Annotated in this window: 46 protein-coding genes (1 of these 46 cut by a window edge); 21 read left to right on the forward strand and 25 right to left on the reverse strand. The window is 57.9% G+C overall.

The genetic code is table 11. The features are described 5' to 3' along the window. Positions 1-1,057, forward strand: partial view of a DUF2339 domain-containing protein gene (locus tag GC165_19780; protein MBI1335110.1) — the end only. The gene continues 1,382 nt to the left of window position 1, outside the view; only the last 1,057 of its 2,439 coding nucleotides appear in the window; its start codon lies beyond the left edge, outside the window; it ends in the stop codon at positions 1,055-1,057. 54 nt (positions 1,058-1,111) lie between these two features. On the opposite strand, the gene GC165_19785 is transcribed toward GC165_19780, so the two are convergent. From GC165_19785 to GC165_19825, 9 genes are all read right to left on the reverse strand, one after another. Beyond that, positions 1,112-2,125, reverse strand: a complete 1,014-nt coding sequence (locus GC165_19785; protein ID MBI1335111.1) for a TIGR03067 domain-containing protein — start codon at positions 2,123-2,125, stop codon at positions 1,112-1,114. A 348-nt stretch (positions 2,126-2,473) separates the two neighbouring features. Beyond that, complete coding sequence (locus GC165_19790) at positions 2,474-4,492, reverse strand: hypothetical protein (protein MBI1335112.1); 2,019 nt, start codon at positions 4,490-4,492, stop codon at positions 2,474-2,476. Then, positions 4,479-5,882, reverse strand: a complete 1,404-nt coding sequence (locus tag GC165_19795) for a hypothetical protein (protein MBI1335113.1) — start codon at positions 5,880-5,882, stop codon at positions 4,479-4,481. The genes GC165_19790 and GC165_19795 overlap by 14 nt, the downstream gene beginning before the upstream one ends. A 98-nt stretch (positions 5,883-5,980) precedes the next feature. Continuing rightward, a complete protein-coding gene (locus tag GC165_19800) occupies positions 5,981-7,687 on the reverse strand; it encodes a hypothetical protein (protein ID MBI1335114.1) in 1,707 nt (568 codons plus the stop codon). Continuing rightward, complete coding sequence (locus GC165_19805) at positions 7,684-8,130, reverse strand: BlaI/MecI/CopY family transcriptional regulator (protein ID MBI1335115.1); 447 nt, start codon at positions 8,128-8,130, stop codon at positions 7,684-7,686. Before GC165_19805 ends, GC165_19800 begins: the two co-directional genes overlap by 4 nt. A 223-nt stretch (positions 8,131-8,353) precedes the next feature. Then, positions 8,354-11,017 (reverse strand): phosphoenolpyruvate carboxylase, encoded by a 2,664-nt coding sequence (locus tag GC165_19810; GenBank protein MBI1335116.1) that lies wholly within the window; start codon positions 11,015-11,017, stop codon positions 8,354-8,356. Further along, positions 11,014-12,375 carry a M20/M25/M40 family metallo-hydrolase gene (locus GC165_19815; protein ID MBI1335117.1) on the reverse strand — a complete coding sequence of 454 codons (1,362 nt, stop codon included), beginning with the start codon at positions 12,373-12,375 and terminating at the stop codon, positions 11,014-11,016. Before GC165_19815 ends, GC165_19810 begins: the two co-directional genes overlap by 4 nt. 166 nt (positions 12,376-12,541) lie before the next feature. Further along, on the reverse strand, positions 12,542-13,321 hold the full coding sequence (locus tag GC165_19820; protein ID MBI1335118.1) for an MlaE family lipid ABC transporter permease subunit: 780 nt from the start codon (positions 13,319-13,321) through the stop codon (positions 12,542-12,544). A 30-nt stretch (positions 13,322-13,351) separates the two neighbouring features. Then, a complete protein-coding gene (locus GC165_19825) occupies positions 13,352-14,857 on the reverse strand; it encodes a hypothetical protein (protein MBI1335119.1) in 1,506 nt (501 codons plus the stop codon). Between the two features lie 45 nt (positions 14,858-14,902). Here GC165_19825 and GC165_19830 point away from each other — a divergent pair, with 45 nt between their 5' ends. Then, the gene (locus tag GC165_19830; GenBank protein MBI1335120.1) at positions 14,903-15,712 is read left to right on the forward strand and encodes an MBL fold metallo-hydrolase; all 810 of its coding nucleotides are present in this window, start codon (positions 14,903-14,905) and stop codon (positions 15,710-15,712) included. A 125-nt stretch (positions 15,713-15,837) separates the two neighbouring features. Here GC165_19830 and melA read toward each other — a convergent pair whose 3' ends face one another. After that, complete coding sequence (melA, locus tag GC165_19835; GenBank protein ID MBI1335121.1) at positions 15,838-17,373, reverse strand: alpha-galactosidase; 1,536 nt, start codon at positions 17,371-17,373, stop codon at positions 15,838-15,840. A 54-nt stretch (positions 17,374-17,427) separates the two neighbouring features. Here melA and GC165_19840 point away from each other — a divergent pair, with 54 nt between their 5' ends. The 5 genes from GC165_19840 (at position 17,428) to GC165_19860 (ending at position 25,785) form a co-directional block, all read left to right on the forward strand. Beyond that, positions 17,428-17,859 (forward strand): hypothetical protein, encoded by a 432-nt coding sequence (locus GC165_19840; GenBank protein MBI1335122.1) that lies wholly within the window; start codon positions 17,428-17,430, stop codon positions 17,857-17,859. Positions 17,860-17,976: 117 nt separating this feature from the next. Beyond that, positions 17,977-20,337 (forward strand): DEAD/DEAH box helicase, encoded by a 2,361-nt coding sequence (locus GC165_19845; protein MBI1335123.1) that lies wholly within the window; start codon positions 17,977-17,979, stop codon positions 20,335-20,337. Positions 20,338-20,340: 3 nt separating this feature from the next. Then, complete coding sequence (locus tag GC165_19850; protein MBI1335124.1) at positions 20,341-21,807, forward strand: N-6 DNA methylase; 1,467 nt, start codon at positions 20,341-20,343, stop codon at positions 21,805-21,807. Next, positions 21,804-24,149 (forward strand): hypothetical protein, encoded by a 2,346-nt coding sequence (locus GC165_19855; protein ID MBI1335125.1) that lies wholly within the window; start codon positions 21,804-21,806, stop codon positions 24,147-24,149. The genes GC165_19850 and GC165_19855 overlap by 4 nt, the downstream gene beginning before the upstream one ends. Before the next feature lie 118 nt (positions 24,150-24,267). Further along, positions 24,268-25,785, forward strand: coding sequence for a DUF1800 family protein (locus tag GC165_19860; protein MBI1335126.1), 1,518 nt, complete (start codon positions 24,268-24,270; stop codon positions 25,783-25,785). Positions 25,786-26,047: 262 nt separating this feature from the next. On the opposite strand, the gene GC165_19865 is transcribed toward GC165_19860, so the two are convergent. Both GC165_19865 and GC165_19870 read right to left on the reverse strand, forming a co-directional pair. Next, positions 26,048-27,001 (reverse strand): GNAT family N-acetyltransferase, encoded by a 954-nt coding sequence (locus GC165_19865; protein ID MBI1335127.1) that lies wholly within the window; start codon positions 26,999-27,001, stop codon positions 26,048-26,050. Between the two features lie 142 nt (positions 27,002-27,143). Beyond that, positions 27,144-27,989: an esterase gene (locus tag GC165_19870; GenBank protein ID MBI1335128.1), complete on the reverse strand. Its 846-nt coding sequence runs from the start codon at positions 27,987-27,989 to the stop codon at positions 27,144-27,146. A gap of 65 nt (positions 27,990-28,054) precedes the next feature. On the opposite strand from GC165_19870, the gene GC165_19875 reads away from it, so the two are divergent. Continuing rightward, positions 28,055-28,999 carry a hypothetical protein gene (locus tag GC165_19875; protein ID MBI1335129.1) on the forward strand — a complete coding sequence of 315 codons (945 nt, stop codon included), beginning with the start codon at positions 28,055-28,057 and terminating at the stop codon, positions 28,997-28,999. Here GC165_19875 and GC165_19880 read toward each other — a convergent pair. From GC165_19880 to GC165_19895, 4 genes are all read right to left on the reverse strand, one after another. Continuing rightward, positions 28,996-29,346, reverse strand: coding sequence for a hypothetical protein (locus tag GC165_19880; GenBank protein MBI1335130.1), 351 nt, complete (start codon positions 29,344-29,346; stop codon positions 28,996-28,998). The genes GC165_19875 and GC165_19880 overlap by 4 nt on opposite strands. 36 nt (positions 29,347-29,382) lie before the next feature. Then, positions 29,383-29,928, reverse strand: coding sequence for a hypothetical protein (locus tag GC165_19885; GenBank protein ID MBI1335131.1), 546 nt, complete (start codon positions 29,926-29,928; stop codon positions 29,383-29,385). Positions 29,929-30,661: 733 nt separating this feature from the next. Then, positions 30,662-31,846: a cell division protein FtsZ gene (gene ftsZ, locus GC165_19890; protein ID MBI1335132.1), complete on the reverse strand. Its 1,185-nt coding sequence runs from the start codon at positions 31,844-31,846 to the stop codon at positions 30,662-30,664. A 147-nt stretch (positions 31,847-31,993) separates the two neighbouring features. Next, positions 31,994-32,866, reverse strand: a complete 873-nt coding sequence (locus tag GC165_19895) for a hypothetical protein (GenBank protein ID MBI1335133.1) — start codon at positions 32,864-32,866, stop codon at positions 31,994-31,996. 153 nt (positions 32,867-33,019) lie between these two features. Between GC165_19895 and GC165_19900 the strand changes: the two genes are divergently transcribed. The 4 genes from GC165_19900 (at position 33,020) to GC165_19915 (ending at position 37,042) form a co-directional block, all read left to right on the forward strand. Then, positions 33,020-33,904 (forward strand): hypothetical protein, encoded by an 885-nt coding sequence (locus tag GC165_19900; protein MBI1335134.1) that lies wholly within the window; start codon positions 33,020-33,022, stop codon positions 33,902-33,904. Next, positions 33,905-34,711, forward strand: coding sequence for a hypothetical protein (locus tag GC165_19905; GenBank protein ID MBI1335135.1), 807 nt, complete (start codon positions 33,905-33,907; stop codon positions 34,709-34,711). 132 nt (positions 34,712-34,843) lie between these two features. Continuing rightward, entirely contained in the window at positions 34,844-35,719 is an 876-nt protein-coding gene (locus GC165_19910) for a polysaccharide deacetylase family protein (GenBank protein MBI1335136.1), read from the forward strand. A gap of 6 nt (positions 35,720-35,725) precedes the next feature. Continuing rightward, positions 35,726-37,042: a DUF21 domain-containing protein gene (locus GC165_19915; protein ID MBI1335137.1), complete on the forward strand. Its 1,317-nt coding sequence runs from the start codon at positions 35,726-35,728 to the stop codon at positions 37,040-37,042. Here the strand turns inward: GC165_19915 and GC165_19920 are convergent. The 4 genes from GC165_19920 to def all read right to left on the reverse strand — a co-directional run bounded on the left by GC165_19920 (position 37,039) and on the right by def (position 40,559). Beyond that, positions 37,039-37,629 carry a hypothetical protein gene (locus GC165_19920; protein MBI1335138.1) on the reverse strand — a complete coding sequence of 197 codons (591 nt, stop codon included), beginning with the start codon at positions 37,627-37,629 and terminating at the stop codon, positions 37,039-37,041. The genes GC165_19915 and GC165_19920 overlap by 4 nt on opposite strands. Positions 37,630-37,719: 90 nt before the next feature. Then, positions 37,720-39,069, reverse strand: coding sequence for a hypothetical protein (locus GC165_19925; protein ID MBI1335139.1), 1,350 nt, complete (start codon positions 39,067-39,069; stop codon positions 37,720-37,722). Between the two features lie 57 nt (positions 39,070-39,126). Then, on the reverse strand, positions 39,127-40,065 hold the full coding sequence (locus GC165_19930) for a methionyl-tRNA formyltransferase (GenBank protein MBI1335140.1): 939 nt from the start codon (positions 40,063-40,065) through the stop codon (positions 39,127-39,129). After that, positions 40,032-40,559 (reverse strand): peptide deformylase, encoded by a 528-nt coding sequence (gene def / locus GC165_19935; protein ID MBI1335141.1) that lies wholly within the window; start codon positions 40,557-40,559, stop codon positions 40,032-40,034. Before def ends, GC165_19930 begins: the two co-directional genes overlap by 34 nt. Before the next feature lie 40 nt (positions 40,560-40,599). Between def and GC165_19940 the strand changes: the two genes are divergently transcribed. Continuing rightward, positions 40,600-41,553 carry a prolyl oligopeptidase family serine peptidase gene (locus GC165_19940; protein MBI1335142.1) on the forward strand — a complete coding sequence of 318 codons (954 nt, stop codon included), beginning with the start codon at positions 40,600-40,602 and terminating at the stop codon, positions 41,551-41,553. Between the two features lie 475 nt (positions 41,554-42,028). Here the strand turns inward: GC165_19940 and tnpA are convergent, their stop codons facing one another. Continuing rightward, the gene (gene tnpA, locus GC165_19945) at positions 42,029-42,469 is read right to left on the reverse strand and encodes an IS200/IS605 family transposase (GenBank protein MBI1335143.1); all 441 of its coding nucleotides are present in this window, start codon (positions 42,467-42,469) and stop codon (positions 42,029-42,031) included. 334 nt (positions 42,470-42,803) lie between these two features. Between tnpA and GC165_19950 the strand changes: the two genes are divergently transcribed. Next, positions 42,804-44,732, forward strand: a complete 1,929-nt coding sequence (locus tag GC165_19950; protein ID MBI1335144.1) for a hypothetical protein — start codon at positions 42,804-42,806, stop codon at positions 44,730-44,732. On the opposite strand, the gene GC165_19955 is transcribed toward GC165_19950, so the two are convergent. Beyond that, entirely contained in the window at positions 44,720-45,859 is a 1,140-nt protein-coding gene (locus tag GC165_19955) for a phenylacetic acid degradation protein (GenBank protein ID MBI1335145.1), read from the reverse strand. The genes GC165_19950 and GC165_19955 overlap by 13 nt on opposite strands. Before the next feature lie 264 nt (positions 45,860-46,123). Here GC165_19955 and GC165_19960 point away from each other — a divergent pair, with 264 nt between their 5' ends. The 3 genes from GC165_19960 (at position 46,124) to GC165_19970 (ending at position 48,535) form a co-directional block, all read left to right on the forward strand. After that, complete coding sequence (locus GC165_19960; protein MBI1335146.1) at positions 46,124-47,518, forward strand: hypothetical protein; 1,395 nt, start codon at positions 46,124-46,126, stop codon at positions 47,516-47,518. A 154-nt stretch (positions 47,519-47,672) separates the two neighbouring features. Beyond that, a complete protein-coding gene (locus GC165_19965) occupies positions 47,673-48,041 on the forward strand; it encodes a hypothetical protein (protein MBI1335147.1) in 369 nt (122 codons plus the stop codon). Positions 48,042-48,103: 62 nt separating this feature from the next. Then, positions 48,104-48,535, forward strand: a complete 432-nt coding sequence (locus GC165_19970; GenBank protein ID MBI1335148.1) for a hypothetical protein — start codon at positions 48,104-48,106, stop codon at positions 48,533-48,535. Here the strand turns inward: GC165_19970 and fahA are convergent. Together fahA and GC165_19980 are read right to left on the reverse strand one after the other, a co-directional pair. Further along, complete coding sequence (fahA, locus tag GC165_19975) at positions 48,532-49,776, reverse strand: fumarylacetoacetase (GenBank protein ID MBI1335149.1); 1,245 nt, start codon at positions 49,774-49,776, stop codon at positions 48,532-48,534. The genes GC165_19970 and fahA overlap by 4 nt on opposite strands. Before the next feature lie 4 nt (positions 49,777-49,780). Beyond that, positions 49,781-50,662 (reverse strand): hypothetical protein, encoded by an 882-nt coding sequence (locus GC165_19980; protein ID MBI1335150.1) that lies wholly within the window; start codon positions 50,660-50,662, stop codon positions 49,781-49,783. Positions 50,663-50,763: 101 nt separating this feature from the next. Here GC165_19980 and GC165_19985 point away from each other — a divergent pair, with 101 nt between their 5' ends. From GC165_19985 to GC165_19995, 3 genes are read left to right on the forward strand one after another with little or no spacing between them, the layout of a single operon-like run. Continuing rightward, a complete protein-coding gene (locus GC165_19985) occupies positions 50,764-51,339 on the forward strand; it encodes a response regulator (GenBank protein ID MBI1335151.1) in 576 nt (191 codons plus the stop codon). Positions 51,340-51,350: 11 nt separating this feature from the next. Next, entirely contained in the window at positions 51,351-51,839 is a 489-nt protein-coding gene (locus GC165_19990; GenBank protein ID MBI1335152.1) for an HIT domain-containing protein, read from the forward strand. After that, positions 51,829-52,485, forward strand: a complete 657-nt coding sequence (locus tag GC165_19995) for a uracil-DNA glycosylase (protein ID MBI1335153.1) — start codon at positions 51,829-51,831, stop codon at positions 52,483-52,485. Before GC165_19990 ends, GC165_19995 begins: the two co-directional genes overlap by 11 nt. Here GC165_19995 and GC165_20000 read toward each other — a convergent pair. After that, positions 52,482-53,120, reverse strand: coding sequence for a hypothetical protein (locus tag GC165_20000; GenBank protein ID MBI1335154.1), 639 nt, complete (start codon positions 53,118-53,120; stop codon positions 52,482-52,484). The genes GC165_19995 and GC165_20000 overlap by 4 nt on opposite strands. 31 nt (positions 53,121-53,151) lie before the next feature. Here GC165_20000 and GC165_20005 point away from each other — a divergent pair, with 31 nt between their 5' ends. Further along, positions 53,152-53,661, forward strand: coding sequence for a DUF488 family protein (locus GC165_20005; protein MBI1335155.1), 510 nt, complete (start codon positions 53,152-53,154; stop codon positions 53,659-53,661). Positions 53,662-53,829 lie beyond the last annotated feature (168 nt).

Below are 53,829 nucleotides of genomic sequence, written 5' to 3' on the forward strand. Positions count from 1 at the left end.
TTCCACCAAGGACGTTGGCGAGATCACACTATTCTTCGGTGGAGCCCTCATCGTCGGAATCTTCGTCCGCGCCGCCAACGTCGCCCTCGGCTACGGCGCAACGCACCTCAATCCAGTGGATATTTCAGCCATCGCGCTCGCTTTCGCCAGCCTCGGTAGTCTGGGTTTCGCCGTCAAGACCCGTCACCAAGGCATCTTTGGCATCGCCGCGCTCTTCGGCTTCATCTCATGCATCCAGGCCATCCTCTTCGATCCCCTCATGAAGCCGACTTGGGTAAGCCCCATGCTCATCGGCGTGACCGCGATCACCGTCGTCCTCGCCGCCGCCTACGTGGTCCGTACCGACAACGAGGTCAGCGGAAATGGGGCGATTTTCCTCGCCGGGTTGATCCTATCCGCGTTCTTCGTACGGGTGCTCGCCCTCGCGGGGGCCAGCCACCTGCTGAGCCTCGACGACCACACCTACATCTCCTTTGGCATCGCGATCATCAACCTGGTTTGGACACTCATCTCCCTTTTCTCCCGAAGGGCGGGCTATCTTGTGCTTGGCTGGCTCTCGACCATCGCCGCCGCCCTAAACGGCCCTTCAAACCTCACCCTCCATGGCCCCCAATGGCTGGATATCTTCGCCCTCGCCGTCCCCATCGCAGGCACCGCTGCCGTTTATTGGATAACGCCTCGCCCCAACGACGAAGAGGTCGCGCTGTCCGCGATCACCATCATCGCCGAATGGGTCCTGGTCACCTTCCTCATGGTCTACATCCTGACCCTTCCTTCGATCGGCATGGGTGCGATCGCCGCCACCACCGTCTCATGGGTCTCTGTCGCGATGGCCGCCATCGTTTCCGGCTTCATGCTGAAGCGACGACATCTTCGCTATTGGAGCCTCGTCGTCTTCGCCGCCACCGTCGGAAAGGTGTTCCTCGTCGACCTCTCCACCCTCGACTCCTTCATCCGCGTCCTCATGCTCATGCTCCTCGGCTTCGGCATGGTTGGCGGCGGCTACTGGTACATCCTGTGGCGACGCGGTCAAGAAAACCGGGAGAAGGCCGCCTAAAAAAATCGGAACGATCTGCCCCGTACGCGCATTGCCAGTACGGGGCGGCCACGATTATTTTCGCTTCCAGACGCTGTATGTGACACCATCGCCCGGCGTTGATTGCAATTCATTCGGTCGTCCCATTCCTACCGGCCCCATCGCGACCCGCAGAATTTCGCCGTCGAGTTCGTAGATGCCTTCTTGCAGTTTGTTTTTGTTCGGTCCCGACGCCACCAAGTAGTCGATGCGCCCTGGTGCCGGAATCTGGAAGAACACATCCACCATCTTCTGGCCGCCAAATACGACCGTCGTGCGCGAGCCCTCGCAAACCCGGCTTCCGTGGGACAAAAACTGCTTCGGCACCGCCGCCCCGCTGTTCACAATCTCCAGCGCCAGCCACTCGCCGTGCAAAGCCTCCATCTCCGGCGTTACTCGCTCAAAGTCGGCCGGATCACCGGTTGGCAGTTCGGGACTCGGCCCCGGCGGGGTCGGCTCGATCACTGGCGCATCCGACGTCACTCGCCTCAAGGTCTCCAAGGCATGGCCCGTTCCCGGTCGAGAAACAAAATCCTCCGGCCGCGAAGCGCCGGTTAAGCCCAAGCAGATGATCAGTTCGTTCTTCTCCAGCCGGAAAATGCCGTACGACGAATTCCCCGCCTCTGGACCTTCGATGAAGTCGATATCGATCGTGGTCGGCGTCGCCTCCACGTCGATTTCGAATACTCCGAGGTAGTCAGCCTCTGGCGACAATGTGTTAAAGCGATCACCGTTGATGACCAGCTTCGAATGGGTCAGCGCCTCACCCGGAATCGTGTTCCCCTCGACCTGCAGCGTAACGAACACCCACGTTCCCTCCAATGCGTTCAGAGTCTCAACGTAGTGAACGAGCTTGGGCCAACTGGCAAACCCGCCCTGGCGAGCAACGACGAACTGGGCATCGGCTAGTTTTGCCTTGTCGCTGTCGAGCCCCTGCTCGCGAAAAGCCGTAATGGCAACAGAGTCCTGCGACTGGAATTGGGCGAGAAGGGCCTTCGCCTGCCCCTTCAAATGATCGAGATTCGGCCGAGCCGGGAGTTTCTTATTCATGGTTCCTCTATGCTTGTCCTGCGATCTGCCATCAGGTGCACAAAGGGAAAACAGGCCGTCGGCCCGTCAATTTCGTATGATAGGTGGGTTGAACCCTTCCCGCAGATCAGGTGGCTTCCTATGAGCCACCTGATTATAACATAGCCAAACAGCGGTAAATAAACGTCACCAAGAACCAAATTCTCTTCTTGGAAATTTGGAAGGCGGGAGGAGAAAATCCACCCATTTGGATTGCGAAAACCTGTTTTCGCTTTGGTCAGCGAAGCCTGCTTCGCTGAATGGGAGAGAGGAAGGAACGAACCGGGTGAGTCGCTTCCCCAAGTTAGCCTAGAGCTTCCGCCAAAAAGCCTAAAAAGACCACACCATCTTCAAGGTCACCGACCGTTGCGTCGTCGGACTATTCGGATCACCCAACAACACGAACATGTCGTTCCCCTTCCGCGTCCGATGACCGTACGAGAAGTACACGTTGGTCTTGCTGCCCTGGCTCACCATGCGACCCCCGAAGCTTTGCAACGGGTCGATGCGATACGTCCCCGTCAGGATCGTTTGTGTCTGACTGTCGGAACCCAGCCGCAGATCGCCAAAACTCAGATCGAAAGAGAGCTGTTTGTTGGCCGCAAAGCCCTGGTTCAGCGCGGTAAACCGATACGGCATATCCTGCCTCCGCCCAAAGTCCACGCTCAAACTCCCTTTGCTCAAAAGGCTCTTTTGGTTCCACAAAACCTTGCCCGAGAGCGATCGATCCGCGTACTTCTCGCGACTGCCGAGCGTTAGGTCGACCCCATATCCCATACCGTTGCGCATATCGAACTCGCTTCCGGCATAGATATACCGATGAAAGAACGAACCATCACAGTGGTTAAAGCTACTACCACTCAGGTAGAAATTTCGCTTTTCCACCGCTCCGTGATCGTAAACGTTGAACGTATTCAAATTCATTCCCACACCTTGTGTATTTGTTTCGTCCACCAATCCCAACGGATTATCGAACCCCGCATCAGTCTTGACAACATACAAGTTCCCGTTCAATTGGCCCTTTCCGGCATATGTATTAACGTTTGCAAATAAGCTTTGACCATGCTGTCCATTCCCTAGCCAAGCCTGCGTCGCGTTGGAAAAGAATCGGACGTTACGCATTCCCTTCGCCCAACCATAATAGGCGCGAACCTGCGCCACTTCGCCCTCCGAACCCGTCTGGTGACTGCTCAAGAAAGTCCCGCCCATGCCTGAATACTGCCCAAACTGCTGATCGAATGTCGCCACATTCGCACTCTGCTTGTCCCCAATCGAAGACGAAGTGGAAAGCAAACCTAGAGTCGTGGGACCGTTCTTACCTGCCACCTTCAACCCAAAATCAACGTCCGCGATTCGCTGCGAATAGAACAGGAAGGAGTCGTCGATCACACCTCCACCCTCGGCAAAGAACGGCCTTCGGTCGGGCACATACTTCTCCGTGTACGAAAAACTAATGTCCTGAACCGCCCCCTCGACGGTCTGAAAGTCCGGCTTGACCGTCGCAACTCCCGTAATCGACGTCGTCAGCGGATACTTCACATCCATGCCAAAACGTGCCGAAGTTCCCTGTCCCGTCGTCGCGAGCATATAGGGCGATACCGTCGGCTTAGGCGCATAGTACGGAGGATTGATATCGTCAAAGTCGGTGGCATATTGCGCAATGCTGCCGGTATCGCTCTGCGGCGGCATATACGGCCAGCATGTAAAGTTCGATTCGTCTGGCTTGCGTCGCGCCACGAACATTCCAAACGAGTGCGCCCCTTTCGGATAATGCAAGAGTCGAAAGGGAATCGACATCTCGGCGATCCAGCCGTCGTCGCATCGGCTCGTCGCCGCGTGCCAGTCGCCCTGCCACGCCTGATTGTCCGCCACGCCGCCTTCCATCTCCTGAAGTTGGGTTCCAATCGCGTTGACCCAAAAGGCGCTTGAGTCGTGATGGAGAGATTGACTGTCAATAACAACGACCACTCTCTCGTCCTGATTCAGGTTGCCGTTTCGCTGGGTCTCCTTTGCCAGGATCGTGGCAGGATTTCGGTCCGTGCAGTGGAAAGCGAAGTATAGATTCTCCTTGTCCGCGCACATCCAAACCTCGGTCTGGTCCATCACCGGGTCGTTACTTAAGAGCCGGAAAAACCCTTTCCCGTGCGTCGCCGCCTTCCAGCACGCGTCGTCCAATTTGCCATCGATCTTCGGTGCCTGGTTGGTGTGGGCCAACTTCATCCGCCCTCGGTGCCATTGCCCTGCGGGAGGCGATGGCCGCCCGATCTGCGCGCTAATATCCGCTTGCCCGAAGGCGTTCGCCGCCCCCAGGGCGGCGAACAAGAGGAGGATGAGTCTAGATCGTCGCATCCGTATCGCCCTTCGAGTCCTTCTTCAGGTTCTTCTCCATTTCCTTTTGGGCTTTTTCCATCGCTTTGCGAGCGGCTTCCATGGCTTTGCGAGTGATCGCTTCGATGTCGATCTTGATATCCTTTTGATCCCGCATCTGCGCCTTCATGTCCTTTTGAGCTCGCTCGACTTCCTTCATCGCTTCGGCCATGGCCTTTTGCGCTTCTTTCATCGCGTCGCGGGTCATGGCGGCAATGTCGGCATCACTCATTCGCTTGCCATCCATCTCGAGCTTGATCTGGCCCTTGGCCTTCTCAACTTCCTTCTTGGCCTCTTCGATGGCTTTCTGGGCTTCCTTCATGGCATCGCGGATCGCTGACTTCACGTCGTCGCCGCTCAGCCTCTTGCCGTCCTGGTCGATCTCGATATCATCCCCGATATGCTCCATCGACTTGGCTGCGATCGACATGGCCGACTCAATGGTCTTGCTCAGATCCTGGCCGAGATCGCCGTCCGAGTCGATATCAATGTCGAGATTCAGGTCGCCGCCAGTATCGAACCGCTTCTCCGTCTTACCTTGGCTCAGGTTGATCGACCCGGTATCGACATTCAGCTTAAGGTTCGTTCCGCCCGATCCGACTCGAATGGTCTGATGCGCGCCGAGGCCCTTCTTCTTGTCGCTCGACTCGCCCGACACCTCGATATTTCCAATCCCAACCTGAGCATCTACACTTGCGTTACCCTTCAGGTCCAGCGAAATCTGGCCGACCCCAACGTCCAACTTGGAATCGCTGGACGGCGTCTTGGCAAGTTTCGCGTCGATCTCGCCCGCGCCGACGTTCATGTCCACAAACCGATCGCTGGACAGATTAACGGTCTCAAGCTGACCGGCGTCGACCTTCGACTTCAGTGACCGATAATCGCCTTCGATATGGACGGTGCCCGCATCGAGTTCAATGTCGGCGTCTAGCCCTCGCGGAACCGTAATTTCGATCTTGATCTTCAGGTTGTGATTCTTCTTCGTCGAATTCGAGAAGAACTTCGGTCGGTCATTCGGCAACTCTTCGACAACAAGGTCGTCGCCCGAGCGCTTCGCTTGAATCCAGTGGCTGTCCAGCCACTTTCGCTCGTCGGCATCAACCGGCTTGCTGACTTCCTTGGTGATCTCGGCCGTCAGGTTAGACGTCGCGCCGCTCTTGATGACGACCTCGCCAAGGGTCAGGTTCACCCGGAGTCGATGCGCTCCTCCCGCGGTGACGTTGAGGACCGAATGGTTCGTCTCACGGTCGTCGGAGGTGGGAAGCGCATATTGATGGTCAGAGGAGTCGCTGGCGATCTGGGCTCGGGCAATCGAGAGCCCGGCCAAGCCAACCGTGGCGAGTCCGATGATGAATGCTGTGGATTTGGTCATTTGTCTAATCTCCTTCTCTGGTCAAATCGTTAATTTCGGGCAAAGCGGTAGCTAAGGGGTCAATGCCCTGGGTTGTTTTTGAGTTGGTTCAGGCTAAGCTACTTTTTGCCCTTATCCTCGGAACCTTTGGCGTCCTTCGAGTCTTTCGAAACCTTGTCCGGTTTTGGCTTTGGCTTCGCCCCGTCGGCGGTCGCGTCATTCGGAATCTTGATGTCGATGTTGAGGTTCTTGGTGAAATCGCCCACCATCTTCAACGACATATCCGCGATCCCCTTGGCGAACTTCATCGAGGCCTTGGCGATCGCCTTCTGATCGACACCCATCTTCGCGTTGTCGATCTCCTTTTGGGCTTCTCGAATCTGCTTCTCCGCATCCTTTTGGGCGGCCTCGATCTGCTGGCGAACCTCGGGGTTAGCATTCGTCTTCGCTTCCGCGAACGACTGGCGCATTTCCCTCATCGCCGATTGAACATCGGCGCTGGCGTGGGCGATATCGTCGTCGTCCATCGAGATCGTGTGCCCCTGGCCATCCGAAATCCGCATGGAATTGCGATGTCCGTCGCCAGAAGTCGTCATGCTGACCGAACCGTTCGTCTTCGAATTCGTCGATGTTGAGATATTGGGACCAGTGCTGGCTTGAAGCGAAGCTGGTTCGTGAGGATTCACAGGCGTTACGGGCGGAGCCGTAGACGTTTCCGTACGGTGATCAACGATCTGAGGATCGTTGACCGAAGCAGTCGGTGGGTTCACCTCATCAGACCCTTTCCAGTCCACCGTCCCGACCGAAGAGTCGAAATCTTTATTGAGAGTTTCGTCCGCTGGCTGAACCGGCGTCTTCGATTCCATATTGTCGGCGACAGGCATCATGATCGGGACGATCTGCCGGAACGGCATCACAAAACCGGCCGCAAAAACCCCCGACAGCAACGGGCCGATCACAATCGTCCGCTTCCAACCTCGGATAGGACCGCGAGGAGTCCGTTCACTGAGGATGGCTCGCAGACGACCCTTCAGTCGTGGGCTTCGCGCCATCGTCACCGCTGGCAATCGCCCCGCCTGCGGTCGAAGCGACTTGGCTACTTCGAGAATCCGCTCCGCGTACTCGGGAGCGTCAAAACCTTGGGCCAACACCAAGTCGTCGGCGGCCCGCTCGCTATCCTGCTCGAATAGCGCACGAAGCGCCCAGACGAGCGGATTGAACCAATACACCGCGCTCACGGCCCGGAAGCCAATCGACGTCGCCCAATCTCGGCGACGAATGTGCGCGTCTTCGTGCAGAACGACCGACCGGAACTGCGCCTCCGCCCAAGATTCCGATTCGTGCGGAAGTGCGATTCGCGGGTTCGTCACGCCCCACGTCATCGGTGGTTCGCCTTCTGGGCAAAGAAAGATGCGTCGTGCCCGCGCCGTCAGACCCTTGACCCGTTCAACCAAGGCGTGGGGTGCCGGTTCGAGACCGCGCTCGACCCTTCGAAATCGAGCAAGGACTACGGCAACTCGAACCAGCAGAAGAGCCGCAATCACGACCCAACACCAACCCCATCCTAGAGAAATCCCGGCGCTAGCCGGGAGTTCGCTTGTAGAGGTCAAAGACGGATTCACCAGGACTTCGGTTTTGCCAATCGCGATTGGAAGGCGAGGTAGAAGCGCCATCGCCAGCGGCAATACCGCCAACGCAACCATCGTAATAGCGAGCACCTTCGCCCGGGCTTGGGCCGACGAACGAATGAGTGCGAATCGGACGATCAGCCCCAGACTGGCGAGGATGACGGACCGAACGGCGAGTTCAACAACGAACGCGTTCATGATGGCTTTTGGCTCCTTTTAGCTTCTAAGATCAGCTTAGCTAACTGATCCAACTCTTCGTTCGAAATATTGGTTTCCGCATCGGAAAGGAATGTGCGGACAACACCCTCGATCCTTCCCCCAAAGAAGGTATCGACCACTTTGTGGACCGCGCTCTTAGCGGCATCTTGAGTGGATTCGGCGGCGCTGTACAGGTATCGCTTGCCGTCTTCCTGGTGGAGGGCAATGCCCTTCTCCACCAGGATTCCAAGCGTGGATCGGACAGAGGAATACGACGGCGGGTTCTCCATCTCATCGCAAACTTCCTGAACGCTCGCCCTGCCCAGCCGGTGGAGAATATCAAGAATCTCCCGCTCGCGGCGGCTGAGTCCCGACCCGAGCATCCTAGGCATGCGCACGCTCCGAAAATTGTAACATGCTGAAAGATTAGCACATGTTTCCATGAGATGTGTTAAGAAAGTGCGAAATTTTCCGCACTTTGGTTGCAGGTCGTGGAAAAAGTCCCGCTTTGAACCTAAAAAGCTACGGCCTTCACACTCCTATAAGATTCACCAACGCCTCCTCTTCCTTCCCAAAGATTGGGAAGGTGGCGCGCCGAATGGCAGACCCGGAAGGGTCGTGCCGCGGACGGCGCGACGGAAGGGATGAACCTCGCACTCGCCCTGTCTAACCCGTACTCTGCATCGCCGCCGCAATGCCGGCAATCGACTGAAGCATCGCCTCGCGCCAAGTCCCCTGCTTGTCCTCGTCCGACAAGTGCTCCCACCGATCCATCAGATGGATTTGCAGTTTGTTGATCGGCAACGTCAGGGGGTTGCGGAACGCCACCGTCTGACGAATCACGCGCGAATTCTCCAGCAAGTCTTTCTCGCCCGTCACCGCCAAGAGCGACGACCGCGTCAGCTCAAACTCCTCACGAATCGTGTTCCAAATCGACTGGTCTTCGGCTCGCGAAGCATACAGCGCGGCGGTCTCCATGTGCGCCCGCACCAATTCCAACTGCGCATTGTCGATGACGGTTCGGAAGAACGGCCATTCGCGATACATCGTCTTCAGCGTCTCCTCGCCACCCTCGGCCAGGAACGACGACAGCGCCGTTCCGACCCCGTACCAACCCACCAGCAATGCTCGGCTCTGCACCCAGGCGAAGTTCCACGGAATTGCGCGCAGACCCTCGACCCCTTCCGCCGCCGACCCAGGTCGATACACCGGCCGCGAGGCGATCGGCAAAAGGCTGATGTGATCGATCGGCGTCGCCTGCGTATAGAAGTCCCAAAATCCGTCGGTTTCGTAAACCAGCTTCCTGTACGCCGCCCGCGAGTCGTCGCCCAGACGATTCATCACCGTCTCGTATTCGGCGTCAAAGTCTCGCGCGTTCGGTTCGGCAGTGGCCAGCAAGCAAGCCGATACGATCTGCTCTAGGTGTCGATGCGCAATCGCCGGCAACGAATACCGGAATGAGATCACCTCGCCCTGCTCGGTGAACCGAATCTGGCCGTTGAACGCCCCTTGCGGTTGGCTCAAAATCGCTTGCGACGCGCGACCGCCGCCGCGACCAACCGTTCCTCCCCTGCCATGGAAGAGTCGAATCGGGATGCCGGTCTCCTTCGAGACCCCTGCGATGTCCCGCATCGCCGACTGAAGCGCCCAGTTCGCCGCCAGGTAGCCGCCATCCTTACTACTGTCGCTGTACCCCAGCATCACCTCTTGGTAGCCGATAGTGTCGAGGTACTTGCGGTAAACCGGCAACGCGAAAAGCTGACGAAGGAGCGGCCCGCAATGCTGGAGGTCGTCGACCGTCTCGAAGAGCGGCACGATGTTTGGCCGGTTAGCGAGCGAGCCTTCCTCTTTCAGGAAGAGCATCACCTCAAGCATGTCGCTGACGGACGTCGACATCGACGTGATGTACGTGCCCATGCTCGGCTCTTGCGCCATCAGCGCGATCGGCCCGAGCACCATCGCCAACGCCTCGGAATCTGCGATTCGAACCAGCGGGCGCGGATTCGCGATTTCGGCGGCCAAAATGGCCACCCGCTCGTCCTCAGACAAAGCGCTGTAAGCCTCGGGCGAATCCAAAATGCCGGCCTGAGCCAGCAGGTATCCCATCGCGCGCTCGTGAACTTTCGAGTGTTGGCGCAAGTCAATATTGGCCAGGTGCCGCCCAAACACGCTCAGGCGACGCAAGGTGTCCTGGATGCTGCTTCGGAACGACAGATGCTTCCCTTCTGTGCTGGCGATGGACGACTGGATGGTCGCCAATGCTTGTTCAACACCCGCCAGGTTCGACTCCTCGCCAAGGTAGCCGATGAGGCCGAGCAACAAAAGCACGTACGGTTCTTGGGCGTAGCGGTCCCGCTCAAACTGCTGGAGATACTGATCGAAAGCCTGAATCTCCTCCTTCACCGCGCCGGACTCGCCGACGAACTTGGTCGACTGCGTAAATTCCCACCGCAGTTTCTCTACCTCGCCGCGATGCCTCGGTACCACCATGTTTCGCATCGTCTGCGAGGCGTCGGCCGTTGCCGCCGCCGTCACGTTTGGGTTGCCGTCCCGGTCTCCACCGATCCACGAATGGTAGCGAATGATATTCGGCACCGTTATTCGCTCACCCGTCACCTCTTCGACCGCGTCCTCAATGTCGCGATAAAGCCACGGCACCACCTCGTAGATGGTTCGATCGAAGAAGTACAGTGCGTTGCGAACCTCCTCCTCGACCGTCAGCCGCTGGGAGCGCATCTCGTCCGTGTGCCAAAGCTCCAGCACCACGTTTTCAAGGGCGACCTCGCTGTCCGAACCCGCATCGAGGGGCGCGTTTAGATCGTTGGATCCACCCCGCTCCGCCAGCAAGTGCGAAACCTCGCGCAGTTTGTCCAACACGACCTTTCGCTTGGCTTCGGTCGGATGAGCGGTCAGGGTCGGCGCAATCCAAAGCCGATTGATCGACTCCAAAAGCTTCTCTTTACCGTGCCGGTCGTAAACCTTTCGGACGGTTTCGCGGATCGACTCTCGCCGCTCCCCGTTCTGGGTGCGGGCACGATTGACGCGAACGATCTCCTTCTGCTCCGCCGAGTTAATGAGTTGGAACAGCATCGTGAACGCCTTGCCAAGCTCTCGCAAGCCTTCGGCGGTCTGAAGTTCGGCGCAATCGATGTCCGCGATCTTTGAATCCGGTTCGTGAACCAGCTTTCGCGCCGATTCCAAAATCCAGGGTCCTTCCTGCTCGCGTAGGACCTTACCCAGCACTCGATCCAGCAAGCGGATGTCGTCGCTCAGCTCTTTCGACAAGCCGTACGACTCGGGATCAAGACCAAGAAATGCTTCGGAAATCACGGTCTCGGCATCATCTCGTCCGCGTTCGCAATGTTAAACGTCACGACCGCGAGACTGGTCGCCACCTGCTTCAGGTACTCGGGAATCGCCTGGTCGTAGCGGTCGAACTGGGTGTGCCAGATGTGTAGGTACTGCTGGGTGCCCGCCTTACCCATGAAGAATGAAGGAACACCCTTCGCCCAGAACGAAGCCTGGTCACTGCCGCCGCTGGCATCGTACTTCTCCACCGGGCTGAACTTCATCGGCATATCGGGGAACGCCTTCGTCATTGCATCGAACGAGTCGGCAAAGAACGGTGCCCACTTGGCGAGACCCGAGACGCCATTTTCGTAGTTCGAGCCACCGTCATCGACGATGCAAGCGCTGACTTTCGAAATCTCGTCCGCGTGTTGCTTCACGTACTCGGTCGATCCCAGCAGGCCCTCTTCTTCACCCGAGAAAAGGATGAAGCGGATGGTTCGTTTCGGCTTTAGACCACTTTTCATGATCAGTCGCGCGGCTTCGAGCGTAGATGAGGAGCCGGTCCCGTTGTCGTTCGCACCCTGCGAACCCGGCGAATTCCAGGAATCGAGGTGCCCGCCGACCACCACAATCTCGTCGGGATGCTCGGTGCCCTTGATCTCGGCCACGACGTTATGAACCTCGATCGGTCCCTTGATCCATCGGTTATCGATGTTGAACTCTGCGACGGTCTTTTTGCCCGCCTTCACGTTCTCGGCCAGCATCTCCCAGTTATCGTGTCGAATCTGAACCTCAATCGTTGTAGGGTGCTTTTCGTAAGTCTTATCCTTCCAGGTTCCGTGCGTCCACACGTTCTCGCCCGGGCAACCGTAGACGAATCCGAGCGCGCCGGCGTCGATGATGGCTTGGCGTGTCTCCTTATCTTCGGTCGAGGTATTGGGTCCTCGCATGGTCACTTTGGCGTCGTCGAGAATCCAGGCACCCTTGATCTGGCTTTTGACCTCAGCGAACTCGTCCATGTTGTGAGGAACCATCACCACCGGCCCTTTCTCCGGCCCCTTTGTGCCCGGCATCCAGCAATTCGTGGAGAAAACGATGTCGGCCACCGACGGCTCCAGCATGCGCGCCGAGTTATTGGGGCCTCGCTCGAACCCGACCGGAACATCCGCCCATATCTCTAAGTGCGCATTCTTGAATCCAAACGACTGGAACTTCTTCAGCGCCCACTGCTCGGCCTTCTGCAATTGCGGCGAACCCGTCGGCCTCGCGCCGATGTTGAAGCACAGCTCTTTGAGGTTGAGCATCACGCGATTGTCTTCTTTACTGAGATCGATGATCTGTTGAGCGGGCGTCGGGCCCGCGATGTGCGAGAGAAGGACCAAAGAGAGCGCAAGCATATGGCTCTAATATATCCGAGTCTGTAGTTTGCCGTCGGCAGTCTGGGGACATTCTAACTATTTGCCACTCCCACACGTCCGCAACATTCCCTGCCCTTCCATCAGCTGGCACACGCGCTTGGCATAAGGGTGAGCGCGTGGGAGGGGTTTAACTCCCAATTAAAGACTAATTCATCAACCGCGCCAACAAGAAGTTAGTGACGTAGACCAGCACCATGCTAATGACGACCGTATTCGTAGTTGCCCGACCGACGCCGACCGCGCCGTTCTTCGTCCGCATGCCTTGTTGACACGCCACCAGCGCCACGATCAACCCAAAGACCGGCGTTTTGTAGAGGCCGCCCAGCAAGTCCGACGTATGCGTGAATTGGTTGATGGAGGTCAGGTATTCGCCGCTGGGCACGCCCTCGTTGGTCGCCACCAGCCACCCGCCAAACGAGCCCGCCCACATGCAGGTGAGCCCCAAAATCGGAAGCATGAGGATCGACGCCACCACGCGCGGCACCACGAGGTAGTTGGTTGGGTGGACGCTCAGCATTTTCAGCGCGTCGATCTGCTCGGTGACCGCCATCGTTCCGATCTGCGCCGCCATCGCCGAGCCGCATCGCGCCGACACCATGATGCCCGCCAGCACCGGCCCAATCTCGCGCGTCATTGAGAGCGCAACCGTAGCCCCAACGAACGTCGTCGCGCCGTATTTCAGTAGGAACGTGCTGATGTACAGCGACAGAACCGCGCCGCTAAAAAAGCCGGTCAGGGCCACGATCGGCACCGAATTGACCCCCACGAACGCCATCTGACTGAGGGTTTCACGGAATTCGAATCGGCTCGTGAAAATCCGCTTCAGCGCGTCGACGAGCAGAATCGTGATCTCGCCCACGAACGCGAAGAACGAGTCGAACGGCCGGACAATATCCGCTAACAGCCCTTTGTCCGCCCGTGCCATATCGGTAAGGATAGCATTTAGGCGGGGCCGCTAGCCCCACCAATCGAAGTTGACCGGGACGCCGCCCAAGTTCCATTTCTGAGGCTGACGATCCGTCATCCAATCGATCGGCTCGCCGAGGCGAGTGTTGATGGCCGCAATCGAGAAGGCGTCGCGAAGCGCCGACAGTTGGTCGGGTCCGACCGCCTTCTGCTGGGCCGAAACGAACAGTGGCGTGCCGCTCCGCGAAACCAGTTCCAGCCACATCTTGATTTTCTCCCACGGCACATCGGTGGTGATGCCCACGCAGTCGGCATCGGCCCCAAAGAACGCGCCCTCCTGTACCCCGCGAAAGGCGAGCGTGTTGACGCCCATCTTCACGGTTCGCGGCCACTCACGCCCGCTGGTGTCGTCGCCGGTTCGCTGAAGCTCGAACAGCCCCGCCGTCAGGTGCCCAACCGTGTTGCACCCAATGATAAGCGAGTCGCCCGCCGCTCGGCGGATGGTCTGGTAGAAGTCGAGGAGGATTTCAGCCGTGGTGCGGCTTTGGTCGGCGAACGTTCGCCCCTTGCTACCCATGCCGTCGGTGAAGGAAAAGCCCCACTGGCTCGTCACATCGAAGGTCGAATAGTCGTGCTTGATCAGCTCGTAGCCCCAAACGTGGAGGCGATGCACGTCATCGAAGACCTTGCCGAGCACGTCTTTGTTGCTTGGATCGAGCGTGTCCTTGGCCATGAACCACGACTCCGGGTGGGTCTCCGCCGAGTACAGCGGCCGCATCCAGATGCCTGGTCGGCACCCAAGCTCTTTCATCTTATGGGCGAGGTCCGGCATATCGCCAAAGCGCTGGTTTCCGCCGGTCCATTGCCCGCCTGAGGTGCCCGGCGGCAGTTGCCAGCCGTCGTCGATGACGGAAAACGGTCGGTTGGGACTCTCCGAAAGGTCCGAAACCCGCTTCGAATCCTCCAAAATCACCTTCGCTGTGTTGTTGCCGTAGGCGTAGTACCAGTCGTTGGCACCGTACACCGGTTTGTCGGCCAGCCTCGGCTTCGGACACAGCGTCTTGAGGAAGGTGTGCAAGGTCGGATGCGGGTCGCCGCCTTCAAACCGATACACCGTCGCGAGTTCGATCGACCGGCCCGTCAGCAATAACGGACAACTGCCCGACCGAACGTCGAGGATGAGGCGAACCATTTCGACTCCCGCCCGCCAATGGGCGAGGGCTCGGCAACCGGTGTTGACGCCCCAGCAGGTGGTTTGGTGGTCGTGATGCGCGGCGAAGTACCACGGCAGGACGCGGCTGTAGTCGTACTCGCCCCAATGCAGGGTGCCGTAGCTTCGCTCCCAATCGTCGCCCATGACCATCGCGCCCTCGGGGATGCCGTGGTTGTAGGTCGCCTCGATCTGATAGATCGGGTCGTCGGAGGCTTCGAGGGTGATGGTCCCTTTGTCGTCGGTGGTGATGCGGACGCCGTGGCCTTCCCACGTGTCGCCCTTCTTGGCGAGGCCGAAAACGCCCTTCGACGTCGTGACCCAAATTCGATTCGGTTGATCCACGGTCTTTCCCCTTTCCAAGGTACCCGTCGCCGGTAAGCTGGCGGCATGACTTTCCATCGATTCGCCCAGGGCGATTACGAGGTGCTTTTGCTTCAGGCTCAGCCTCCTTTAGCGACCAAGACCGCTGATCTGTTTCCGGATGTCGATCCCGACGAACTGGCCGAAGCGGTGCGGATCGCGCCGGAGAGTTTTGTGAACGGAGGGGAGGAGATTTTCTTTGGGCAGACCATTGCTTTGGTGCGGGGCCATGGCAAAACGATTCTGTTCGATACCGGCGTGCCGGTCGATCATGAGCGGGCGACGCTGCTGAAAAGCCTGGCCGCCGCCGGACTAACGGCGGGGGACATCGACTTGGTGTTCCTGACCCACCGGGACTTGGACCACGTGGGTGGGAACCTGACCGATGGTCGTCCGACCTTCCCCAATGCGCGGTACGCGATGGCGAGGACCGAATACGAGAGCTACAAAGTCGATCCGGTGAGGAACCATTTTCCAACCTATGTCGGGCCGCTGGAGGAGTTGGGTGTGTTCGATGTCGTCGAAGACGATGCGGAGATTGCGCCGGGCGTTCGGCTGGTTTTGACGCCAGGACATCGGCCCGGGGCGGCGAGCGTGCTGGTGGAGGATTCGGTTTTGTTGGCGGCGGACACGTGGCATTGCCCGGCTCAGGTGACGTTCCCGAACTGGACGATCAAGTTTGACTCCGATCCGGAGTTGGCGGTGGCGACTCGTCGGAGCGTCATCGAGCAAGCGGCGACAGAGGGTTGGCAGGTGGCGGTTCCGCACACGTTTCGATTGGGTTTGGGGCGGGTTATGGATGAGAGTGGTCGGATGCGCTGGGTTTCGAGTTTGTAGGCTGGCTGTCGACTATCCCCCGGTTCACTCCGTTCACCGGCCCCTTTGCTAAGGGGCATCTTGGCTTTATCCTCACCACACGGCTAGAACTCCTTGACTAAAGGCTAAAGGCTAAAGGCTTAGAACTACTCCGTCATCCCTGCTTTATCCGACGCCTTGGCGGCTTTCTTCGCCGCTTCATCGGACTCCATTTCCTCGACCGACCGCGTATGCAATCGCGCGGCACCGGTGTTGCCTTCAAACCGGGCCAGGTTCGGCTCCAACGTCAGCGATTTCTCCACCAGCGGGATGGATTCCGTGTACTGAGGCAGCCAGTCCCGCAGAGCCACGAGCATGCGGTCGGCCATCTGCCAGACCTCGTTGGGGTTGCAGACGGCGCCGGTGAGCGGGTCCATCATCATCGCCTGCTTCAGCAGACCGATGTCGCCGCTAACGGCGGCCCCGACCGCCAGCCTCTGCACCGAAACCGACGCCTGGCACACCGCCGCACAGCCCAGCGGAAGGTCGCCCGCCAGCGGCATGTTGATGCCGTTGCCATCCACGTACCCCGGCGCTTCGACGATGCAGTCATCCGGCAGGTTGGAGATGACGCCCTGGTTGCGCACATTGAAGTGCCCGCGGTAGATGCGTCCGGTCTCCAGGGACTCTAAAATATACGACCCGTGCTCCAGGCCGCGGTCCTCGGGGTTGAAGGTGAACGGCTTGTCGGCCAGCCACTTGGGGTACTCGTGCTCGAACCAGTTGCGCCCCTCGGTGCAGACGCGCAGGTAGCCGCCGGTCTCGCCGTTGATCCAACTGGAAAGGTCGATCCACTGCTCGATCTCGTCTGGCCGTTTGCGGTACCACGGCACGTACTCGCTGAGGTGGCCGTTGGACTCGGTGGAGTAGTAGCCGAACCGGCGGAGCATGTCGATGCGGACCTTTTCGGTGCGCGCGTACTCGGGGTGCCGCTCGAAGCCCTCCAGTAGGTACGGCGTCATATCCTGCCCTTGGAACCGCACCTGCACGTACCACGTTTGGTGGTTGATGCCCGCGCACACGATGTCGACGTCTTTGCGCGTGACGACGCCGTCGGGCGGAATCCAGCCATTCTCGCGCGCCAAAAGCTGAATGACGGACGCCAGTTGGCCGTGGCCGCCGATGACGCCGTGGCAGAGGCCGATGGTGGGCACGTCGGTGTACTCGGAGCACGCCCAAGTGAGCATGGCCATGGGGTTGGAATAGTTGAGGAAGAGGGCGTCGGATTCGGCGACGGCTTCGATGTCGGCGCAGAAGTCCAGCAGGACGGGAATGCCGCGCTGGGCGTACATGATTCCGCCCGGGCCGAGGGTGTCGCCCACGCACTGATCCACGCCGTAGGCAAGGGGAATTTCGACGTCGTGGCGGAACGCTTCGAGCCCGCCCACGCGCACGAAGCTAAAGATATACTTGGCGCCGTCGAGGGCGGTTTTTCGGTCGAGGCTGGCGGTGATTTTGGTGGGGAGTCCGCTCTCGCGCACGTCTCGCTCCACCAGTTGCCGAACCATCTCCAGGTTGCGCGCGTCGATGTCGTGGAGGGCGATTTCGATCTCGCGAAGCTCGGGCACGCACAGAATATCGCGGATCATCGTCCGCGTAAACCCAACGCTACCCGCCCCTAATACCGCGATTTTTTGTAACATTTGGTAAGAATATCTGGTGCGTTCGCGTGACGAAGCGTTATCATCTTAGGATTCATGAAAATGAAGTCTTTGAAATTATTTTTTGTGTTGTGGGGAATGTGGATGTATTTTTCCAGCGCCGTGGTCATCACACGGTTTGAGTTTGCGCGGGCGGTGGGCCGTCTGGTGCACTCTCGGCAGCCCCTCCTGATGCGGTTTACCGAAGGAACGTGGTGGATCACGGACCGGGTGTACCACGTGGTCGAGTTTACGATTCTGTCGATGCTGGCGCTGAAGCTTTCGCCTTACCTGCAGAAGCGACCGTTTGCGCTGATCCCGATGGCGTTGCTGATCGGGGCGGCGGACGAGTACCACCAGTTCCTGGTGAACGCCGGGGCGGCGCACACGTACGACGTGCTGATCGACGCGATCGGAGCGGGTGTGGTGCTGTGGGTGTACGTGCGCGGAAGCATTAAGCGAGAGTCGATGACGGCGATCGTGGCTTAAGATTCGGGAAGCCGGACACCTCAAGCCATAACGGATGGCGGTCGGTGATGTCTTTGCCGGATAAGTTTGGGGTAGTCAAAACTAGTCTCCAGATAAAATGTCTCGACAGGGAGGAGGATGGACAAAAAAACACTTTCGGAAGCTGACATCCGCACCAAATTCATTTTGCCCGCCATCCTTGGACCAAACGGCGAAAAGTGGGATAACCGCCATCAAATCCGCGAAGAGGTTCATTTCACGAACGGTCGCGTGATAGTCCGAGGAAAAATGGTCAGGCGTGGCGAGTCGAAGAAAGCCGACTACATTCTCTATTACAAACCGAAGTTAGCATTAGCCGTCGTCGAAGCAAAAGACAATAATCACGAAGTCGGGGCTGGGATGCAACAAGCTCTCCAGTATGCCGAAATCCTCGACATTCCATTTGTGTACAGTTCCAACGGGGATGGGTTCCTGGAGCATGATCGAACCGTAACGGAGGGCTCGGTAACAAGAGAATTAGGTCTTCACGAATTTCCATCCGCCGAAGAACTCTGGGCTCGTTACTGCAAAGCAAAAGGCTTAACGCCCGATCAGGAGGTTGTCACCACTCAGGACTATTACGATGATGGCTCCGGTAAAATCCCCCGCTACTACCAAGCAATTGCGATTAACCGAACCATCGAAGCGGTCGCCAAAGGGCAAGACAGAATCTTGCTGGTGATGGCAACCGGTACCGGTAAGACCTACACTGCCTTTCAGATCATATGGCGACTATGGAAGTCCGGCGCAAAGAAGCGAATCCTGTTCCTAGTTGATCGCAATGTCCTCGCGGACCAAACCAAAACCAATGATTTCAAGCCATTTGGTCAGGCGATGACCAAGGTCACCCATCGTACGGTTGACCCATCGTACGAAATCTACCTCTGTCTGTACCAGGCAGTCACCGGGACCGAAGAAGATCAAAACATCTATAAGCAGTTTAGTCCGGGGTTCTTCGACCTCATCTTTATCGACGAGTGTCACCGTGGCAGTGCCGCCGCCGATGCCTCCTGGCGAAAAGTCCTCGAATACTTCTCATCAGCCACGCAAATTGGGCTAACGGCCACTCCTAAGGAGACCAAAGATGTCTCGAACATCGACTATTTCGGCCAACCGATCTACACGTATTCGCTGAGACAAGGAATTGAAGACGGATTCCTCGCGCCGTACAAAGTGGTCCGAATCGGAATCGACAAAGACCTTGACGGCTGGCGTCCCGAGGCTGGTCAAACCGACAAGTACGGTCGAGAGATCGAAGATCGAGAATATAACGAGCGAGACTATGATCGAAATCTCGTCCTCGAAAAACGAACCGAACTCGTAGCGGCTAAGATCACCGAGTTCCTGAAAGCTACCGGTCGATTCTCAAAAACGATCGTCTTTTGTGAAAACACAGACCATGCCGAACGCATGCGACAAGCTTTGGTGAACGCCAACCCTGACCTCGCCGCGGCTAATAGTCGCTACGTAATGCGGATCACGGGTGATGACAACGAAGGGAAGCGTCAACTCGACAATTTTATTGATCCAGAATCGACCTTTCCCGTCGTTGCCACAACCTCTCAACTCATGTCGACGGGAGTGGATGCCCAAACCTGTAAGTTGATCGTGCTCGATAAGCGGATCGAATCCATGACCGAATTCAAGCAGATCATTGGACGCGGTACGCGGATCAATGAGGATTACGACAAACTCTACTTCACGATCATGGACTTTCGACGGGCAACGTCACTCTTTGCCGATCCCGATTTCGACGGCGAGCCAGTCCAGATTTACGAGCCAGGACTGGACGAAACACCTGTGCCACCTGACGACGAACCATTAACCGAAGAAATCGATGACGAGAGCGGTACCGACGAAACGGAGGATGAGGAGGATATGGTCCGCGAACGAACCAAGCGGTACGTAGTGGACACCGTCGAGGTTCGGGTTGCCACCGAAAGGATTCAATATCTCGGGGCGGATGGAAAGCTCATTACCGAGTCCCTCAAAGATTACACACGAAAGACGTTGCGTAAGACTTACGCTTCCTTAGACTCATTTTTGACGAAATGGAACGACGCCGAAAAGAAGCAAGCCATCCTCGAAGAACTTGCTAGTCAGGGGGTGTTCATTGATGAACTCTCCGAGCAAGTCGGGCGAGACTATGATGCCTTCGATCTCCTCTGCCACGTGGCGTTCGATCAGCCGCCCCTGACTCGGCGTGAACGCGCCGAGAGCGTGAAGAAGCGAAATGTCTTTGGGAAGTACGGTGATCAAGCCCGGGCTGTCCTCGAAAGCCTTTTGCAAAAATATGCCGACACCGGCATTGAGAGCGTAGAGTCGCTTGATATACTCAACGTGGACCCGCTACGGGCGTTCGGGACACCTGTTGAGATTGTCAGGTTGTTTGGTGGCAAGCCAGGTTACTTAGCTGCGATTCGGGAACTTGAGACGGCCTTATACGCGGGCGCTGCTTAGGCCATGTCAAACGTTTCGGGAATCGTCAAGTCCATTCAGGACATCATGCGGAAAGACGCCGGAACGTACGGCGATGCTCAACGGCTAGAACAACTCGGCTGGATGCTCTTCCTCAAGATTTTCGATGATCGCGAACAGGAACTCGAAATCCGCCGTGAGGATTACCAATCTCCCTTGCCCTCTCATCTGAGGTGGTCGGCGTGGGCCACCAATCCCGAGGGGATCACCGGCGATCCGTTGCTAGATTTCGTCAATAACACGCTCTTGCCAAAGCTCAAGTCGATCACTACCGACAAAGATCAGTTGACCAAAGTCTTTCGGTCGACTTTCGAAGATGCCAACAACTACATGAAGAATGGCACCCTCATGCGGCAGGTCATCAATAAGATCAATGGTATCGACTTCAACGCCAGCGATGACCGCCACATGTTTGGCGACATCTACGAGAAACTTCTTCGCGACCTTCAGTCAGCGGGTAACGCGGGTGAGTTCTATACACCACGAGCCGTGACCCAGTTCATTGTTGACATGGTGAATCCGCAACTGGGTGAACATGTGATGGACCCCGCCTGCGGAACCGGAGGCTTTCTAACTTGCTCCATAGAGCATCTTCGAACGCAAGCAAAAACCGTGGAAGACGAGGCTATTATTCAAAGTTCTTTTTCCGGCATTGAAAAGAAAAATCTGCCTCATGTCCTCTGCATGACAAATTTGTTGCTGCATGGAATCGATACTCCTTCCAATGTTCAGCATGGAAACACTCTCGCAAGACCACTAACCAGTTGGGGACCAAGAGAGCGTGTTGAAACTATCGTTACCAACCCACCCTTTGGCGGGATGGAGGAAGATGGAATTGAAGCAAATTTTCCCTCTGAGTTCCGAACACGGGAAACCGCTGACCTATTCCTTGTCCTCATCATGCGGCTCCTCAAAGATGGTGGCCGCGCAGGATTAGTTCTTCCTGACGGAACTCTTTTTGGTGAAGGTGTCAAAACTCGAATCAAGGAAGCCCTGCTAACCGAATGCAATCTCCACACAATTGTGCGGCTACCCAACGGCGTCTTTAACCCTTACACCAGCATCCGCACCAACCTTCTGTTCTTCACGAAGGGTGTACCAACGAAAGAGGTTTGGTACTACGAACATCCATATCCAGAAGGAATTAAAAGTTACAACAAAGGAAAGCCGATTCGAATTGAAGAATTCAAACCAGAAAAAGACTGGTGGGGGGAAGAAGCCGATGGCTTCAAATCCAGAGTTGAAAACGAACGCGCCTGGCGAGTATCACTTGACCATGTTAAAGCTGGAAATTTCAATCTTGATCTTAAGAACCCGCACACTGTCGACAATGGCCCCGGTGACGTGAACTTTCTTTTGGATGAATATGAAAGCCTCCTCGCTAAGATCGCCAGTACGCGCTCCAAGCTAAAGCAAGAACTCAGTCGCGCTATTAGCGGAACAGTCGAATGAATATCGAGACATTTTTCGGAAGGTTCGACAAGTTGGCTAACTCCGTAGGATCAGTCGAAAATTTGCGTGAATTGGTGCTACACCTTGCCATAACCGGTCGACTAGCGGAGCCAGAGCCTGAAGACGGTCCGGTTAGCGAACTCCTTACTGCACTTTCGGCATCGGCTAATCGTCATGGGAAAAGTCGAGGACCAAGCATTGAATCTGTGATTAATTCAGAATCGATTGTTGACCGCCCTATTGCTACACCTACTCATTGGGCTTGGGTTCCACTAAATAAGATTGGACTAATTTCTGGAGGAATGACGCCATCAAAAAATATTCCTTCTTACTGGGATGGTGACGTGAATTGGTTTTCGTCGAAAGACATCAAGGCTGATGAACTGAACGAATCAGAACTCAAGATCACCCGAAAAGCAACGGGGGCCACAAGGCTCAATATTTATCCTCCTGGCTGTCTGGTTATGGTTGGTCGAAGTGGCATTCTTAAGCGGACTTTTCCCGTTTCGATACTGCGGGTTGAAGGCACCGTCAACCAAGATCTAAAGGTACTGTCACCGTTTGTTGCGGGAATGGAGCGTTACCTTCAAGTCATGCTTCGCAGCATGAAAAGCTTCATTCTCAAGTCGTTGGTGAAAACCGGAATGACCGTTCAGAGCTTGAAGTACGAAGAGTTTGAAATGCAAGCGTTTCCCCTACCTCCTATTGGTGAGCAGAAGCGGATCGTTGCGAAAGTTGACGAATTGATGGCTCTATGTGACCAACTGGAAGCACAACTTCGTGAAAGGGAGGCGCAACAAGCCGAACTCGCCCGAGCCTCGCTTGCTCGCTTTGCAGCCGACCCAACCCCGGCCAATCTCGAATTTCTTTTTCATCAGGCGTTCGACATTGACCCCGCCGATCTCCGCAAAGCTATCCTCACCCTTGCCCTTCAAGGGAAACTCGTCCCCCAGGAACCCAACGACGAACCAGCCTTTGAAATCTTAAGTAGGGTAAGCAAACATAGGGAACAGCATGCAAAGGTGAAGGCTGAGAAGATGACCACACGCATTCATAAGCTAGGTAAAGACCAGAGATTTCACCAAATTCCTGCATCATGGACTTGGTGTCGGCTCGGTGATATAGTTCTTGAATTTCGTTACGGTACATCTCGAAAATGTGATCGTAATTCAAAAGGCGTACCAGTCCTACGAATCCCAAACATCCAAAGTGGTCTGGTCGATGCGACAGACCTAAAATTCACAGATATGCCTGAAGCGGAGTTTGATAGCTTGAGATTGCGAGAGGGAGATCTGCTCCTAGTTCGCTCCAATGGAAGCGAGAGTTTAGTTGGACGAAGTGCAGTCGTTACTTCAACTGACGAAAAGTATGCCTATGCGGGTTACCTTGTTCGCGCAAGGATTCCAAGCGAGGAGGTTTCCGCGCACTTTTTGCAGATTGCGCTCAGTACACCCGCTGTGCGTTATCAAATTGAAGGACCTATTCGAACTACAAGCGGGGTGAAGAATATCAACACTAGCGAGCTATCGAATATCGCTTTTCCGCTTCCACCACTCGCGGAACAGACACGGATCGTGGACAAAGTGGGGCTACTAATGGCTTTAGTGGACCAGTTGGAAGCCAAGCAGAAAGAATCAAGGGCCAAGGCTGAAGACCTTCTGGCAGCATTGGTTCATGCCATAACGGTCCCACAATCGCCCTCGCACGTTGCCGAGTCAGAACAGCCAGACTATCAAACCTTCATCCATCCAAGCGTCTTTCTCGCTGCCGAGATTACCGATCGTCTCCATGACCACAACACTTTTGGTCAAACCAAACTTCAGAAAGTCATTTACCTCGCAGAGTATTGCCTTCAACTTCCTGAGATAGAGAGTTCTTACGTTCGATACCAGCGTGGACCCTATGATCCAAACCTCATTGACAGGATCGAAGCAGGATTAGTGGAACATCAGTGGTTTGACGTGCAATCGAGATCGGAAGGTAAGGGAAGACAATACTCTCGACTGGATGGCGACGAACGTTACCATGACCTTGTTCGCCTTCAATGGCAAGACAAAGCGAAGGAGATTCGAGACCTTGTCGACATGTTACGGACTTGGTCGAGTGAAGACTGCGAAATCTTCGCCACTCTCTTTGCGGCTTGGAATGACTTCATCATTCATGGCGAAGAAGTCACCGACGACAAGATCATCAACGAAGTCTTGTATAACTGGCATGAAGAAAAGCAGCGAATCTCGAAACCCACTTGGCAGAAGAAACTCGATTGGATGAAGGCCAAGGGATTTATTCCTGTCGGTTACGGCAAGCCGACAAAGAAGCCAGATCAACCAAAGTTGTTCTAGTCCTGGTTCGCCAATTCTCAATTTAGCAAGAATTGCAGGCGGGTCCGATTGCCGGGATTGTTAATCCGCGCGGGACCGAAGTGAACCCTTTCCGTCCCTCATCGTTCACGCGTGACAAATGGAAAGCAGCTATGGGCAACAGATGGGGGACCGACAGAAAGTGGCGCACCTGCTCCGTCGATTTGGATTTGGGGCGAGCGAGGCCGAGCTGGACTACTACGCCAAAGACGGCCACGCCGGCGCGATCGACAAGCTCCTTGACTACGAGAAGATCGACGACGTGGTGAACGTGGACCCCGACAGCTTTTCCAACGGCAAGAACGTGGTGAACATGCGGGTGGCGCAGGGCATCTTCGCCATGCGGCTGGTGGGCACGATGCGCCCGCTGCAGGAGAAGATGACGCTGTTTTGGCACAACCATTTTGCCACCAGCAGTCAGAAGGTTGAGAACGCCTTTGCGATGCTCCACCACGTGGACACCCTGCGCGCCAACGCCCTGGGCAAGTTCGAGGTCCTGCTGAAGGCCATCAGCAAAGACCCGGCGATGATCTACTGGCTGGACAACCAGGAGAACGTGGCCGAGCACCCCAACGAGAACTTTGCTCGCGAGGTGATGGAACTGTTCACCCTGGGCGTGGGCCACTATACCGAGAAGGACGTGCAGGAGGCGGCGCGATGCTTCACCGGGTGGAGCTACGGCCCTCCGCGCCGAGGTCCGGCGTTTGCGGCTCGGCCCACCGTCAACCGCGGGCCCAACCGGTTCGAGGTGTACAAATTTGTGGAGGGCAACCACGACGACCGGTCCAAAACCGTGCTGGGGCAGACCGGCGACTTTGACGGCGACGACGTGCTTTCGTTGCTATGCCGCCAGAGGCAATGCGCCACGTTCATCACGCGGAAGCTGTGGAGCTGGTTTGGGTACGAGAACCCGGAGGACGCGCTGATCGAGCGGCTGTCGGGGCGGTTTTACGCGTCGGGGCTGGACGTTCGGTCGTTGGTGCGCGACGTGATGGAGGCGCCGGAGTTCTATTCGGACAAGGCGGTGCGGCGCGTCATCAAGAACCCGATCGACTTTACGGTGGCGACCATCCGCCAACTGGGCATGGGTCAGACGATGCTGGAGCGGATGAAGGAGGCGATCGCCAATCCGCAGATCAACGATAAGAATGGGCTGAACATCGCCCTGGTGCGCGCGATGGCTCCGGCCCAGGCGGCGCTGTCGGCATCGACCTCGATGGGCATGGAACTGATGACCCCGCCGGACGTTTCGGGATGGCGGACGGGCGCGTATTGGATCACGTCGGCGACGATGGTGGAGCGCATGAAGTGGGCCGACAAGCTGTTCGCCGGAGGTCCGGCGGGCGGGGCGGCAGGGCAGAATCCGCTGGGCGGTCAGCGCGGGGCCCAAGTGGGCGCACTGGCGTATCCGCTTTTTGCCAAGGACCCTTCGGCGGCGGGCGTGGTGGGGGTGCTGATGTCGGTTTTCGACGTCACATTGCCGGCGGCGAAGGTAGACGGCCTGGTGGCGGCGGCCGAAAAGGCGGGTGCGGGGTCGATGAATCCGCGCACGGCGAACGACGTGGCGCGCGAGGTTTGCAAGCTGTTGTTTGCGAGTCCTGAGTTTCAGATGTGTTGAGTTAGGGCGAGGGCCATTAGTTGGGAGTTTGAAGTTCCCTACCTCACCTCTTCGCTAGCTCCTTCGTCGCGCGAAGGTCCTCTCCTGAAAGGAGAGGAAATCGTGCCTTCATATTCCTGTCTCGACACAGAGGGTCGGATAGGGTAGCCCCGTCTTCGCCAAGAAGGCTTCTGCGGACATAATGGTGCCGAAGCTTAGCGTAGACCCTGGGGAAACTCGCAAAACATGAGAGTCCGAGGAGCGGAGCGACCCGGGCGAAGCCCTACCGAAAGTCCCTTCGCATACTCAGGACCGCCGGTTGACGAACGAAACCCAGCCGCTCGTTGATGGCGAGCATCGGGGTATTGCGCGAGTCGTTATCGGTCTGAATCTCTTTGAGCCCGGCTTGTTTTGCCGCGATGATCTGCCTGATCTTCAGCGCGACGGCGATCTTTTGTCCCCGGGCGTCTCGGCGTACGGCAGTCAGCCACTGGTCAACGCGGCCGCTCGCCTGGTCGATGTACGCGCCGGTGAAGCCGACGAGGCGACCATCCTGCCAAGCGAAGAAGGTCAGACGGGGGGCAAAATCGGGTTCCTCGATGACCTGCTCATCGAAGAATTCGAACGAGATCGGGGTTGGCGGGGCGCTTCGCGGCACGTCGTGCCGGACCTCGCAAAAGAGGTCGTACCATTCGCGCCGAAATTCGGGCGAATCGACCTCGGCGAACGACTTGAATTCGATACTGGTCGGTGTTACCGGCAGTTCGGGGTCGTCGAGGGCAGTGAGGTCGAGGGTGGAGACGAAGTCGCGCTTTTGCTCCTTGTAGCTGCGCTTGCTGGCAAACCGTAGCGACGGCTCGTCGGCCCCGGAGACCTGAACCGCGATCGAGAGTACGTCGAGAATTTGGAGCTCTTGTTCGATGGCTTGATAGAGGGCTTCGCCCACACCTTGGTTGCGGAGGGTGGGTTCCACGCCAAGGTCGAGGACGAACTTTTGAGGATGGTACATGCCTGCTATTCGCTGGGCGATGGCGTAGCCGATTGGCGCGCCGCACCGTTCGGCAATGAAGATGATGCGCTGAAGCTCAGGACCGAGGGTTTGCTCGTCGCGCAGGACCTCGTTCGCGCTCAGCTTGTGGGCCGGTGTGCAGGCGTTTTGGAGCCGAACGAGATTGGCAAGGTCACTCGGCTCGTAGCTTCGAATGGTTACGAATTCTTTGCTCTTTCCGCTTTCCATTGTGCGAACTCGGCGGCTTCCACCTTTTCGCGGTCCACCTTCTCAGCGGCCCGAATCATCGCCTGCAGAGCAAGTCGACCTAACTCTTTCGGATTTGGCCGAGCTTGCGCATCTAAGTCTTTCATCTCGTTGCATTCCGTGGTCACTTCTTCGGAAACAGATACGTAAGAATCGACGGAATGCGTCGTGACCATGCCAGTTCGTTATGCTCGGCGTTCTGCTCGATGTACAGCACCACGTCGGTGCGCGGTTTCCAGCCGTTCTGCACATACGCGTCGTACAAATCTCGCGTGTCGCGAACCGCGTCGGCGCCTTCTTTTCCACCGATGTCGATCCAGACGCGAGGGCGGCGAACGCGTCGCTCGGTCGGCTTGATCAGCTTCAGCAGAATGCGGTCATCGACCCAAACCGACGGCGAAACCACCCCGAGGCGACCAAAGATTTCAGGATGAGTAGCCCCCAGGTAGCAGGTGGCCACGCCGCCAAACGAGGAGCCGATCAGGCCGGTATTGTCCGGGCCGGTCTTGGTTCGGTAGCGTTCATTGATGATCGGCATGATCTCGTCGGTGATCATGCGCCCGTAGAGGTCGGCCTTGCCGCCGATCTCGCTGTTGTTCCACTTAAACTTGGTCGGCAGGTACTCGTTTGCCCGCTCCATCCCCGCGTTATCGATGCCGACGATGATGAGTGGCTCGATCAGACCGGCTTCGATGAGGGCTTCCGCCGCCTCGTCGGCGCGCCACTCCTGGTTGGGAATGTAGCTCGTCGCGCCATCAAAAATGTTCTGCCCGTCGTGCATGTACACCACCGGGTACCGCGTCTTGGTGTCCTGCTTGTAGTTCGGCGGCAGGTATACGATGAGGTTGCGGCTGTTGCCGAGGATTTTGGACTCGAACCCGTCGATGCGCTCGATGTTGCCGGTGAGCGACGACATCCGCTGCGGCTGTTGGAGGAAGGTCGTAGCAAGCAGAAACGGGGCGAGAATCATGTGGTAATTCTACTAGGTACCACGATTCGGTGAACTCGAACACGACTCCTTCGTGATAGCGGAGAATGATTATTGGCTCGATTGTCTTCGGCCTTTTGGTGGGGCAGACCCAGGTCAACGCGATGCCAGCATTGGTCTTTACCAGCGGCCATGATTCGCCGCCAAAAGCCGCCCTCGTTTCGCAGTACGTAAAGCAGGGCGACCACATCGGTTGGAAAGTGGCCGACGACGGCTCGTTTGTATACGTTAGCCCAAGGCGCATGGCCTACATCTTTCGTTCTTCGGTTGGAAAGATCAACAATTTGCACGCACTCAAAGCGTTCTCGCAAAAGCTTTCGGGAAGCGAGCCATCCATGAAACTAACCTTTGGAGAATTGCCAGAGGACATTCAGGCTCGGCTCACAAAGTCGCTGGCTCAATTCGATTTTGAGCCTGATTCCGAGTTGCAACTATCGGCGACCGCCTCGACCAACGTATCGGCCATGGGACGGTCGTTTGCCATGCAAAGCGTTCTTCATGGAGCTGAACGGTCCATCCGTATGAAACTGACACCCATTCAGGAGAAAGCGGGAGCTCCCCAACCCGGAGATTTGCCAGCGGTCGCCACTTATCAAATCTACTCGTTAGGACTGATTTTCGAGTCCGACACCTCGAACCTTGTCAAAGACGCGATAACCGAATTCGACCAAGAAATCGGTCGCCAAACCATCGAGGTTGAGAAGATCCTTTTCGACCGATTCGGCTCGATCCAACCGATTCCCGATCTCAAGGCCCGAATCGGTCAGGGAGTCGATTTGAAAGCCGACCGAGACCACGTAGACCCCGTCACCGGAGCATTGGCCATCAACTTGAAACTACAACGAAATCGCCTCGGCTTTAGCGACGACAAAGACTGGGACGAGTTTTCTCAACAAGCGAAGATCGACTCGGTGGGCATCGGATTCAACCTTTCATTCTCGACCCTACGGGACGGACGAGAGATACACACCAGCCTTTCCTTTCTTCCCTAGCCGCCCATCACCGACAGGTTTCCGCCGCACCAAGCGCATTTGGTTGGGTTGCGGGTGAGTACCTTGCGATGGCAGTTCGGGCACACCCGAGCGGCCTGAGTGATTTTGCCGTCCACCACGCCGTCGCGGGCGTCGACGTCGTGGATCGCCTTCAGCACTTCGTCCTCGGTCACGTTAAATTTGTCCTTCAGGAGTTGAGCCAGGGCGGCGCAGGAAAGTTCGAGAGCCTCGATCCGCTTCTCCAGAATCAAGGTGGTCTCTTCGGCGATCATTCGGGCGTCGGCCTGAGAAACCGAACCGGAATAGCCCGCTCCGAGGCGGGCGTCGGCAAGCATAAATCCTAACATGGCAATACCATGATACGACCGGCGAGCCGATGAGGTTTATTGAATCTTGATCGTGACCTCGTTGCTGAGGAAGACGCCCTTCGGGGTTTTGTCGTAATGGCTCTTGAGGTTCATCTTTTGCTCGGCTTCTTTATCAGGCATCAGGGGACCGCCGAGCCATGCTTCAAAGACCGGCGTGGAATCGTACCGGAGGCGGATCGTGTAGGTCCCGGGCTTCCGCAGGCACTCTTTGACTTCGTACTTGCTCCACGGCATGCCCTGAAGGATGTCGCCGGACTTGCCCTTTTCGATCTCCACGAAATCGGAGGCTTGGAGTGGGTTTGCGTTGCCGCATCGCCCGACTCCCTTCATCAGGAGCGGGTTCCACGTGCCGTTAGCCTGCTTGGCTTCGAGGACGCAGAAAGGGGCCTTACGCCCCCAATTCATGCCGTCTCGCTCGGCCACCATCTCAATCGTCTCTTTCGTGTTGTTCTTCACGAGGGCCCGGAAGATCACCTCGTCGCCGCTGGCATACGTTGCTTTCGGCGCCGAAAGTTGAATGGCGATCGGTGCGCTGGCGAGGGCGAGGAGCAGGGGTCCCATATTGCTTATGATGCGCGACCTTTGGTTTGGTTATGGGAGTTTTCGCTTTCTGCGACCCACTTCAGGGTCGTGATTCTAGCTGGCCCCTACCCTGGGTGCAGGCACCCAGGGCTAAGGTCTGCGACCCTTTCAGGGTCGAATCCGCAGAAAGCCCATGTGAGTTCAGCCCATGTGGGAGAATGCGGACTTGTCCGGGATTTGTTTAGCGAGACTTGTCTCGCAGAATTAGAGGGCGGGTTTCATAAAGCTCGCGCCAAACGGAGGTGAGCCTAGGGAGCGATCTGGACATCGTCGAAGCGCATGGCATTGTCATGGTGTAATCCATCTTAGGATCGCCCTTGGGGCCCAGATATCGGCAAACATGCAGGCAGGTGAACTGAAGGCCGCACCAATTCTCCCTTTCCCGCGTGGCCTTCGGCTATACGAGCCACCCGAGGCTGGCGAAGTTTAGTGGAACCGCTCCCACCTGTTTACGTCGTTCCTCGTACACATCCACGTCGGTCTTGCCTTGCGGAGCCTTCGTTCGGCCAGTAAGGGAGAATCGTGCTTTCCTCTCCTCTTAGGAGAGGACCTTCGCGCGACGAAGGAGCTTGCGAAGAGGTGAGGTAGGGATCGGCTAGCTCCAGTCTAATGGTGGGTTTGTCTCAGCCTCGCAGATGTCTTAACCACCCACAAAAAAAGTGGCCCTGATTCTCGATCAGGGCCGATATGTGGCTGGAGAATGATAAAGTCTTTACTCGCCGAGTCGTTGCCTTCGCAGGAATGTCGGGATGTCTAGATCAATATCTTCAAGTTGCGGCGCCGCCAGTTGAGATTGGCTGCTCTCGGCGGTCGGCGAACTTAAAGGTACAGACGGCGTAATCGGCGAAATGGGCTCAGAAGAAATTCGCGATCGCGAATATTCCACCGGAATCGTCGGCTGGACAAAAACACTCGGGTCGATCTTGGTCGCCACGGTCTGATTCTTCAGGTCCATACCAGCCGCCAGAAGCGTGATTTGCACCTCGCCCTCGCTGGTGTCCTTCATCACATGACCCATGATGATTTCGGCCTCTTCTGCGTCGGTGAACTGAAGGATGTACTCCATCGCTTCATGAGCTTCGCCGATGCTGAAGTCCGGTCCGGCGGTCACGTTGACCAAAAGTCGCTTCGCGCCCTGGATATTGGTTTCCAGGAGCGGAGAGTTAGCGGCCGCTTGTGCAGCAAGCTTCGCTCGCTGATCGCCCACAGCACGGCCAAGTCCCATGAGGGCGACCCCCGCATTGCTCATCACCGACCGAACGTCGGCGAAGTCGACGTTGATGATTCCAGGAAGCAGGATGATATCGGAAATACCCTGCACGCCCTGTCTCAGAACGTCATCGGCTTCGGCAAAAGCTTGCTGCATCGTCGTCTTCTTTTCGACGACGTCGAGGAGTCGGTCGTTGGGGACCGTGATGAGGGTATCGACCTGCTCGCGGAGCCGTTCGGCTCCGTCGTTTGCGAGCTTGCGTCGCTTGGGACCCTCGAAAAGGAACGGCTTGGTCACCACGCCAACCGTGAGAATGCCCATCTCTTTGGCGATCTTGGCTACAACCGGAGCTGCGCCCGTTCCCGTACCACCGCCCATTCCGGCGGTGATGAAGACCATGTCAACGTCTTCCAATTCTTCGCGAATGACGTCTTCGCTTTCCTTGGCCGACTTCTCGCCGACCTCCGGATCGCCGCCCGCGCCGAGCCCTCGAGTGAGGTCGGTGCCGAGCTGAAGCTTCTTAGGCGCCAGGCTCGTCGAAAGAGCCTGAGCGTCGGTGTTCATGGCCACAAAATGAACCCCCATCACGCCTTCGCGGATCATTCGATTGACGGCATTGCTTCCAGCACCGCCGACGCCGATCACTTTTATAGTCGCTTGATTTTCAAACAAATTTTCCGGTCGCATTGTTTTCCAGATTTTGCCGTCCAGGCAATTTACACGCGACAATCCCTTGTTGCGTATAGGGACGGAAGGGAGGCGTCAAAAGACGCTCCCAATATCATTCAACCTGCTAAATGGGGACAAGTTTCCCGATTGGGGAAAACGTGGGGATTAATTCAGGCGCTCGACGGCGTACTTTGCGAGGCCGACGAGCAGGTCTTGGTGACAAAGTCCCGCCACGTCTTGGATGGCGGTTTCGACCAACTCTAATGCCTTTTTCCGACTCGCATCGAGGCCATACACTGCCGGGTACGTCGCCTTCTGTCGCTCACGGTCGCTACCCGCTGCTTTGCCCAACTGCTCGGGCGTTCCCGTCTCGTTGAGGATGTCATCGGCGATCTGAAAAGCGAGCCCAATGCTCTCACCATACTCTCTTAGTCGCTCTCGGTGGGCAGGGTCGGATCCGAAGATCGCGCCGATCTCGCAAGACGCCGCGATGAGCGACGCGGTTTTGCGGCGATGGATGAGTTCGAGGGTCTCGGCATCGACCGGTTTACCCTCGCTGAGGATGTCGATCGTCTCGCCACCAACGACTCCGAACGTCCCCACGGCGTGGGTCAACGTCTTCAGGCATTCCACCGTCGCCGCCGGTTCCGAAGTCTGCTTACTGATGACCTCGAAAGCGAGCGCGAACAGCGCGTCACCCGCCAACAAGGCGATGGCCTCGCCGTACTTCACGTGGCAGGTTGGTCGGCCACGACGCAGGTCGTCGTCGTCGATAGCGGGCAGGTCGTCGTGGATCAGCGAAAAGCAGTGAATCATCTCGATGGCGCACGCGGCATCGAGGGCGGCCTTTTGCGAGCCGCCGGTCGCCTCGGCGCAGATGAGCGTCAGGACTGGGCGAAGCCGCTTGCCCGGCGCGAGGCAACTGTAGCGCATCGCTTCGTGAAGGAGCTTTGGTTCATCCTCGGACGAGGGAAGGAGCTGTTCGAGTCGGGAGTTCACTTCCAGGATGTAAGGGCGAAGCGAGGACTCGATATCCATCTAGTTCTAGTTTACAGTTTGCGATGAGTGGGATGCTTACGTTCGAAGCTGAAAGAACCCTCAGAAGCTCTCCTTCTCTGATCGAACGGGCAACCTCACCCTCGCCACTGAGAGAGCAGTCCAGCAGAGCCCACGCGGTACCCTCTTAAGGCGATGCCGAATCTGCTTTCCTTCCGGCCGTGGACGCTCCGGGACTGGAATCCCGAGGCGATCTCTCAACTGAAGAACCCAGAGCGTAAACCCGACGACCGTTCGCCGTTCGTCCGTTATGCGCGGGCGGCGGCGCTGTGGGCCGAGTGGACGCGCGAGGGCACAGTTGTCCAAGAGCACGAATCCAGCTTCCCGACCGTCGAAATGGGCGGCATCGAATTCAAGTTCGCGCTCGCGAGGATTCAGTCTCTCCGACCGCTCGTCTCGGTGCCGCCTTCGGCCAAGGAACACTATCAGCGGCTTCTGGAAGGCACCCAGGTCTACATCGACCCGATCATCGTCGTCCCGTTTGGAGACGGCTATCAGGTGGTCGGCAACCATGAGGTTTTCGAGGCCGCCAAAGCCTATCAGAGCGACCTCGCCCGGCCAGGAAAGATCCGCAGTTCCGACTACTGCCTGGTGGCCATCGCCGATGAAAAACTGCTCGATTCGGTCCAGGTTCGCAAGCTGACATTCGACTCGAAAAAGACCGACGAAGATATCGTCAACGATTTGCTTCGCGCGAAGTACGTCCTAAGTCCTAGGGCCGATGCCCCAGACTCGATTCGAGTTGAGATCGGCGACAAAATCCTCGTAAAAACACCTGAGTCGGGTGGAGCCTGGAAGCAGACCTTGGCCGCCGCTATTGGGGCAAAAAGCCTGGACATAAGTTCAAAACCAAACGATTCGGGGTCAAACGTTTCAGGTAAAAAGATCGTTCTCGCGTCACCAAAAATGTCGCGGAACGTCTTAGAAATCGGAACGGAATACCCGTTCGGGTCGGTCTACACGGAAATAGCTCCGCTATCTGGGGTTAAGATGTGGAGTCTGCGAGACTTTTCGAACTGAATGAAAGTTCTATTGATGGGAACAGGCGGAGCGGACGGAATACCGGCCCTGTACGGGGACGACCGCGTCAGCAAATATGCTCGAGCCAATGGAGGCAGAGACCTCCGCACCCGTGCTGCCGCCCTCGTGGACCGCGATTTCAAAATCGACCTCGGCCCCGACACCCTCAGCCAAGTCCATCGCTTCGGCATCGACCCCCGCGACTGGTCGGCGCTGTTTGTCACTCATAGCGACGAAGACCACCTGTGCCTGAGCGAAATCCAGTACGGCATGTTTCCGTTTGTGGAGTGCGAAAAGCTCGAATACACCATTTACGGAAACCCGATCGTGTGCGAACTGATCCGCCACCGCTACCCCGAGTGGCCGATCGACTTGATCGAGCTGAAGAAGTGGCACACCGTGACCCACGAGGCCTACCAAGTGACACCGGTTCACGCCACCCACAAGGGCGACGAAGAGTGTCACAACTTCATCATCGAAAAAGACGGCCGCCGGTTCTTTTACGCCACCGATACCGGCTTCTACCGTCAGGAAACATTCGACTTCCTCGCAGGCAAGGGACTCCACGCGATGGTCATCGAATGCACGGACGGATTTCACAAAACGCCGTACGTGGGGCATATGGACATCGCCCAATGTGTCGAGCAGGTTTCGCGCCTGCGGGAAAATGGCGCGCTGGCAAAAGGCTCCCAAGTTTTCACCACCCATCACTCGGCGGGAGGCGGCGCGACGTACGAAGAATTGGAACAAGCGCTGTGTCCGTACGGCATCACGCCAGGATTTGACGGACTTTCTTTTGAAGTTTGAATCCTTCGCTGGAAAAGAGCCGTCCGTATTAGAGCCAACGGATTGGCGGGCGCAATATTGGCCAGGATGGCCTACCTCTCTGTAACTCTTCGATTCGTTGTAAAATAGAGTTTCGGAGGCAAACACAACATCTTGGTTACCATTCTCGCCGGCATTCTCACCTTTGGCCAGCACACCGCCCCGACTCCAACTCAAACCGCCGCAACCACGACCGTCGCGCGCGTCACCACCCGAAAAGCCAACACCATGGGCAAAGTCTTCGTGGTGATGTACCACCACATTCGCGAGGGCAAGAACCTGATGTTCCGCTCGCCGGAGAAGTTCCGAAAGGACCTCGAGCGCTATTACGACATGGGCTTTCGACCGGTCACGGTGTCCGAGTACGTCGGCAATCGGATGAACCTTGCGCCCGGCGCTTCCCCGATCGTCATCACCTTCGACGACGCCCATCCCAACCAATTTACGATCCTCAAGGATGGCACCATCGACCCCAAATGCGCGGTCGGCGTTTGGCTCGATTTTGCCAAGACTCACCCCGACTTTCCGGTCAAGGGCACGTTCTATGTCCTGCCCGTACTGTGGGGCCAGCATAGCCTGATCCAAAAGAAGATCGACATGCTTCGCGGCTGGGGATCCGAAATCGGTAACCACACCTACGACCACCCTTTCCTCAACCGACTGAGCGACGACAAGGTCAAGTACGAAATCGCCCGCATGAACGACCTGCTGGTGAAGTACGGAATCCCGCCCAACATGCCGTTCTGCCCGCCCTACGGCGAGTACCCCAAGAATCGGCAACTGGTGAAATCGTTCGAGTACAAAGGCAAAACCTACCGCCACTCATCGGCGAGCATGGCGTGGGACTCTCCGGCGGCATCGCCGAACGACACCAAGCACTTCGACCGATATCACTTCGAGCGCATCGGAGCGAATGGCGGCGAAATGGGCATCGACTGGTGGCTGAACAGGCTCAAAAATGGCAAAGTTCAAGTCTACGTCGCTCCCTAAGAACCCATGACCGAAGGCTCCCCCCCAGGCGGCATCGGCCCGAACATTGCCATTTCCATCCTGCTCCTCGTCGGGAGCGCGTTCTTCGTCGGCGGTGAGTATTCGCTGGTCTCGATGCGCCGTTCGCGCATGGAGGCGCTCGCTAAGAAAGGAAGCAAGAGCGCCAAAGACATCATTAAGATTTCGGAAAATCTTTCCCCCTTCATCGCCGGTACGCAGATTGGCATCACGATGATCGGCGTGGCGATGGGCACCTTCACCGAGCCGTTCGTCACCAACATCCTCACTAGCCAGTTTTCGGGCCTCGACCACCGCTTCACGCAGGTCATTTCATTCGCGCTCGTCCTCTTCTTCCTGGTCGTCTTGGGTGAGTTGATCCCCAAATACATCGCGCTGAAGTACCCCGAGCGGTACATCTTCGTCACGTACCGGCCCCTCGGCTTCTTCGTCAAGCTGTTTTCCGCCATCATCTGGTGCGCCCAGGGCGTCTCCCAGTTCTTGCTGAAGCCGTTAAAGATCGACATTCGGGAGACTGGCAAGGAGACCATCGCCAAGGAAGAACTGGTCATGATGATCCAGTCGACCACCACCGAAGGCGTGCTGGAAAAGGCGCACGCCGACCTCGTGTCGCGAGCCCTGCGGCTCGACGCGCTGGTGGCGCGGGACATCATGGTCCATCGCCTTGATATCAAGTGGCTGGACCTCGACCTCTCGGCCAGCGAGGTGATGTCCAAGATGTCACAGGTTCGCTATTCGCGCGTACCCGTCTGTCGGGGTGATATCGACGACATCGTGGGCATTGTATACACCGTCGACCTTCTGCGAGCGTATTCGACGGCTGAATTCGACCTCGAAAGTCTGGCCCGGCCGTTCATCGCCATCCCGGAGAACCTGCCGATGGAGCGCATTGTGCAGACCATGCGTGAGAACAACACCCACGTCGTGATCGTGCTGGACGAATACGGCGGCACGAGCGGCCTGATCAGCCTGGAAGACGTGGTCGACGAAGTATTTGGCGAGCTCCAGGACGGCCCCGAAAGTGAGCGAGCGACCATCGAAGTTCTCGCCAATGGACGCGTTTCTGCGCGGGCCGAGGTTCGCTACGACGAACTGGTGAGCCGCCTTGGCTTGGACCTGGACATCACAAACAAGACCGATTCGCTCGCGAACATGATCATCGAAAAGCTGGAACGCATTCCTCGTCCCGGGGACGCTATCGAGACCGACCTCGGCTCGCTTCGCGTCGAGAACATGGCGCGGAGACGCATCACCCGCGTCGGCATCACGATCAATCCTCAGCTTTTGGAAGAAAAATCGGGCTAAACCCCAGGCGGCGGCTCGTCGATCATCTGCATGCGCTTGGCGATCGAGACTGCATGGTCCGACACATGCTCTAGCGCGTGGAACACTTCGATCGTCCGCACCAGCCCACCGGCGTTGTTCGCGTCTTCCTTGAACATCTCCAGCAGTTGGTCGCGGGCTCGACTGTAAGCCGAATCCACTTCGTTATCGCGATCCACAATCGACCGCGCAAGGTCAGGATCGAATTCGGAGTAGAGCCGCAACGCGCTCATGAACTGCAGGCGAGACACCTCGCTCAGCTCGTTCAGTTGCTTCTTCATCGTCGCCGGGAAGTTCGTCCCCAGCTTTAGGCTCCGCCGCGCGAGCTTGACCGCGTCGTCGGCGACCTCCTCGATCTCGCCGACCACGCCGAGGGTCGACACTAAAAAGCGAAGATCGGATGCAACTGGACTCTCTTGGACGACGAAGGTGATCGCCTCCATGATCGTCTTTCGTTCGGCAACGTCGACAGCATCGTCTTCGCGAATAACTTCATTGGCCAGCCCCGGATTCGAAGTAATCACCGACTCAGAGGCCTTGCGCACCATTTCGTGCGCTTGGTTCCCCATAGCAATTACATGGCTTCGAATGTCGAGCAGCCTTTCTTCGTAGTGAATTCGCACCGTCTTTCTGTTCTTAACATTATGACGGTAGAAATCTTATTTGTATTGGGGTGAAAACAGCGGGGTCGCAAAGTTGCCGGAACTTCCGGTCAGATTCTTCACATCCGAGCCGTTACTCGTAGCGAGGAAAATCGCCTGCTTGCCGCCATCTTCCTTCACAAACGCGATCTGTCGTCCATTGGGGCTGAACGTTGGGTCGGTCACAATTCCCGGAACCAACAGCGACGCGCCCTGAATTCCGTTTTCGACAAACGGGCAGGAGTTCAGCGACGTGACCTCCATGTTGCCTTCGCCCTTGTACTTACCGGCCAGGAACATCATCGAGTTGCCGTCCGGCGAGACCACCGGCGACGCAAAGCATAACTCTTTGTTCGGGCTCGCGCCAATCATCTGCATGCCAAGGTTGCCACCCTGATCGACGGTGCGGAGAATGGCGTTGCTAAATCCGTACTTGATGGGCTTGCCATCCGGCCCTTCGACCGGGTTGCCCTGATCGTCGAGGATCGGAAGCACGTCGGTGAGGGTGAAAACCAGTCCGCCCGAGACCGGATCGACTGCGATGTTGATCTTTTCGGCGATGAAGACGAGTCGCGGAGGTCGCATGCGCCCCTGATCATCCGGCTCCGAATCCTGCACGATCAGCGATTCGCCGCGGTCCTCGCGCTTCATAACCGCCGCGATGTAGCGGCGATGGCCGAACCAGCGGGCCGTCTTAAAGCTCTGGCCGTACCGCTTGTACAGCACTTCGAAGGTGCCCGTCTGGCCGCCCTCGGGATCCGAACTCGTCTGCTTGCTCGGCGGCATCACCGGCGTGCTCTTCGAGGTCTTCGGTTCAAATCGGTGCACGGTTCCCCGGACGATAACTAGGCCCATCAGGTCGCCCTTGCCGGTTTCCTGGGCGTCGAAGCTGAGGTCGCTTCGGCTGGCGCGGTCCACCGACCGCTGATCGGGGTCGCCGTTGCTGGCGGGGTTCCATCGGAAAATCTGGTAGCCGGAGTTCATCCGGTCGCTAATGAAGAAAAGTCGGTTGCCGTCCGGCTGCCAAGCGAGGTCGCGGTCGGTGTTTTCCGCCGTATAGCCGCTCGAAGCCGTCACCTTGCCGCTGGGGTCGATGACGACTGCCTGCGAACCCTCGTCCAGCTTGAGCGCCGCGATCATCTTCGAGGAATCGATCGGGAAGATGATGTCGCCCTTCTGGCCGACGAACCAATATAGGGCGTAACTGATGCCCACCAGCAAGATCGCCATGATCGCCAGTCGCTTGGCGGTTCGGGGCCGAATGCCTGTGCGAACCTTCTCTTCGACGGCGGATGCGGCCGGAGTCGGCTTGGGTTCTTCAGCCGCGGTTTCTTCGGCTGTTGTCGGCTCTTCTGTCGGTTCGCTCATGAGGTTCTACTAAGGGATTATGTCATCGTGGCGGAATTCGGTTCCAGATTCCGGTTCTCAGGCAAGGCTATCTCCCACCGCCAGACGCCTTCCCGCCGCCCATGCGGCCCCGCTCATCGCGGGCTTTCCTTCGGGCTGCACGGTGTGGAGTTCCAGGCTTCCGCCCTCGAAGGCCACGGTCAAAGGGTTGAGGGCAAGAATTCGGCCATTCGCTCCAGTCGCCTCGCCGCGCCGAGCCTCTTTGATCTTGAGCCGCCCCTGGTTTGTGTTGAGGAAAACGGACGGGGCCGGGGTGAACGCACGGAAGCGGTTGTACTCCTCGACCGCACTCCGCTCGAATTGAAGTTCGGTCTCCGTTCGGTCAATTTTGTTTGCGTAAGTCGCCTGGTCGTGGTCCTGCACCTCACGCGGATAGTTGCCGACCGCCAGCCGGTCGATCCACTCGACCACCAGATCGCGAGCGATCTCGCTCAGGCGTGTCTGAAGCTCGCCATAGGTTTCGTCTGGGCCGATGGGCGTCTTGGCGATGGCGATCATGTCGCCGGTATCCATGCCCTTGTCCATCTGCATCAGCGTTACGCCCGTCTCGGCGTCGCCGTTGAGGATGGACCGTTGGATCGGTGCCGCACCGCGATAGGCGGGCAGGATGGAGCCGTGCAGGTTGATGCCGCCGTTCTTGGCCGTCTCCAAAAGTCGAAGCGAGAGAATTTGGCCGTACGCCGCCACCACGTGGACATCGGCCTCCAGCGCTGCCACCTGCTCCACAAACTCGGCGGCCCGAGCCTTCTCTGGCGTCTCGACCGGCAATCCCAATTCCAATGCGGCCTGTTTGACCGGGCTCGGGTGGAGCTTCATGCCGCGCCCAGACGGACGGTCGGGCTGGCTGACGACCAGCACCACGTGCGGAGCCAGCGCCCGCAGGGCGGGCACCGCGAAGTCATTGGTTCCGAAATAAACGATTCTCACTCGGCGTCGAATTTGTCCGGGTCGGTCCAGTGCAGCGTCGCCAGATCGACCTTATCGGTGAAGAGGATTCCGTCGAGGTGGTCGATTTCGTGTTGCACCACCCGCGCCGGCATGCCTTCCAGTTCGAAAATCAGCTCGCGACCCTTGCGGTCCATCGCCTCGACCTCCACAAACTGTGCGCGCTTGACGTCGCCGTACAGGCCGGGGATCGAAAGGCACCCTTCCTGGCCGATCTGCTCGCCGTCGGCCTTGATGATTTTGGGATTGATGAGCGCGGTGGGCTTGAAGTCGAGCGGCGCGATGACGATAATCCGCTGACTGATTCCCATTTGCGGAGCGGCGAGACCGACGCCGTTGGCCTTTCGCATGGCGCGCATCATTTCGTTAATGATGAACTCGGTCTTTTTGCCAAGCTTGGCCTCGGCCGCGACCCTGCGCAGGACCGGATCGGGAATCTTGACGATGGGGCGCTCATCGTTGCGAACGTATAGGTGCTTATATTCGTCCGGAACGACGATCTCCATGCTCTCTATTGTGGCTTAAAAAAAGGGTTAAATTCCGGCTATGCCGCTCGTGGACATGCCGCTCGACGATCTCCTCCAGTACAAGGGGAGGAACCCGCGTCCCAGCGATTTCGATTTCTTCTGGAACGACGCGCTCAAGGAGTTGGCCGACACCGCCCCCCTGCTGGAGATCACCAAGAAGGACTTCCCCTCCTGCTTTGCCGAGTGCTTCGAGCTTCGGTTTCGGGGCACGCGCGGCGGGAGCGTGTTCGCCAAATATGTGCGGCCCAAGGGCAAAAAGGAGTGCCCGGTGCTCCTGCGGTTCCACGGCTACTCTGGCAATAGCGGCGACTGGCTCGGGCACCTCTCGTGGGCGGCGCAGGGCTTCGCAGTAGCGTCGATGGACTGCCGCGGGCAGGGCGGCTACTCGGAAGACACCGGTGTGTATTCGGGCATGACCCTTCGCGGTCACATCGTGCGCGGCCTGGACGGCCCGGCCGAGCAGATGTACTTCCGTAACGTGTTTTTGGATACGGCTCAGTTGGCGCGAGTCGTGGCCGACTTCGACGAGGTCAATCCCACGCGCATTGGGGCGACGGGCGGCTCGCAAGGCGGAGGGTTGACCTTGGCTTGCGCCGCGCTGGCGCCGGTCAAGAAGTGCGCGCCGGTCTTCCCGTTCCTGTGCGACTACAAGCGGGTGTGGGAAATGGACCTGGCCAAGGACGCCTACGACGAACTGCGCTACTTCTTCCGCTCCTTCGACCCCCGGCACGAGCGGGAAGAGGAGATCTTTATGAAGCTGGGTTACATCGACAACCAGCACCTGGCGACGCGGATCAAGGGCGAAGTGCTGTTGGTGGGCGGCTTGATGGACACGATCACCCCGCCGAGCACGTACTTCGCGGCGTATAACCGAATCACGGCGAAGAAACGGCACGTGATCTACCCCGACTTCGGCCACGAAGGTCTGCCGGGTAGCGACGACCTGATCTGGGAGTTCTTCGCGGATCTGTAAGGTCGAAGTTTGATGCGACCCACAAGGGGTCGGTTCGGGGTCACGCCATCCAGGGTCTGAGCTACGCGCCGACCACCTGGCTACCAGATAGGACCCTCCGGGTCCGCCCGCTCAATGAATCCAGAGTCAATCCAAGGGCTATCAAATTGCTAACCGATGGGAGTTCGCCTGCAGAATTCACCGATCCGAAGGATCGTATCTGGTAGCCAGGGTGTGCTTGCACCCCTGGACTTGCCACCCCAACAAAACGACCCGGATGGGTCGCATCAAATCCCTCACAATTGTCGAACAATAGTGAGAAAGACGTCAGCGAAGCTGGGATTCACCTGTGCGATATCAAACCACAAACGCGCTTGACCACCAGAAACGTGCCTCACGACCGAGCCCGATCCGTAGGATCGTATCAGGTAGCCAGGGTGTGCTTGCACCCCTGGACGAGCCACCACAAAACCACGACCCGGATGGGTCGCATCAATTAGTCCAAAAGAGCTTCATCGAACTCAATTCCGGCATACCGAAGGAGTTCGATGAATTCTTCTCGGAACGACTTTTTCTGATGGTGCTCGGCCTGATTCTCGATGTATTTCTTCACACCGCCAAGCCGTTCTGGACTTACCGAAAAGGCACCATAACCTTCTTGCCAGGCGAAATCCCGTTGGCGCTCGCGCATCCAGTGGGACGAAGCCTTTTTGACTTCCCTCACAAGATCTGAAACGCTCTGAGTCGTCCTCATTCCAAACAGGAGATGAACGTGGTCGGCAACCCCACCAACGATGACCGATTGCGCCCCGAGTCCATTGACCGTTCCACCGAGGTAGCGGTGAACCTCATCAATGACGTCGGGGTGGAACGACGGATGCCGCCCCTTGGTGCTATACACGACATGGACGTGGAGGCTGGCATATGTCGAAGGCATTGTTGGGACATGTTATCCGATGCGACCCACAAGGGGTCGATTTGGGGGCGTACTGTCCAGGGGTCTGCGCTCCGCGCCGACCGCCTGGCTACCAGATTGGACCCTCCGGGTCCTTGAACTACATGAACACCCATTCAAACGTTATCGATGACCAAACAAGGGGATCCGTCACCGGATTGGACCGATCCGAAGGATCGAATCTGGTAGCCAGGGTGTGCTTGCACCCCTGGAACGGACACGATTACGGCCACGACCCGGATGGGTCGCATCAAATCACTCAAAATCTCAAACGACTCAACCCGCCAAACCTGAGCCATAATAGAGGAACACCAGGATGGTCTTAGCCAATTTCGCCCTTGGCTTGCAAATGATGTTGCGCCCGGCGCCTCTTTTCGCCGACCACATGGTGCTACCCCGAGGTTCCTCGGTTCCCGTATTCGGCCTCGGCATCCCCGGCAAGACCGTCGAAGTCCAATTCGGCACCTTCAAATCCCAAAGCCTCGTCCAGCCCGAGGGCACCTGGAAGGTCGTGCTTCCACCCCAAGCCCCCGGTGGGCCGTTCACGATGAAGATCAAGTCGGCCGGGCAGGTGACCACCATTTCCGACATTCTCGTGGGCGACGTGTGGCTGTGTAGCGGCCAAAGCAACATGGAGTGGCCCGTCTCGCGGTGCAAGGAGGTCGACGAGATGAAGACCAAAGTCGACTCCGAGATTCGCCAGTTCCGCGTCGTGCGACAGAGCGTCGAAGCTCCCCTGCGCGAGGTGCGCGGCAACTGGGTCGTTGGTTCGCCGTCATCAATCGGCAATTGGTCGGCCATCGGCCTCGCCTTCGCCATCGAGGTCCACCAGAAGATCAAGATTCCCATCGGCCTGATCCAAGCCACCTGGGGCGGAACCCGCATCGAAGCCTGGATGAGCCAGCGGTCGCTTGAATCCGATCCCCGCCTGAAACCGCTGATCGACGAGTACTACGCCAATCTCACCGGATTCCAGAGCCGCCTGAACCAATGGCAGTCCGCCGCCGACGCCTGGGACGCCAAAAACGAAAAGAAGGACCCCGGCAACGCGGGATTCGACAAAGGCTGGCACCGCCCCGAATTCAACGACAAAGACTGGGCCGACATCTCGCTCCCCGAGCCCTGGGAGCAGGACGAAACCAAGGACGTGGACGGCGCGAGTTGGTACCGATTCCACTTCAAGCTCCCCCGCGACTGGGAGGGCAAGGGTCTGCGCCTCGAACTCGGATTCATCGGCAACGACGACTCGACCTACGTGAACGGTCTCAAGGTCGGTGGCACATTTGGAAAGCTGAAGGGCCGCTCGTACTACCTCGGCCCCGGAGTGATGCGCGAGGGTGAAAACGTCATCGCCGTGCGTGTGTGGAACCGCTCCGGCGAGGGAGGAATCCTTGGCCCCAACCTCAAGCTCGGACCCACCGACGGGGGCGCCTACATGGACCTCGCCACCACCTGGAAGACCAAAAACGAACTGGTCATCGAGCCGTCCGACGACCCCGCCAACAAGCGGCCAATCCGGCCGATGGGCCCCGGCGACCGCAACGCCCCCGCCGGAGCATTCGACGGCATGATCGCTCCGATCATCCCCTATGGAATCAAGGGTGTTCTCTGGTACCAAGGCGAGAACAACGTCGGCCAACCCGACGCCTATCGCACCGCCTTCCCCACCCTCATCGACGACTGGCGCGCCCGATGGAGCAAACCCAATCTGCCGTTCTTCTTCGTCCAACTTCCTGGCTACTCGCGGGCGGGCGAGCCCGACAAAAAGCAGTGGGCCGAACTTCGCGACGCCCAGCTATCCGGCCTCAACCTGCCGTACGTCCGCATGGTCGTCAGCATCGACCAGGTCGATCCCGACACCATCCATCCGATCAAGAAATACGAGATCGGGCGGCGATTGGCCAACCTCGCGCTGGCCCAGGTGTACGGTTCCGGCGCTTACGCCTTCAGCCCCATTATTGGCTCGGTCAAGCTCAACGGAAACTCGGCGCGACTGATCTTCGAAAATGCCTATCGCGGACTCAAATCCGCCGACGGAAACCCGATCCAGGGCTTCGAGGTCCTGGGCGACGACGGTGAATGGCATGCGGCCACCGCCGAGATCATGAGCCCCGCGGTGGTGGTGAAGGCCAAGGGCATCGACGACATCAAGGGCGTGCGCTACTGTTGGAGCGACGACCCGCGCGGCAACCTGGCCAACAGCGCCGGATTGCCAGCGGTGCCCTTCACCCGTCAGGGTTCCTGATGCCCGACGACCTGAATCGGCGTGCTGAGTGTGAAGCTCTTACCGTCGATCTTGTACTTCGCCTCGACGAACAACGCCGTCCAGCGGTTGGGGTCGAACTCGGTCGTCAGGTCGTGCTTCGGCTCTAATCGGGCCTCTTCCCACTTCGACGGTCGGAAGTCCTTGGTATCACTAGTCGCCTTCCAAATCACGGTCGAATCCGGCTTGGTCGAACCTTTATCGAGCTTGAAGGTTGCCCAGTTATGATCGCGATCCAGCGACATCGTCGCGCCCAGCTTCGGCATCTTGAACTGGCCTGACAGCGACCGGGCGAACGCGCCCACCGACGAAACCACGCGGCCCTTGTCCTCCAATCCGTGACCCGAGTTCGGAACCTCCAACAGCCACTTGGGCTGGTGCAGGTCCTTCCAGTAGACCGAAGTCGAGTTGACCGTCCAATAAGGATCATTGGTGCCGTTCACGATGAGGGTCGGAACCTTGATCTTGTCGCGATAGGAATACGGGTCCACCATGTGCATCAACTGAGCGCCGTCCGGGGTCTCCAGCTTGGCCTGCAGCCCGCGGTGGGTGTAGTCCTTGATCATGTCGCTGTACTGCCCCCAGTCCTTCATCTGCTTCTCCATTTGGGAGTCGAACTTGAGATTGTCGAACACCATCGGCGCGATGCCCGCGATGCGCTTGTCGCCCGAGGCCGCCGTCAGCCAGGTCGTCCACCCGCGCTTGCTCGCGCCCGTGACCACAAATTTGTCGAACGTCATGCCGTTCTGCTTGGCGACTTTCTGCACCACGTTCATCGACGAAACCGCCGCCTTCGTCATCGGGAACAGCAGGGGCCAGGTGTCGTCTTTGGTGTCCAAGAACTTCTCGAACGTGTGGGCGATCAGATCGTCTTCCTTCATGTCCCAAAGCGGCTGATTGGGGATGTTGAAGAGCATCGCGATGGGCATTCCCGTAGCCGCCGAAAGCAGGTTCAGGTCTACGTAGTCGCCCTTCTTGGGCCCGTCGCCGGTGATGTACAGAATGGCGGTTTTGTACTTCTCGGCGCCCTTCGGCACGAAGAGGAGAATCTTGTGAACCCACAGCGTTTCGTGCCATTTTTGGCTGGCAAACTCAATCACATAGGTCATGCCCTCCTTTGTGACTTTGGTCTCAGGCAAACCCCGTTCGGGAGCGGCGAGGAAGCGGTCCAAAGGGGACGGCGACGCCCAAGCAAAAGAGGCTAACAGTGCGATTTCGGCCAACACGTTCCTTTAGACGTCCAATTAATAGGGGAATTTTTCACAACCCCGTCAAACTTAACCCTTTTTGCTTGACAATGGACGGTATCGGTGCGAAAATACAGCATCGGTTATGCTGTCTCACGATGGCAGGACTACGAGGAACTTAGGGGAATGCTGAATCGCTTTACAAGCATTAAACGAACGATGGCATTGGCTGGTGCCGCCGCCCTCAGCGCGGGATCGTTCGCATTTATGTTCGATACGAACATTGTTATTGAACGTGCGCTTAACAGCCCGACACTGACGGTCAAGTACGACGGAGCCAACGCTTCGCTCGTCGAGCTTCGCATCAACGGCGAAAGCTTCGCAACCAAGAACGTCAGTGCGACATCGAGCAAAGGAGAACTCTCCTTTACCTTGACCGTCTCCGACCTGAAGGACGGGGATAACGATGTTGAAATTCGACTTTACGACAAGACCGGCAAGGTCATCGGCTCCGAAAAGCAGACGATGGTGACGGATCAGGGCAACAAGGGCCCGATCTACATCTCCTCGCCGAAGCAGGGCGCCAGCGTTCAGGGCATCACCGAAATCAAGCTTGGTTTCGGCCGCGAACTCAAGAACATCTGGGTCAGCTTCTTCGTCGATGGTGACCACAAGGACATCTCGAACACGCCGCCTTACGTGTACACGTGGGACACTCAGAGAGAGTCCAACGGATGGCACACCGTCGAGGCGTGGGCTGTCGATCCAGATTCCAACACCTACAAGTCCAAGCAGGTTCGCGTTTTCGTCAACAATCCTGGTGGCCGCACCAACCGACATAGCCTCGGCACCACCGAGCCGGCTGTCGCTACGGGCACCAACAAGGCGACCGTAACTCCGCCGGAACCGGCCAAGCCGACCAAGGTCGATGCTCCGGCTAAGAACCCGGTCAAGGTTGACAAGCCGATCGAAACCAAGGTCAACCCCACCGCTCCGGTCGAGGTCACCCCGACGAAGAATCCTTCGAAGGCGACCATCCAAGATCACAAGGGCAAGGTTGACGGTTCCGTCAAGGTTGGCAGCGCCATCCCGATGGGCAATCAGGACATGATGCCGACCGGTCTGCGCATCGCCTCCGCGAAGAGCTTCACCTCCAACGTTCCGAACTTTGCCGCCGAAGCCGCCGCTAAGGCGTTCAGCGTCGAGAAGGGCACCCGGTTCAACGGCGTGACCTCGTTCAACGTCCTCTACAACGGTCAGTACGTCGAGTTCGACGTTCAGCCGCGAGTGGACGACGGCGTTCCAATGACCCCGTTCCGCCACCTCCTCGAGAAGGCAGGCGCTAGCGTCGATTGGAACAACGGTCAGAAGGTCGTCACCGCCAAGGGCGATGGTACGGACATCTGGCTGAAGGTCGGCGACAGCACCGCGAAGATCAACAACAAGTCGTTCTCGCTGGAACTCGCGCCGTACATCGACCGAGGCCGAACGATCGTCCCGCTGAGCTTCATGAAGGACGCTCTGAACGTCGACATTCAGTTCGACCCGACCACGGGCCACGTTCTCATCACCAAGAAGTAAGAACGCGAATAGCATTCCCACCGGGCCAAGTTCAGCCGAACTTGGCCCGGTTTGTTTTGGATACCTGGATGATTCCCCCTGTAATTGTGGAAAAAGACTTCCGATAAGTAAATGTAAATCAGCCTGGGGCTGAGCATCGGATAGGGGAAATCTTTTGAATCTTGCATACAATTCAGATAAGCGCCGGTACGTGCGGTATGAACTGCTCGACTACGCGGTGATGACCATCGACCAGGGCAATAGCCCGATCAATATCGTGATCACCGATATTGGACTGGGTGGCATTCAGATTCGATCCAAAGCCGAACTCGTCTCCAGCACCCGCTGCGTGATTCACGTCGCTTGCATGGACGGCACCAGCCTGGACCTGCGCGGCGAGATTCGCCACGCGACGAACGTTCCTAACTCGGACCTCTATAGCGCCGGTGTGCGCTTTGTGCCGGAGAACCACCACGAGCGAATGGCCGTCGCCGAGTTCGTGCACCAGGTCTTCCAGCGACAGGCCGAAGAACTGGCTAGCTAAGAACTTTTTCGCAGAGCCCAGTGGCGATTTCGCCATCGGGCTTTTTTGTTTATAATGCGCCCATGACCGACGCCGAATGGGAGGGGCTCTTGCAGGAACTCGACGCCCATCGACAGCATATCGAGGCGTGGGAGCCGGATGCGCCAAAACCTGATGCCGCCCGATGCGTGCAGTCTCGCCATCGCACGCTCGCCCACCTGCGCGCGTGTCAAGAAACGTGGCTCGCCGCCTGCCTGGCGTTTGCAGAGAGGCCCGGAACAAGCCTGAAACTGCTCCACCCGTGGCGATTGTTCGACCAACAATCGTACGCGCTGGTCTCGTGGGACGAGCATCGACGCGCCTTCCTCGCCGACCGTCAGAGGCTACTGGAGCTACTTCGGACCTGCAACCGAACCATTGGCGGCAAGGTGAACGGAAACTCGTACACGATTGAAAGCCTCATAGCTGGGCGCGTCGTCGCCCACGAACGCCACCACCTCTTCGATCCGCGCTAAGCCGGTTCGATCGTGCCGCTCACGCTTCCAAACCCAACTCGGAAGCCATCGCCCTGGCAGTAGCCGGTCAGCACCAGCGTGTCGCCATCCTCAAGGAAGGTCCGCTGGACACTGCCGACCTGCAACGGCTTGGTGCCGCGCCAGGTCAGTTCCAGCATGGACCCGAACGAGCCTTCCAGCGGACCGCTGATCGTGCCGCTGGCGTACAGATCGCCCCACCCGAGCGGAGTGCCGTTCGACGCTTGATGGGCAAGCTGTTGGTCGAACGACCAATACAAGTATTTCGCGTTCGAGGTCGAAATGTTCTGGCCGTTGGCGTCGCCATTCGGCTGAAGATAGACCTCCAGCTTGATGTCGTACCGCAACGGCCGCTTCGTCGCCAAGTACGGCAACGGCTCGGGATCTTGCTCCAAATCATTCAGGCGGAATGGTTCCAGCGCATCCGGCAGCACCACCCACGGCGAGACCGACGTGGCAAAGCTCTTGGCCAAAAACGGCCCAAGCGGCACATATTCCCACCGCTGGACGTCTCGCGCCGACCAGTCATTGACCAGCACATAGCCGAGAATGTAATCGGCAACCTCCGAGATCGGCACTGGCTCGCCCATCGCGCTGGGACGCCCGACAAAGAAACCCATCTCCAGTTCGAAATCCAGTTCCTTCGTCGGACCAAAGGTCGGCAGGTCGTCATTCGCGCCCTTCGTCTGCCCCTTCGGACGGCGGATCGGCGTTCCGCTGACAACCACACTCGACGCTCGCCCGTTGTAGCCCACCGGCACGTGGCGATAGTTCGGCAAAAGCGGCGGCATGTCGGGCCGGAACATCTTGCCCACGTTCGAAGCATGGTGGATGCCGGAATAGAAATCGACGTACGCTGGCGGATTAACCGGCAACAGCAGGCGCGCCTCCGAGATCGGCGTCATCGCCCCCATGCGCAAAATTTCGTTGTCGCGAAGGCGCGGGTTCGATTCTTCAAAGATCTCGTACAGTCGGTGCCGAAGGTCCGAAAGCTCCTGATTCGTGAACTCAGCGAAGGCGTCCAGATGCACGTTGCGCGGCACATCGAGGATGCCCGCATCGCGCAAAGCCGTTAGATCGACCGCATAGTCGCCAATCGCAGTGGCCAAGGTGACGTTCCGACCGGCGGGCGCCAACAGCGCAAACGGAAGATTTTGAATCGGAAAATGCGACGTGGCGTCGTAAGGCACCCACGAGCGAGCATTCGACGGAACGATGAACATCTTCTTACCTCCTCAACCCAGCTAAACCCTGAAGCGGCTCGTCCAACGAGCACGAGCCAAACGATGTGAAGAACGACCGAGCGTCGTCGAGTTCGTCCTCCCCTAACACCCTACCCCGAAACGCCAGTCCGTCGCGGACGCTCCACTCGCTCGGGTCGGCTGCGCTCAATACTTCGGCCATCTCTCGCACCGTCGCATCGTCCGTGTACGCCATCGAGGTCGCCATCAAAATATTGAGAAATCCATGCGCGAATGCCCCGTTGCTGGCGTCGGTATGCGCGATCGGCTCATGCAAGCCCGCCGTCAGTTTGAATTCGATCTCCAAGTCCACGCACCCTTTGATGACCGTCGCCAACTGCTCCGGCGTCGGGTAAGCCTCTTTGGCCGCTCCACCCGTGCGGAACTTGGCTCGTGCCCATTCATGGCTGGCGATTTCCGCCAACGCGTCGTCGATCGGCACATTCCATGGCAGTTCGACGAAAATGTCTGCCTCTTTCGATAGAGCCTTCAGCACTCCCAAGGCATCCGTCATGCGCCCAAGATCGGCGATGCGCGATTCGTACGTAGCCGCGACGAGGTTCGGCGCGATATCAACGGCGGTGTTGTAATCCTCCACGTCTTGCTCTCGCGCCTGAAGCCACGCATCCCATGAGTCGCTTGGCCGACCTATCAGCGCGAGTTCGACTTCGTCGTTCCCGCCCGACAGCCGGGCAAGCTCGCTGAGATTTGTACAAGACCACGCCAAATAACCGAGAATCCAGGATTCCCTCCCTGCCCGATAAGTCTTATAATTCGAGTAGGACTCGGAAGCCGTCAACGCCGCCGGTGGAAAAGTACCTGCGTAATCAACGATGTTTTCCAGATACCGGATGTCGGTCGAAGCCACGCCTCAGTTTATCCGACCAGAAGCGAAGGGCGTCACACAAGGTATCTTTATGACTTATAATCAATTTCCACGCCGGGGTGGATTTTTCCCAGAGAAAGAAAATGTCCAATACACGAGTCTTAATCGCAGATGACGAACCGATCATCCGTCTGGACCTCAAGCAGATGCTGGAGAGCCTGGGGTACGAGGTCATCGGCGAGGCTGGAGACGGAAAAGAGGCCGTGAGCCTCGCCCGTGAACACAAACCCGACGTCTGCATCCTCGACGTCAAGATGCCCGTCATGGACGGCATCGAGGCCGTCGACATCATCACCGAAGAAAACATCGCTCCGACGATCCTGCTCACCGCCTACTCCGACAAGGAACTCATCGAGCGCGCAAAAGCCGCCGGTGTGTTCGCCTACCTGGTGAAGCCGTTCAAACCGAGCGACCTCGCGCCGACCATCGAAGTGGCCCGCGCCCGATTCGAGCAGAATGTGCTCCTCGGCAAGGAAGTTTCAAACCTGACCGAGCGGTTGGAGGCCCGAAAGGCCATCGACCGCGCCAAGGGAATCCTCATGGATTCGCAGGGTCTGAACGAGGCCGAAGCCTATCGACGCATCCAGATTCAGTCGATGAACCTGCGCAAGACGATGCGGGAAGTCGCCGAAGCGATCATCCTCGCAAAATCGATCTAGCCAGGTCCAACATGAACGAGAATCTCTGGGCCCCTTGGAGAATGAAATACATCGAAAGGGCCGGAGGCTCCGGAAATATTTTCGTCGATCTGCCCGCCGAACAGGATGACCGCAAAAACTTCATCCTGTATCGCGGGCAGTTTTGCTTCATGATCCTCAACGCCTACCCGTACACCAGCGGGCACCTGATGGTGGCGACCTACCGCCAAACCAACGAACTGCCCTCGATGTCTGACGACGAACTGCTGGAGATCAACCAACTCCTGGCCAAAGCTGTTCGATGGCTAAAGACCGCCTTTAATCCTGACGGATTCAACATCGGCGTCAATATCGGAAGCGCCGCCGGGGCCGGAATCCCCATCCACCTGCACTGGCACGTCGTCCCGCGTTGGGGCGGTGATACGAATTTCATGACGACGGTAGGAGAGGTCCGCGTCATGCCCCTCACGCTCGAAGAAACTTACGACAAACTAACCGAGATCATCCGAAATGACCCTTGACGACCTCCGTGGCGAAGCGATCGAATGTCAGGCTTGTGGCCTGGCCGAGCGGCGCACCAATGTGGTCTTCGGCGAAGGCAATCCCCGATCTCCCCTCGTACTCGTCGGCGAAGGGCCAGGTGACAATGAGGACAAAACCGGACGACCGTTCGTGGGCAAGGCGGGCCAACTGCTGGACAAAGCCCTGGCCGACGCCGGGCTCAGCCGCAACGACGTTTACATCTGCAATACGGTGAAGTGCCGCGCGGCCGACTGGTCGACTGGACGACCTCAGAACCGTCCGCCCACCGAAGAAGAAACCCTCGCCTGCCGCCGCTGGCTGATCCCCCAACTCGCCGTCATCGCCCCCAAGGTCATCCTCTGCGTCGGGGCTCCCAGCGCCAAAAACCTCATCAAAAAGAACTTCGCCATCACCCGTGAGCGCGGCCAATACTTCCCTTGCGAGTTCTCCCGCACCGCCATCGCGACTCTGCACCCAAGCTACATCCTGCGCAACCAGTACGGCGGAAGCGACGGCGGGTACGCACTCCTGGTGCAGGACATTCAAAAAGCCTGGATGGCCGCCCAGCGGTTGGTGAATAGGCCCGAAGAGCCAAAAGATGAACCCGCCGCGGAAGACGAAGGCGAGCAGCTCGAACTATTCTAAGCCGATTTACGCATCTGCAGAACCGGATGCTCACCCAGCAGTTCGATATCGAACTCGGGCCCAAGCCACTCCGCCGCCATGCCGCTCAACTCGATCGTGTGTGGACCGGCGTGAACTGCCAGTTCCATCGTGGTGTTCCAAAGCTCGCTCAGGGCGACGGTCGATCCCAACCCGACGGTCGGAATGATGTCGGCGTGAATGCCGAATCGCGCGTGAGCCTCGATGTCTTTGTTGGCCACAAACAACTTCACTGCATCGCGGATGTCCAACGCCGCGCCCGCTGTCAGCATCAACGCCTCTTCGGCGATGCGCTGTTCGGTCGCCGCCACCATGTAGGTGCTCTGGTACGTGCCGACCTTCTTCAGGGCGTGGCGCGAGACAATCCCGTCGAGAAGGACCCATAAGTCGCCCAGCCAAGGCTCGTGCGACGTCACCGGACCCTTCTCATTGTAAACCTCGACCACCAGGGCCGAAAGCAGCAGTCCATCCCGTGTCGATGGAACGCTCGAGTGAAGCTTTTTAGCTTCGGTTTCCGTTCGTGTCTGAGTCTTCACGCGCCACCAAGCTGCCGACGCTAGCGTCGTCGCGGCAATCCCCGCACAAGCAGCATAAAGTTCGACGGATGCACCCATCACGGGTTGGGTCTTCCATAATGGAGGGGAATTCATGACGGGTGAAATACCAGTCCTCTACACCGCCGGCTACGGAAACCGAGGCTTCGATGGCTTCATCAAGCTGCTGAATCGCTACGGCGTAACGCACTTGGTCGATGTCCGCGCCGTACCCCAAAGCTCGTATTGGGAAGATTTCCGACGCGAGAACCTGATGGACCTCGTACCCGCCCGTGGCCTCAAATACGTGTACATGGGTGACACCCTCGGCGGGGTACCCAATTCGGCGGTGCTTTGCAAAGAGCCGGACACGGTGGACATCCAGCCGCTCTTTGCCGACCCTGAACTGCGCAAGGGGCTCGATGCGCTCATGAAAGCCACGGATCGCCCGGGCCGGGTCGTATGCCTGATGTGTGGGTGCATGCGCCCGCACGCCTGCCACCGTTCACGCCTTCTGGGCCGCGCCCTGCTCGATCGCGGCATCGATCTACGCCACATCGACGCGGATGATGAAGTGGTCCGTCAAACCAACCTCGACCTAAGCGAACAGTTGCACTTGTTTTAATATGGCCGCAAGCCGCAAGCCGCAAGCCGCAAGCCGCAAGCCGCAAGCCGCAAGCCGCAAGCCGCAAGCCGCAAGCCTTCGTAAAACGAGGCTATCTCTTATCTAAGTGATTTCGTGACTGAGAAATGAATTAGCAAAAGAAAACTAGTACCATTCGCCCGGCGGGAC

The organism is Armatimonadota bacterium (genome assembly GCA_016125185.1).
Classification (GTDB): domain Bacteria; phylum Armatimonadota; class Fimbriimonadia; order Fimbriimonadales; family Fimbriimonadaceae; genus Fimbriimonas.

Bases quoted from the DNA above. Each gene is read 5' to 3' on its own strand.
- GC165_19785 (MBI1335111.1), bottom strand. From the start codon at position 2,125: ATGAATAAGAAACTCCCGGCTCGGCCGAATCTCGATCATTTGAAGGGG.
- GC165_19790 (MBI1335112.1), bottom strand. From the start codon at position 4,492: ATGCGACGATCTAGACTCATCCTCCTCTTGTTCGCCGCCCTGGGGGCG.
- GC165_19795 (MBI1335113.1), bottom strand. From the start codon at position 5,882: ATGACCAAATCCACAGCATTCATCATCGGACTCGCCACGGTTGGCTTG.
- GC165_19800 (MBI1335114.1), bottom strand. From the start codon at position 7,687: ATGAACGCGTTCGTTGTTGAACTCGCCGTTCGGTCCGTCATCCTCGCC.
- GC165_19805 (MBI1335115.1), bottom strand. From the start codon at position 8,130: ATGGAAACATGTGCTAATCTTTCAGCATGTTACAATTTTCGGAGCGTG.
- GC165_19815 (MBI1335117.1), bottom strand. From the start codon at position 12,375: ATGCTTGCGCTCTCTTTGGTCCTTCTCTCGCACATCGCGGGCCCGACG.
- GC165_19820 (MBI1335118.1), bottom strand. From the start codon at position 13,321: ATGGCACGGGCGGACAAAGGGCTGTTAGCGGATATTGTCCGGCCGTTC.
- GC165_19830 (MBI1335120.1), top strand. From the start codon at position 14,903: ATGACTTTCCATCGATTCGCCCAGGGCGATTACGAGGTGCTTTTGCTT.
- melA (MBI1335121.1), bottom strand. From the start codon at position 17,373: ATGTTACAAAAAATCGCGGTATTAGGGGCGGGTAGCGTTGGGTTTACG.
- GC165_19840 (MBI1335122.1), top strand. From the start codon at position 17,428: ATGAAAATGAAGTCTTTGAAATTATTTTTTGTGTTGTGGGGAATGTGG.
- GC165_19845 (MBI1335123.1), top strand. From the start codon at position 17,977: ATGGACAAAAAAACACTTTCGGAAGCTGACATCCGCACCAAATTCATT.
- GC165_19850 (MBI1335124.1), top strand. From the start codon at position 20,341: ATGTCAAACGTTTCGGGAATCGTCAAGTCCATTCAGGACATCATGCGG.
- GC165_19855 (MBI1335125.1), top strand. From the start codon at position 21,804: ATGAATATCGAGACATTTTTCGGAAGGTTCGACAAGTTGGCTAACTCC.
- GC165_19860 (MBI1335126.1), top strand. From the start codon at position 24,268: ATGGAAAGCAGCTATGGGCAACAGATGGGGGACCGACAGAAAGTGGCG.
- GC165_19865 (MBI1335127.1), bottom strand. From the start codon at position 27,001: ATGGAAAGCGGAAAGAGCAAAGAATTCGTAACCATTCGAAGCTACGAG.
- GC165_19870 (MBI1335128.1), bottom strand. From the start codon at position 27,989: ATGATTCTCGCCCCGTTTCTGCTTGCTACGACCTTCCTCCAACAGCCG.
- GC165_19875 (MBI1335129.1), top strand. From the start codon at position 28,055: ATGATTATTGGCTCGATTGTCTTCGGCCTTTTGGTGGGGCAGACCCAG.
- GC165_19880 (MBI1335130.1), bottom strand. From the start codon at position 29,346: ATGTTAGGATTTATGCTTGCCGACGCCCGCCTCGGAGCGGGCTATTCC.
- GC165_19885 (MBI1335131.1), bottom strand. From the start codon at position 29,928: ATGGGACCCCTGCTCCTCGCCCTCGCCAGCGCACCGATCGCCATTCAA.
- ftsZ (MBI1335132.1), bottom strand. From the start codon at position 31,846: ATGCGACCGGAAAATTTGTTTGAAAATCAAGCGACTATAAAAGTGATC.
- GC165_19895 (MBI1335133.1), bottom strand. From the start codon at position 32,866: ATGGATATCGAGTCCTCGCTTCGCCCTTACATCCTGGAAGTGAACTCC.
- GC165_19900 (MBI1335134.1), top strand. From the start codon at position 33,020: ATGCCGAATCTGCTTTCCTTCCGGCCGTGGACGCTCCGGGACTGGAAT.
- GC165_19905 (MBI1335135.1), top strand. From the start codon at position 33,905: ATGAAAGTTCTATTGATGGGAACAGGCGGAGCGGACGGAATACCGGCC.
- GC165_19915 (MBI1335137.1), top strand. From the start codon at position 35,726: ATGACCGAAGGCTCCCCCCCAGGCGGCATCGGCCCGAACATTGCCATT.
- GC165_19920 (MBI1335138.1), bottom strand. From the start codon at position 37,629: ATGGGGAACCAAGCGCACGAAATGGTGCGCAAGGCCTCTGAGTCGGTG.
- GC165_19925 (MBI1335139.1), bottom strand. From the start codon at position 39,069: ATGAGCGAACCGACAGAAGAGCCGACAACAGCCGAAGAAACCGCGGCT.
- def (MBI1335141.1), bottom strand. From the start codon at position 40,559: ATGGAGATCGTCGTTCCGGACGAATATAAGCACCTATACGTTCGCAAC.
- GC165_19940 (MBI1335142.1), top strand. From the start codon at position 40,600: ATGCCGCTCGTGGACATGCCGCTCGACGATCTCCTCCAGTACAAGGGG.
- tnpA (MBI1335143.1), bottom strand. From the start codon at position 42,469: ATGCCTTCGACATATGCCAGCCTCCACGTCCATGTCGTGTATAGCACC.
- GC165_19950 (MBI1335144.1), top strand. From the start codon at position 42,804: ATGGTCTTAGCCAATTTCGCCCTTGGCTTGCAAATGATGTTGCGCCCG.
- GC165_19955 (MBI1335145.1), bottom strand. From the start codon at position 45,859: ATGACCTATGTGATTGAGTTTGCCAGCCAAAAATGGCACGAAACGCTG.
- GC165_19960 (MBI1335146.1), top strand. From the start codon at position 46,124: ATGCTGAATCGCTTTACAAGCATTAAACGAACGATGGCATTGGCTGGT.
- GC165_19970 (MBI1335148.1), top strand. From the start codon at position 48,104: ATGACCGACGCCGAATGGGAGGGGCTCTTGCAGGAACTCGACGCCCAT.
- fahA (MBI1335149.1), bottom strand. From the start codon at position 49,776: ATGTTCATCGTTCCGTCGAATGCTCGCTCGTGGGTGCCTTACGACGCC.
- GC165_19985 (MBI1335151.1), top strand. From the start codon at position 50,764: ATGTCCAATACACGAGTCTTAATCGCAGATGACGAACCGATCATCCGT.
- GC165_19990 (MBI1335152.1), top strand. From the start codon at position 51,351: ATGAACGAGAATCTCTGGGCCCCTTGGAGAATGAAATACATCGAAAGG.
- GC165_19995 (MBI1335153.1), top strand. From the start codon at position 51,829: ATGACCCTTGACGACCTCCGTGGCGAAGCGATCGAATGTCAGGCTTGT.
- GC165_20005 (MBI1335155.1), top strand. From the start codon at position 53,152: ATGACGGGTGAAATACCAGTCCTCTACACCGCCGGCTACGGAAACCGA.